The sequence below is a fragment of the Citrobacter sp. wls717 genome (assembly GCF_005280955.1).
In the GTDB taxonomy this organism is placed as follows: Bacteria; Pseudomonadota; Gammaproteobacteria; order Enterobacterales; family Enterobacteriaceae; genus Citrobacter; species Citrobacter werkmanii.
This window is the reverse complement of record NZ_SZWW01000016.1, coordinates 459,575-517,245: the sequence shown is the minus strand read 5'-3', so window position 1 is coordinate 517,245 and position 57,671 is coordinate 459,575. Positions and strand designations below refer to the sequence as shown.

At 51.9% G+C, this 57,671-nt stretch carries 46 protein-coding genes and 2 pseudogenes (2 of these 48 running past the window's edge); 24 read left to right on the top strand and 24 right to left on the bottom strand.

Annotated elements, in window-relative coordinates; all coding sequences use genetic code 11:
- The 3 genes in view from FDX09_RS12545 to FDX09_RS12535 are tightly spaced (at most 4 nt apart) and all read right to left on the bottom strand, a layout consistent with a single transcriptional unit that may run on beyond the window.
- Window positions 1-35, bottom strand: the 5' portion of a protein-coding gene (locus tag FDX09_RS12545) for a virulence factor SrfC family protein (RefSeq protein ID WP_137347303.1). The gene continues 2,125 nt to the left of window position 1, outside the view; only the first 35 of its 2,160 coding nucleotides appear in the window; the start codon lies at window positions 33-35; its stop codon lies off the left edge, out of view.
- A complete protein-coding gene (locus FDX09_RS12540) occupies window positions 32-3,013 on the bottom strand; it encodes a virulence factor SrfB (protein ID WP_137347302.1) in 2,982 nt (993 codons plus the stop codon). Before FDX09_RS12540 ends, FDX09_RS12545 begins: the two co-directional genes overlap by 4 nt.
- 4 nt (window positions 3,014-3,017) lie before the next feature.
- On the bottom strand, window positions 3,018-4,325 hold the full coding sequence (locus tag FDX09_RS12535) for an SrfA family protein (RefSeq protein WP_137347301.1): 1,308 nt from the start codon (window positions 4,323-4,325) through the stop codon (window positions 3,018-3,020).
- A gap of 282 nt (window positions 4,326-4,607) precedes the next feature.
- On the opposite strand from FDX09_RS12535, the gene FDX09_RS12530 reads away from it, so the two are divergent.
- Window positions 4,608-6,206, top strand: a complete 1,599-nt coding sequence (locus tag FDX09_RS12530; protein WP_137347300.1) for an ABC transporter substrate-binding protein — start codon at window positions 4,608-4,610, stop codon at window positions 6,204-6,206.
- Between the two features lie 17 nt (window positions 6,207-6,223).
- Window positions 6,224-6,457 carry a YdcY family protein gene (locus tag FDX09_RS12525; protein WP_038640708.1) on the top strand — a complete coding sequence of 78 codons (234 nt, stop codon included), beginning with the start codon at window positions 6,224-6,226 and terminating at the stop codon, window positions 6,455-6,457.
- A gap of 80 nt (window positions 6,458-6,537) precedes the next feature.
- On the opposite strand, the gene FDX09_RS12520 is transcribed toward FDX09_RS12525, so the two are convergent.
- On the bottom strand, window positions 6,538-6,987 hold the full coding sequence (locus tag FDX09_RS12520) for a DMT family transporter (protein WP_038640705.1): 450 nt from the start codon (window positions 6,985-6,987) through the stop codon (window positions 6,538-6,540).
- A complete protein-coding gene (gene mddA, locus FDX09_RS12515) occupies window positions 6,984-7,502 on the bottom strand; it encodes an L-methionine sulfoximine/L-methionine sulfone acetyltransferase (RefSeq protein ID WP_038640702.1) in 519 nt (172 codons plus the stop codon). The genes FDX09_RS12520 and mddA overlap by 4 nt, the downstream gene beginning before the upstream one ends.
- Before the next feature lie 37 nt (window positions 7,503-7,539).
- Between mddA and FDX09_RS12510 the strand changes: the two genes are divergently transcribed.
- Complete coding sequence (locus FDX09_RS12510) at window positions 7,540-8,115, top strand: XRE family transcriptional regulator (protein WP_137347299.1); 576 nt, start codon at window positions 7,540-7,542, stop codon at window positions 8,113-8,115.
- Between the two features lie 57 nt (window positions 8,116-8,172).
- A complete protein-coding gene (locus FDX09_RS12500) occupies window positions 8,173-9,210 on the top strand; it encodes an NADP-dependent oxidoreductase (RefSeq protein WP_110498038.1) in 1,038 nt (345 codons plus the stop codon).
- A 31-nt stretch (window positions 9,211-9,241) separates the two neighbouring features.
- Here the strand turns inward: FDX09_RS12500 and pqqU are convergent, their stop codons facing one another.
- Window positions 9,242-11,362, bottom strand: coding sequence for a TonB-dependent receptor PqqU (gene pqqU / locus FDX09_RS12495; RefSeq protein WP_137347298.1), 2,121 nt, complete (start codon window positions 11,360-11,362; stop codon window positions 9,242-9,244).
- A gap of 261 nt (window positions 11,363-11,623) precedes the next feature.
- On the opposite strand from pqqU, the gene FDX09_RS12490 reads away from it, so the two are divergent.
- Window positions 11,624-12,685, top strand: a complete 1,062-nt coding sequence (locus FDX09_RS12490) for a YncE family protein (RefSeq protein WP_038640696.1) — start codon at window positions 11,624-11,626, stop codon at window positions 12,683-12,685.
- 136 nt (window positions 12,686-12,821) lie between these two features.
- On the top strand, window positions 12,822-13,043 hold the full coding sequence (locus FDX09_RS12485; RefSeq protein ID WP_038640695.1) for a YgdI/YgdR family lipoprotein: 222 nt from the start codon (window positions 12,822-12,824) through the stop codon (window positions 13,041-13,043).
- A gap of 43 nt (window positions 13,044-13,086) precedes the next feature.
- On the opposite strand, the gene ansP is transcribed toward FDX09_RS12485, so the two are convergent.
- Window positions 13,087-14,529 carry an L-asparagine permease gene (gene ansP / locus FDX09_RS12480; RefSeq protein WP_038640693.1) on the bottom strand — a complete coding sequence of 481 codons (1,443 nt, stop codon included), beginning with the start codon at window positions 14,527-14,529 and terminating at the stop codon, window positions 13,087-13,089.
- A 281-nt stretch (window positions 14,530-14,810) separates the two neighbouring features.
- Window positions 14,811-16,352: a PAS domain-containing methyl-accepting chemotaxis protein gene (locus FDX09_RS12475; RefSeq protein WP_137347297.1), complete on the bottom strand. Its 1,542-nt coding sequence runs from the start codon at window positions 16,350-16,352 to the stop codon at window positions 14,811-14,813.
- A gap of 507 nt (window positions 16,353-16,859) precedes the next feature.
- Here FDX09_RS12475 and FDX09_RS12470 point away from each other — a divergent pair.
- The 9 genes and pseudogenes from FDX09_RS12470 (at window position 16,860) to FDX09_RS12425 (ending at window position 25,827) form a co-directional block, all read left to right on the top strand.
- Window positions 16,860-17,858: an MsnO8 family LLM class oxidoreductase gene (locus FDX09_RS12470; protein ID WP_137347296.1), complete on the top strand. Its 999-nt coding sequence runs from the start codon at window positions 16,860-16,862 to the stop codon at window positions 17,856-17,858.
- Window positions 17,858-18,979 (top strand): amidohydrolase, encoded by a 1,122-nt coding sequence (locus tag FDX09_RS12465; protein WP_137347295.1) that lies wholly within the window; start codon window positions 17,858-17,860, stop codon window positions 18,977-18,979. Before FDX09_RS12470 ends, FDX09_RS12465 begins: the two co-directional genes overlap by 1 nt.
- Before the next feature lie 25 nt (window positions 18,980-19,004).
- Window positions 19,005-21,263, top strand: a pseudogene (locus FDX09_RS23685) (NtaA/DmoA family FMN-dependent monooxygenase).
- A 10-nt stretch (window positions 21,264-21,273) separates the two neighbouring features.
- Window positions 21,274-21,783, top strand: coding sequence for a GNAT family N-acetyltransferase (locus tag FDX09_RS12450; protein WP_006684497.1), 510 nt, complete (start codon window positions 21,274-21,276; stop codon window positions 21,781-21,783).
- 9 nt (window positions 21,784-21,792) lie between these two features.
- Window positions 21,793-22,719 carry an amino acid ABC transporter permease gene (locus FDX09_RS12445; protein ID WP_137347294.1) on the top strand — a complete coding sequence of 309 codons (927 nt, stop codon included), beginning with the start codon at window positions 21,793-21,795 and terminating at the stop codon, window positions 22,717-22,719.
- Window positions 22,703-23,476 (top strand): amino acid ABC transporter ATP-binding protein, encoded by a 774-nt coding sequence (locus FDX09_RS12440; protein WP_137347293.1) that lies wholly within the window; start codon window positions 22,703-22,705, stop codon window positions 23,474-23,476. The genes FDX09_RS12445 and FDX09_RS12440 overlap by 17 nt, the downstream gene beginning before the upstream one ends.
- A 251-nt stretch (window positions 23,477-23,727) precedes the next feature.
- A complete protein-coding gene (locus FDX09_RS12435; protein ID WP_137347292.1) occupies window positions 23,728-24,249 on the top strand; it encodes a PAAR domain-containing protein in 522 nt (173 codons plus the stop codon).
- 2 nt (window positions 24,250-24,251) lie between these two features.
- Complete coding sequence (locus FDX09_RS12430; RefSeq protein ID WP_137347291.1) at window positions 24,252-25,430, top strand: hypothetical protein; 1,179 nt, start codon at window positions 24,252-24,254, stop codon at window positions 25,428-25,430.
- Window position 25,431: 1 nt separating this feature from the next.
- A complete protein-coding gene (locus FDX09_RS12425) occupies window positions 25,432-25,827 on the top strand; it encodes a hypothetical protein (RefSeq protein WP_249359999.1) in 396 nt (131 codons plus the stop codon).
- A 202-nt stretch (window positions 25,828-26,029) separates the two neighbouring features.
- Here the strand turns inward: FDX09_RS12425 and FDX09_RS12420 are convergent, their stop codons facing one another.
- Complete coding sequence (locus tag FDX09_RS12420; protein WP_069324919.1) at window positions 26,030-27,019, bottom strand: zinc-dependent alcohol dehydrogenase family protein; 990 nt, start codon at window positions 27,017-27,019, stop codon at window positions 26,030-26,032.
- Window positions 27,020-27,108: 89 nt separating this feature from the next.
- Complete coding sequence (locus FDX09_RS12415; RefSeq protein ID WP_069324918.1) at window positions 27,109-28,038, bottom strand: LysR family transcriptional regulator; 930 nt, start codon at window positions 28,036-28,038, stop codon at window positions 27,109-27,111.
- A 111-nt stretch (window positions 28,039-28,149) separates the two neighbouring features.
- Between FDX09_RS12415 and FDX09_RS12410 the strand changes: the two genes are divergently transcribed.
- Complete coding sequence (locus FDX09_RS12410) at window positions 28,150-28,767, top strand: glutathione S-transferase family protein (RefSeq protein WP_038640673.1); 618 nt, start codon at window positions 28,150-28,152, stop codon at window positions 28,765-28,767.
- Window positions 28,768-28,806: 39 nt separating this feature from the next.
- Window positions 28,807-29,034: a tautomerase PptA gene (gene pptA, locus FDX09_RS12405; protein WP_069324916.1), complete on the top strand. Its 228-nt coding sequence runs from the start codon at window positions 28,807-28,809 to the stop codon at window positions 29,032-29,034.
- Window positions 29,035-29,072: 38 nt separating this feature from the next.
- Here pptA and FDX09_RS12400 read toward each other — a convergent pair whose 3' ends face one another.
- Entirely contained in the window at window positions 29,073-31,049 is a 1,977-nt protein-coding gene (locus tag FDX09_RS12400) for an alkyl sulfatase dimerization domain-containing protein (RefSeq protein WP_137347290.1), read from the bottom strand.
- Between the two features lie 213 nt (window positions 31,050-31,262).
- The gene (locus FDX09_RS12395; RefSeq protein WP_137347289.1) at window positions 31,263-31,835 is read right to left on the bottom strand and encodes a flavin reductase family protein; all 573 of its coding nucleotides are present in this window, start codon (window positions 31,833-31,835) and stop codon (window positions 31,263-31,265) included.
- A gap of 157 nt (window positions 31,836-31,992) precedes the next feature.
- Between FDX09_RS12395 and nhoA the strand changes: the two genes are divergently transcribed.
- Window positions 31,993-32,838, top strand: a complete 846-nt coding sequence (gene nhoA / locus FDX09_RS12390; protein ID WP_038640665.1) for an N-hydroxyarylamine O-acetyltransferase — start codon at window positions 31,993-31,995, stop codon at window positions 32,836-32,838.
- 59 nt (window positions 32,839-32,897) lie between these two features.
- On the opposite strand, the gene FDX09_RS12385 is transcribed toward nhoA, so the two are convergent.
- The 7 genes from FDX09_RS12385 to FDX09_RS12355 form a co-directional block, all read right to left on the bottom strand.
- On the bottom strand, window positions 32,898-33,791 hold the full coding sequence (locus tag FDX09_RS12385) for a PhzF family isomerase (protein WP_137347288.1): 894 nt from the start codon (window positions 33,789-33,791) through the stop codon (window positions 32,898-32,900).
- Between the two features lie 97 nt (window positions 33,792-33,888).
- The gene (narI, locus tag FDX09_RS12380) at window positions 33,889-34,569 is read right to left on the bottom strand and encodes a respiratory nitrate reductase subunit gamma (protein ID WP_069324912.1); all 681 of its coding nucleotides are present in this window, start codon (window positions 34,567-34,569) and stop codon (window positions 33,889-33,891) included.
- Entirely contained in the window at window positions 34,566-35,261 is a 696-nt protein-coding gene (gene narW / locus FDX09_RS12375; RefSeq protein ID WP_137347287.1) for a nitrate reductase molybdenum cofactor assembly chaperone, read from the bottom strand. The genes narI and narW overlap by 4 nt, the downstream gene beginning before the upstream one ends.
- Window positions 35,261-36,805, bottom strand: coding sequence for a nitrate reductase subunit beta (gene narH / locus FDX09_RS12370; RefSeq protein WP_038640659.1), 1,545 nt, complete (start codon window positions 36,803-36,805; stop codon window positions 35,261-35,263). Before narH ends, narW begins: the two co-directional genes overlap by 1 nt.
- Window positions 36,802-40,542 carry a nitrate reductase subunit alpha gene (locus FDX09_RS12365; RefSeq protein WP_137347286.1) on the bottom strand — a complete coding sequence of 1,247 codons (3,741 nt, stop codon included), beginning with the start codon at window positions 40,540-40,542 and terminating at the stop codon, window positions 36,802-36,804. The genes narH and FDX09_RS12365 overlap by 4 nt, the downstream gene beginning before the upstream one ends.
- Window positions 40,543-40,628: 86 nt before the next feature.
- Window positions 40,629-42,014 (bottom strand): NarK family nitrate/nitrite MFS transporter, encoded by a 1,386-nt coding sequence (locus FDX09_RS12360; protein ID WP_087856598.1) that lies wholly within the window; start codon window positions 42,012-42,014, stop codon window positions 40,629-40,631.
- Between the two features lie 211 nt (window positions 42,015-42,225).
- Entirely contained in the window at window positions 42,226-42,804 is a 579-nt protein-coding gene (locus FDX09_RS12355; RefSeq protein ID WP_085048192.1) for a TetR family transcriptional regulator, read from the bottom strand.
- 117 nt (window positions 42,805-42,921) lie between these two features.
- Here FDX09_RS12355 and FDX09_RS12350 point away from each other — a divergent pair, with 117 nt between their 5' ends.
- Window positions 42,922-44,409 carry an MFS transporter gene (locus FDX09_RS12350; RefSeq protein WP_087856599.1) on the top strand — a complete coding sequence of 496 codons (1,488 nt, stop codon included), beginning with the start codon at window positions 42,922-42,924 and terminating at the stop codon, window positions 44,407-44,409.
- On the opposite strand, the gene FDX09_RS12345 is transcribed toward FDX09_RS12350, so the two are convergent.
- The 3 genes from FDX09_RS12345 to yddG all read right to left on the bottom strand — a co-directional run bounded on the left by FDX09_RS12345 (window position 44,410) and on the right by yddG (window position 47,354).
- Window positions 44,410-44,790: a GFA family protein gene (locus FDX09_RS12345; protein WP_087856632.1), complete on the bottom strand. Its 381-nt coding sequence runs from the start codon at window positions 44,788-44,790 to the stop codon at window positions 44,410-44,412. It lies immediately after the preceding gene.
- 143 nt (window positions 44,791-44,933) lie between these two features.
- On the bottom strand, window positions 44,934-46,013 hold the full coding sequence (ompD, locus tag FDX09_RS12340) for a porin OmpD (RefSeq protein WP_038640648.1): 1,080 nt from the start codon (window positions 46,011-46,013) through the stop codon (window positions 44,934-44,936).
- A gap of 459 nt (window positions 46,014-46,472) precedes the next feature.
- Window positions 46,473-47,354, bottom strand: coding sequence for an aromatic amino acid efflux DMT transporter YddG (yddG, locus tag FDX09_RS12335; RefSeq protein WP_085048194.1), 882 nt, complete (start codon window positions 47,352-47,354; stop codon window positions 46,473-46,475).
- A 286-nt stretch (window positions 47,355-47,640) separates the two neighbouring features.
- On the opposite strand from yddG, the gene fdnG reads away from it, so the two are divergent.
- The 4 genes and pseudogenes from fdnG to FDX09_RS12315 all read left to right on the top strand — a co-directional run.
- Entirely contained in the window at window positions 47,641-50,688 is a 3,048-nt protein-coding gene (gene fdnG, locus FDX09_RS12330) for a formate dehydrogenase-N subunit alpha (RefSeq protein WP_121529057.1), read from the top strand.
- A 12-nt stretch (window positions 50,689-50,700) separates the two neighbouring features.
- Window positions 50,701-51,585: a formate dehydrogenase N subunit beta gene (fdnH, locus tag FDX09_RS12325; protein ID WP_038640640.1), complete on the top strand. Its 885-nt coding sequence runs from the start codon at window positions 50,701-50,703 to the stop codon at window positions 51,583-51,585.
- On the top strand, window positions 51,578-52,234 hold the full coding sequence (gene fdnI, locus FDX09_RS12320; RefSeq protein WP_038640638.1) for a formate dehydrogenase-N subunit gamma: 657 nt from the start codon (window positions 51,578-51,580) through the stop codon (window positions 52,232-52,234). Before fdnH ends, fdnI begins: the two co-directional genes overlap by 8 nt.
- Before the next feature lie 129 nt (window positions 52,235-52,363).
- Window positions 52,364-52,964, top strand: a pseudogene (locus tag FDX09_RS12315) (inorganic diphosphatase); the annotation flags it as partial.
- An 81-nt stretch (window positions 52,965-53,045) separates the two neighbouring features.
- Here the strand turns inward: FDX09_RS12315 and FDX09_RS12310 are convergent.
- Window positions 53,046-54,761 (bottom strand): ABC-F family ATP-binding cassette domain-containing protein, encoded by a 1,716-nt coding sequence (locus tag FDX09_RS12310; RefSeq protein WP_137347285.1) that lies wholly within the window; start codon window positions 54,759-54,761, stop codon window positions 53,046-53,048.
- A gap of 418 nt (window positions 54,762-55,179) precedes the next feature.
- Between FDX09_RS12310 and FDX09_RS12305 the strand changes: the two genes are divergently transcribed.
- Window positions 55,180-56,082 (top strand): endonuclease/exonuclease/phosphatase family protein, encoded by a 903-nt coding sequence (locus tag FDX09_RS12305; protein ID WP_121529055.1) that lies wholly within the window; start codon window positions 55,180-55,182, stop codon window positions 56,080-56,082.
- A gap of 68 nt (window positions 56,083-56,150) precedes the next feature.
- Here FDX09_RS12305 and maeA read toward each other — a convergent pair whose 3' ends face one another.
- A protein-coding gene (maeA, locus tag FDX09_RS12300) for a malate dehydrogenase (protein WP_087856604.1) crosses the window boundary here: on the bottom strand, window positions 56,151-57,671 show its 3' portion. The gene runs 177 nt beyond the window's last position; only the last 1,521 of its 1,698 coding nucleotides appear in the window; the start codon falls outside the window, past its right edge — the gene reads right to left on this strand; it ends in the stop codon at window positions 56,151-56,153.

Sequence of the window (57,671 nt, the reverse complement as noted above, 5' to 3'; positions counted from 1 at the left end):
ATGACGGCCTGCGCGGTGTTTAACATCTTACTCATTTCAGGTACACGCTCCCGCTATCAATCCAGTAATGGCTACCGCTATGGCGACGATCCGCCAGGGTATTCAATTTTAACGTTAAGGCATTGGCGGCAACGGGGGTGCCATCCTGTAACCAGGCATCGCTGAGTACGAAGCATTCCGGGCCGCTCTCTTTGCTGCCGCCGCGTAACTGCAGCCGTACATTTAACACGCCATCTCCGGCGATACTTTTTGCCAGTTCGGCAGAATTTATGCTCAGCGTATACAGCGGCGTGGCAGGCCAGCGGCTGTTTGCCAATTGGCGGAAGCCTAACGTTACATTGCCGCGCAGCGGGAAGTGCAAACGGGTATCCAGCTTCGCGCCGGGTGTATCCAGATCGATATCGTGATACCAGATGTTCTCATCGCGTAGCGTGTTGACCGTATTATCCAGCACGCCAAGATAACGTACGGTCGAGTAAGCGCCGATATCGGCAGCTTTAAAATTGAAGCGCGGTAAACGCAGATCCAGCGCCAGGCTGCATAGCATTGCACCGACTGCTGCGGTGGATTTGGGGTTGCCAATCCGCCCTTGCTGACTGAACGGATACCACTCGTGCACCCGATAGTTATCCATCCAGATCATACGATTAACCGGAACGGGTTGAAGATGGCGGATCAACGCCTGTACGCCCGGTAAACAAGCGGGTCTGCCGGTCACTAATAAAATATCGCAACGATAATGTGAAATAGCCTCACAAACCGCGTGCAGCGGCGAGGTCAGGGTAAATTGCCCCGCCAGTAACGCTTCTTGTAACTGCCTGAACTGCACCTGTAACGGCACGCTCAAAACATCAAACGCTGGCGAACCAGACGGCAACGCATGATCGATAGCCTGTTGGATATAGTTCATCACGTTACGCGTGGGTTGCTGGCTGAGCAGCTCGCCAAAGGTGGCATGCAGTCCGGCTACCGGATCGTTAATATCGCTTTGTTCCCAGGCGGAGAGTACCGCATGACCGAGCGGCATAAAGAGTTGTAATGCCGTTTGCTGACGCAGGATCGCCTGAGTATCGATGCGCCCGGAATCGCCAAACAGCGTAGCCAGTAATGCGGCGGCGTCGGTCACGCCAGCCTGCTGCAAGCGGGTTTGCAGGGCAGGTAGTACGCAACGCTGAATCACGTCCAGCAGCATGTCATCGCCCGCAACCTTAAAGCCTTCGCGAAACAGCAAATGCGGGGTGATCTTGACGTTCGCGCCAACGCCGTCATCAAGCTGGTAATGGACGACGGCCATATCCGTGGTCCCACCGCCAATATCGATGGATGCCACGCGCAGTGCACGGCCTTTAATCTCACCAGGTTCCGGCAGACGGTCCGGACGGGCAAGGGCATTAAAAAACGATTCCGTGTGACCATCGTAGTGGGAAATCGCCTCGTTATACAGCCACACCAACTGACCGCAGCTGGCTTCATCCCACTCCATCTGGATCTCAGGGACGGGAACCACGCTCTTTTCCTGCTGCTTACGGGTGGTGAAGTCTTCATCCTGCGGGTGCCAGCCCATTGCTTTCCAGACCAGTGCAATGGCTTCAAACATACGCAGGCGGAAAATCTCGCGCTCCTGTTTTGGCATCGCTGAGGGTAGGGTCAGGATCAATGTGCGCAACTGGCGAGGAGAGGCCGGGAAACCAAGGCGCAAACGCGTCGCCACGCTGTTAATTTGACCCAGCGCCTGAGCCAGGATCTCACACAGCATATGCGTCATCAACGTGCTGCGGCTGTATTGCGGTGAGAACACCGGCAGACGGTCATCCTGCGGCAGGCTGAACAGCGGTTGTCCGTCATCATTCATGAGATTCATCAGCGGGAAGGCGGTAGCCAGCGGTTCGCGCTGGGTTTTGCCATTCATCTGGCTAAAGCGCCAGTCATGGAGCACCGGCGTTTCATCCCACAGATAACGGCGCGGGCTGGAGATCCCGCTGCTGCCTTCCGTACCCATACGTTGCATCGCCAGCTTTCGGGCTTCATCGCCCACGCGAACAATCGACGGCCAGATAAAGGCGTCATCACGACCGCTCTCAACGGAAAAGTGCTGTTTACCGAACCGCGCTTCGGAAAACTCCAGTCGGCTGGTGAATAGCGGATCGTTAAGAAACTGCGGCTCGCTTAATGACCGCACCTGTAATTCAGCGGTCTGGCGCAGTCCATCATTGGCATCGCCGTGATCCTCAATCAGGACGCCGCAGGTATGGGTATTACCAATGTCCAGGATCAGATCGACGGGAATCGCCGGTGTGCTGAGCGTATGTGTGACCAGCTTGACTTCAGGAATAGAAAGCTGTTCGCCTAACAGGGTTAACAAATTTAACCAGTGCGCCTGATATTCAAAATTACGCAGCGCCTGCTGGATCTCATGTTCTGAGCGATTCTCATGCTGCGTGACATGATGCATAAAGGATTCGCGCAGCCAGCCGTCAATCCAGGTCTGGTCGAGGAAATCGGCAATTTCGCTATCATGCCAGGCCAGTGCAAATCGCGTACCGTTAAGCAGGTCATTTTCGTTGGGGGTTAACGCTGCCGGGGCATTTTCAGTGAGCTGGCTGTCCAGCGCCAGGGTAACGCGGTGAGTGTTGCCCGCGCTGTCTGGTTGCGCCAGTTTTCGCACCTGTACACGCGCCCAGTTATCCGGGCCTTCAACAAACGTACGCGGCGGATTAAAGCGCAGGAACGGCAGCGGTAGCCAGATGCCGTCGAGCACGTCCAGAGAATAATGCAGCGTCTGGGTGCTTTCCGGCTTCACCACTTCGGGCTGACCGCCGGTGCTACCCGGCAAGGTATAGCGTCCCGTTGTCAGATCGAAGTCCAGCCGTAGCAGGGGACCGTTGGCCGTTTTGCGCACAAAGCGGCCATGATGCGCAGATTCCTGCGGCGTCAGGCCAAAATCCAGAAATTGCACACCGCTATTGGCAATGAGCGTCACGCTTTGTTTGTAGTCACACAGATTCACCAACATAAAATCAGGCACCTATCTTTTTGATCGTCAGAGGGATTTCCGCGTGATCGTCATATCGTGCGGTGCAGGTGGCGACGTCATTGGTTCCCGCTTTGCAGGTAATTTCAGGCATCGGATAACGTGATCCGTCCGTGCAACGGGCATTGCCGCGACTCTTAATCATTAATTCGCCAGTCTGATGCAAACCAGAGAAAATCTCGGCACGACAAACAATATTGTCGCCATGAACGACGCGTGCAGTGCCTTTATTCGTCTGGATCTGATAACGCAGCGACGGCGCTTTGCCGCTGACCGGATCTTTCACGTCGACCATGACGCGCCAGTTACCGTTGAGGAAACGCGTCGTTCCTGCCTTCATCTGGCTGGCATCCATGACCAGCGCATCTTTGGGAATAGCGGCAATCACTACCGGTCCTGCGTCAGGTTTCTCTTTTTTCGCTACCGGAATGACTTCAGCCCGATGCAAAGGTAGTGCGGAGTTCAGTTCCGGCAACGGCGTCATGTCTGCTTTAGCCACTGCAATGGGGGCAACTGAGGGGGTAGGGATAACGGCTTGTTGTTTCCATAACAACGGTCCGACAATGGCTGCGATAATTACGGCGGCAACGGGTAGACTCCACAGCGGCAGGCGACGTGCGGGCTTCACCTGTACCGGTGGCGGTGTGACTTCCGGTTCGTTGATCATGGCCAACGGTTGTGGTTCGGGTTCAACCGGTTTTGGCGGTTCAACGACCGACATCAGTAAAGGGGCATCGGCCTCAGTGAAGGTGATTTCAGGTGAAGTCTCTTCTTCCGGGTCAGGCTCTGTCACAGTGACAACCGGTGGTATATCGGCAAGGCGCAGGCAATCGAGCACATCGTCGCGGGGATTTTCATTCAGATTGACGAAGCCCCAGAACGTAATAACGGGTTTACCATCAACCAGAAACACGTGATTCTCGCCAGGAAACTGGATGGCTTTTTCGAGCAATGAACCAAACAGTTGGAGGGCGGTTTTCCCCGATTGCAGGCTTTTACGGCTCAGGGCCGCCGCATTTTCCAGCGTGCTCCCCAGATAGCGCAGCGCACGAAAACGAGCCTCTTCATCAGCGGCTTTCCACGCAACGACTTTTCCTTCAACCGGAGAATACCAGTCAACCCGATCGCCGTTGTCGTTAATTTGTGGGATCGCCAGACAATCCACCATCGCCTGCTGTTTACGCAAGCGAAGCGTTTCACGAATTTGCAGTGCTGAATCAAACACGGCCTGACCACCGCCACCTACGGCCTGATAGTCATCCAAATTGCCGCTGCGCAAGAGAGTTTTTGCCACGTTGTTACCCCTTAGACTTCTTCACACATCTACTTTACGGTTTATAAAAACGAGCAAACGACGGAAGAGAGGCAAAAAGGGGCGAATTTTCATGGCATAGAGTGCCGGGAAAAATCTTGACGTTTTGAAAAAGACTTAAGGGAAATTAATTCGCTTGTGGTGATGAATAATTCAGCGAAAACCACCGGATTAGAATAACCTGATAGTGATTTGTTATTGGTCAGTTTTTGTCAGCTATGCTCTGATATTCCGGTTAATAATAAAATAAGAAGGCTTATAACCATGATTGCAAGGAAAACGTTACTCGCGCTGGCGCTCAGCGCCGCCTTACCCTCAGGCGCTGCGTTCGCGGCCAGCACTGACACCATCATCTACTGCTCAGAAGCGTCGCCGGAGTCATTTAACCCGCAAATCGCCAGTTCCGGTCCGTCGTTTGTGGCAAGTTCACAGGTGCTCTACAACCGACTCATTAACTTTGATCCGGTAAAGAATACCCCAATACCGTCTTTGGCAACGGACTGGAAAATTTCTCCCGATGGGAAGACTTACACGTTTACCCTGCGTCAGGGGGTGAAATTCAACAGTAATAAATTCTTTAAACCCACCCGCGACTTCAACGCCGATGACGTGGTTTTCTCGGTATTACGCCAGAAAGATGCCGATCATCCGTACCACAAGGTTTCTCAGGGCAGCTACGAATACTTTAACGATGTCGGTCTGGATAAACTGATCAAAGAAGTGAAGAAGGTGGATGATTATCACGTTCAGTTTGTGCTGAATGAACCTAACGCCGCGTTTCTTGCCGACTGGGGGATGGATTTCGCTTCCATTCTTTCTGCGGAATATGCTGACGCGATGCTGAAAAAAGGCACCCCGGAAAACGTTGATAATTGGCCGATTGGCACCGGGCCATATGTGTTGCAGCAGTACAAACAGGATTCCCAAATCCGTTATCTGGCCAACCCGAACTACTGGGATGGCGCCGTCCCGACGAAGCACCTGATATTCTCGATCACTCCAAATGTACAGACCAGACTGGCAAAACTGCAAACTAACGAATGCCAGATTATCCCTGCGCCTGCGCCAATCCAGTTTGACGAGATCAACAAGAATAAAGATTTGACGCTGCATTCGGTTGAAGCGCTGAACGTCGGGTATCTGGCGTTTAATACCGAGAAAAAACCGTTTGATAACGTGCTGGTGCGTCAGGCGTTGAACTACGCGACCGATAAAAAAGCCATTATTAACGCCGTCTTTTTAGGTTCCGGTACGGTGGCAAAATCGCCGATTCCACCGAATATGATGGGGTTCAATAACGATCTAAAAGATTACGCTTACGACCCGCAAAAAGCGAAAGATCTGCTGAAACAGGCTGGGCTGGAAAACGGATTTGAAGCGACGCTGTGGTCAATGCCGGTTCAGCGTCCATACAACCCGAACTCCCGGCGTATTGCCGAGATGATCCAGAGCGATTGGGCAAAAGTCGGCGTAAAGGCAAAAATAGTGTCATACGAGTGGGGCGAATATCTCTCCGGAATGCGCAAAGGCGAGCATGACACCGCGCTGTTCGGCTGGATGTCAGACAACGGCGATCCGGATAATTTCGCGGATGTACTGTTGGGCTGCGACAGCATTAAAACCGGATCTAACGCCGCGCGTTGGTGCGATAAAGAGTATAATTCTCTGGTTCAAAAGGCGAAACTGGTGAGCAAACCTGAAGAACGCGCCGCGCTGTACCAGCAATCGCAAGAGATTTTCTACCAGCAGGCTCCGTGGATAGCCCTGGCAAATGGCAAAACGTTCTATGCTACGCGTAGCAACGTCAGCGGATACAGCGTCAGCCTGATGGGCAGTGATTTTTCAAAAGCAAAATTAAATTAATGAGTTAAGGAGAGGTTATGTCGCATCTGGATGAGGTCAGCGCACGTGTTGATGCCGCCATTGAAGAGAGCGTCATTACGCATATGAATGAATTGCTGATTGAACTCAGCGATGATGCCGCGCTGAGCCGGGAAGATCGCTACACCCAGCAACAGCGTTTGCGTACGGCTATCGCACATCATGGTCGTCAGCATAAAGAGGATATGGAAGCCCGTCGCGAACAGTTGACCAAAGGCGGCACAATCCTTTAATTCATTATTACTGTTATCCGGCCTGTATGTTCAGGCTGGATAAATTCCGTAGGTCTGATAAGCGAAGCGCCATCCGGCAGTTAAAATGAGCGCCTCGCGACCAACCAGGCCCCGACGACCAGCAGCACCGCGCCGCAAACAGGCCCCACCAGCGCACGGAGCGATACACCATGACTGCGCACAATATCCAGCACCAGTCCGCCAATTAACTGGCTGGCGACCAGTACCGCAATCGTGGTGGCAGCCCCCACATTTTGATAGCCGCTGATACTGGCAAAAACAAAAAAAGACCCCAGCAAACCGGGGATCAGCGTCCACCAGCGCACGCTGGAGACCAGTTCGCCAAACCCCGCGGCGCCTTGCTTAAACCACAGAATGCTGACAAACAGCACAATCCCAACCAGTGAGTTCAACAGCATGGCAATCAGGATCGTCGAGGAGGTCTGCGTGATACGCACCATTAAGGTGTTTTGCACCACCAGACCAATACCTGCGGCAATCAGAAAGGAGAGGGTCAGCGTCTGGTTCATCTGCCGGCATCCGGATCGCGACGATCGTCTAACTGCAGTTGCATAAAGGTCAGATCCAACCAGCGACCAAATTTGGTGCCAACCTGCGGCATTTGTGCCGTGATGTTAAATCCCAGCGTACTGTGCAGATGCAGCGACGCCTGATTCTGAGACTCAATCCCCGCCACCATTACATGTTTTCCGCACGTGCGCGCTTCTTCTATCAGTCGGCTGAGCAGCGCTCGTCCCAGGCCCTTGCCCTGATGCTCAGGATGGACATACACCGAATGCTCAACGGTATGACGAAATCCGTCAAAGTTACGCCAGTCGCCGAACGAAGCATATCCAGTGACTACGCCGTTTTCTTCACTTACCAGCACGGGATAGCCCATCAACTGGCGGGCTTCGAACCAGGCGATACGGTTTTCGGCATCGACCGTTTGATCGTTCCAGATAGCCGCCGTATGCAGTACCGCGTGGTTATAAATTTCAGCAATAGCGGCGCAGTCTGCTTTGCTGGCAAATCGAATTGACATGTTGAACCTCAGGGATTGTTCACTATAGTATTACAATATGAATACTATTGAAGACAGCATAAATCAACGGATCGGTGCAAGAATTCGCCTTGAACGAGAATCTCGCGGCTGGTCTCTGACGGAACTCGCCGAGCGTGCAGGCGTGTCGCGGGCAATGATCCATAAAATAGAGCGTGGTGAGAGTAGCCCCACGGCCACGCTGCTGGGCAGGCTCTCCGGGGCGTTTGGCATCAGCATGTCGATGCTGATTGCGCGAGCCGAAATGCAGGAGGGCAAGCTGCTGCGCCTCGCTGACCAGCCCGTCTGGCACGATCCGCAGAGCCACTATCTGCGACGCCATGTCTCACCGCGCAGCGATCTCCCCATCGACCTGGTACAAATCGAATTGCCCGCCGGAAGCGATATCCCAATGCCAGCATCCTCCTACGTGCAGGCCAGACAGCTTATCTGGCTACAGCTGGGGGAGTTAGTCTTTGTGGAAGGCGATGTGCGTCATGAAATGAAAGCGGGCGATTGTCTGGAACTGGGGCCGCCGAATGACTGTCGGTTTATCAATGAAACCACGCAAACCTGCGTTTATCTGGTTGTGCGATTAAACCATGTCGCGAGCTAAATGCTGGCGCAGGCTGCTACTATTGATGGATTCATGCCAAAAGCAGAGGAGCACATCATGGGTCAACAGACTAATCGTAACCGCCGTTGGGTACTGGCTTCCCGCCCACATGGCGCGCCAATCCCGGATAACTTCCGTCTTGAAGAAGATGAAGTCGCAACGCCGGGAGAAGGTCAGGTTTTGCTGCGCACCGTTTTCCTTTCTCTCGATCCTTACATGCGTGGGCGCATGAGCGATGAACCGTCTTACTCGCCTCCCGTTGAGATTGGCGGTGTGATGGTCGGCGGCACTGTGAGCCGCGTCGTGTCCTCCAACCATCCTGATTACCAGCCTGGCGAATGGGTGCTGAGCTACAGTGGCTGGCAGGACTATGACATTTCGGACGGCAACGGGCTGGTGAAGCTTGGCGATAATCCTGAACATCCCTCCTGGGCGCTGGGTGTTTTGGGGATGCCGGGATTTACCGCCTATATGGGCTTGCTGGACATTGGCCAGCCGAAATCAGGGGAAACGCTGGTTGTTGCTGCTGCAACTGGCCCGGTGGGCGCAACGGTTGGACAGATTGGTAAGCTCAAAGGGTGTCGGGTGATCGGTGTAGCGGGCGGGGCAGAGAAATGCCGGCATGCTACCGAAGTGCTGGGCTTTGATGTTTGTCTCGATCACCATGCGCACGATTTTGCACAACAACTGGCAAAAGCGTGTCCGCAGGGGATTGATATTTACTACGAGAACGTTGGCGGTAAGGTATTTGACGCTGTGCTGCCGTTACTCAATACCTCGGCGCGCATTCCGCTTTGCGGACTGGTCAGCGGTTATAATGCGACATCGCTTCCGACCGGCCCTGACCGATTACCGTTGCTGATGGCAACCTTACTGAAAAAGCGTATCCGGATGCAGGGTTTTATCATTGGTCAGGATTATGGTCACCGCATTCATGAGTTTCAGCGGGAGATGGGGCGCTGGATTAAAGAGGGTAAAATCCACTACCGTGAGCAGGTCACTGACGGTCTGGAGAATGCGCCGCAGACCTTTATCGGTTTGCTGACCGGTAAAAACTTCGGCAAGGTGGTTATTCGCGTAGCAGACGATGCGTAAAGAGTGCTGGCGGGAGCGATTCCCGCCAGTATCATTCAAAACGCCAGGCCAGATTAATACCCACGCCATAGTTTCGTCCTGGCGCCGGTTCGTAGTATCGGCCATTTGATTCATTCACAATCACCGAACCGACGTAGGTCTTATCAAACAGGTTATCCACCCGGCCAAACAGGTCGATCATAAGGTTGCTGTAATAAAATTTATAGCCGGTATTCAGGCCGACTACGCTATATGACGGGGCTTTCGCCGTATTTTCATCATTAGCCATAATGTCCCCCATATAACGCACATCTGCTCCCGCATACCAGCCTTCATCAGGCACGTAGCCCAGTGACGCGAATCCCATGTTTTGCGCTATGCCGGGCAGTCGGTTGCCGTTGCAGTTTTGATCGCCGCAGACATTGCTGCGATAGGTTGCATCCAGCCAGGTCCATGCCGCTTTTACGCGCCAGTTTGTGGCAAAGCGTTGGTCCCAGGATAGCTCGCCTCCCTGACGGCGGGTTTTCCCGGCATTTTTATAGGTCGTACGACCGCCATTGTTACTATCAACGACGATTTCGTCATCCGTGTTGGTCTGGAACAGGGCCGCGGTAAACAGCCCATCTCCGATGCGCGTTTTGCTGCCGATTTCAATGGTGTCATTTGTGGACGGCTGTAAACCAAAATTCATCCCGCTTTGGCCATCGGAACGGTAGGAGAGTTCGTTAATTGTCGGCGTTTCAAATCCTCTCCCCGCAGCCAGATAGACGTTCCAGGCGTCCGTCATCGCATATTTCAACGATCCGGCAGGGAGCCATTGGTGATAGCTGGCGTCCCCGCTGTCATCGCCGTTACCCGGCGTAATGTAGCGATCGTTGGAATCAAACCACACGGAACTGTAACGAACGCCAGCATCCAGCGAAAGCTTCTCCGTCAATTGCCACTGGGTTTGCAGATAGGGATCGAGGTTCCACATCAGGTTACGTTCATTGCGTCGCACGTCGCCTTTCTGACCATACTCAGGCACACCATTATCAAGCCGATAGTTGTTATAGCCTTTACGGTTTTCACTCATGTTTTCATAGTTTATGCCGGTGGTGAAGGTTACCGGGATCCCCAATTCGCCACGGTGAGTCCAACGGTTATCTATCCCCTGATAATGACGTTGCAGAGTGATAACGCCTCCGGCATGGGAGGGTCTTAACTGTGGGGCCATTGGGATCGACTGATACTGGGTGGTTTCGCGCTCCCCCGCATAGGTCATGATGCTGAGATCATCCTGCGCGCTAAGCTGGCGTTCATAGCGCAATCCCGCCTGGGTCTGCTTGATGGTTTTTCGCGTATTGAATTGCTCGGCGCGGGGCGATTGCTGCGGATTGGCATCCCACTCTGACTTCGTCAGGCCTCCGGGATCGTCGGCCTTAATATCCACGCTGTTGAAAATCAGCGTCAGTTTACTCGCGTCATCAATGCGTACGCCCAGTTTGGCATTAGCCAGATTTTTTTGCGCGCTGCTGTAATCGCGATACCCATGGGTAGTAAATCGGGTCGTTGAAACGGTGTAATCCACATCGCCTGGCTGAGTACCGTCGCCCAGCGCTCCGGTGGCCTTTAAACCGTAGCGCCAGGTGCCAAAACTACCGTAATAGCTGCTGGCTTCAATGGTGGACGGCTCACGCCCTGTTTCAGTACTGACATTAATCACACCGCCGGAAGCATTGCCATACAGCGCAGAGAAGGGACCCCGCAGGACTTCAATATTTTGTACGCTGCTGATATCGATATTGGATGTTTGGCCTTGCCCATCCGGCATGGTGGCTGGGATTCCGTCTACATACATACGAATGCCACGGATACCATACGTGGTGCGTGAACCAAAACCGCGAATCGACAACTGGAGGTCCTGCGCGTAGTTCTGCCGATTTTGCACCTGTAGTCCAGGGACGCTGGTCAGCGATTCGGACAGGTTAATGCGCGGTGTTGCCAGACGCATATCTTCACCGGCAACAACGCTGACGGCGGCAGGCGTATCCAGCTCTGAAACGGATTGTGGCGTCGCGCTAACGATCAGCGTTTGCTCGTTTATCTCACTGTCTGCCGCGGCAAAAGTCGAGAGGAAGACAGGCAGTAATGAAACAGGAAAGACGGTATAGCGGGCTGAAAAAATCGTCATGAATAAGGCCAGTTTAGGATGCTGACGCCGGAAAACGGACGGTAAGCATGTGAATTTTTTTATAAAAAAGATGAATTTTAGCGCTACTGAATTGCGGTAATTTTTCGGGCAATGAAAACGAGTGTAGTCAATATGTGAAGAAGTGCTCCACTTTGCGATGAATAATGATTACTATTCTCATTCTTAAAAAGGCAAAACCATGATTTTGCTCATTGAAGCTATGTGAAGCAGTAACAAACGAATTTATCAAAGGGAGTCGTCATGTCTTTACGTCATCTGTTTTCGCCGCGCCTGCGTGGTTCTTTACTGTTAGGTTCACTGCTCGTGGCATCATCTTTTACGACACAGGCTGCGGAAGAATTGCTGCGCAAAGCCGTGGGCAAAGGTGCCTATGAAATGGCGTACAGCCAGCAAGAGAACGCGCTGTGGCTGGCGACCTCACAGAGCCGCAAACTGGATACCGGGGGCGTGGTTTACCGTCTTGACCCAGTGACGCTCGAAGTGACTCAGGTTATCCATAACGATCTCAAACCGTTTGGCGCCACCATCAATAACACCACGCAAACGCTGTGGTTTGGTAATACGGTAAACAGCGCGGTGACGGCGATGGATGCCAAAACAGGCGCGGTGAAAGGGCGCCTGGTGCTGGATGCGCGTAAGCGTTCTGAAGATGTGCGCCCGCTGCAGCCGCGTGAGCTGGTCGCCGATGATGCGACCAACACGGTCTACATTAGCGGTATTGGTAAAGAGAGCGTAATTTGGGTCGTGGACGGTGAGACGATCAAACTTCAGGACACAATCCAAAATACTGGCAAAATGAGCACCGCTCTGGCTGTCGACAGCAAGGCTAAACGCCTGTACACCGCCAATGCGGACGGCGAATTTATCACTATCGATACCACCAATAACAAAATTCTCAGCCGTAAAAAGCTGTTGGATGATGGAAAAGAGCACTTCTTTATCAACCTAAGTCTGGACACGGCGGGTAACCGCGCATTTGTTACCGACTCTAAGGCTGCGGAAGTGCTGGTTATCGACACCCGCAACGGCAATGTACTGGCGAAAGTCGCCGCGCCGGAATCCTTGGCCGTGCTGTTCAACCCGGCGCGCAACGAGGCCTATGTGACCCATCGTCAGGCCGGTAAAGTAAGCGTGATCGACGCGAAAAGCTACAAAGTTGTCAAAACGTTCGAGACTCCAACATTCCCGAACAGCCTGGCGCTCTCCGCCGACGGTAAAACGCTGTACGTTAGCGTGAAACAGAAATCTACCCGCGAGCAGGAAGCTACTCAGCCGGACGATGTGATTCGTATTGCGCTGTAATTAACCGGAGGGGGAAACCCCTCCTGTCATTTCTCTAAATCTCACGATACGCCTCGTTACACCCCGCCAGTAGCCTGACTAACTTCAGGGACTTACACTACGCCCTCAACGGCTAACTGAATAACACGGGAATACCATGAAAAAGCCATTTATGTGTCTTTGTGCAGGCGTCATGCTGTTTACGCTGGCAGGTTGCACAACCAATTACGTTATGACGACCAAAAGCGGACAAACGATTACCACCCAGGGCAAGCCAAAGCTGGATAAAGACACGGGAATGACCAGCTATACCGATCAGGATGGGAATGCGCGGGAAATTAATAGCAACGATGTTGCGCAGCTCATTGAAGCAGACTAAAAAAAGAAGGCCTGAAGGGGTAAGCTATCAGGCCTTTTTATCCTTACGGCGCGGTGCGGTGGATTTCCGCTACGCGTTTACGCACGCCGAACCAGCCCGCAACCAGCAGGATGGCGATTAACGGTAATGATGCGATGGTATAAGTGCCGTTTGGATAATCAAACGCCATCAGCACCAGCACGCTCAGCAGGAACAGCAACGTGAGCCAGGAGGTAAATGGCGCACCCGGCAGTTTAAAACTGACGTCTGCGGTTTTACCTTCTTTAATCGCCCGGCGCAGACGCATCTGACAAACCATGATAAATCCCCACGACGCAATGATGCCCAGCGAGGCGAAATTAAGCACGATCTCAAACACCTGCGACGGCACCAGATAGTTCAGGAATACCCCTACGACATACACGACCAGTGTGGCGAGGATCCCGGCCCATGGCACCTGTTGGCGGCTCATTTTAGCCATGAATTTTGGCGCGGAACCGCCCATCGACATGGAACGTAAAATACGCCCGGTGCAGTACAGGCCGGAGTTCAGACTGGAAAGCGCCGCGGTGAGCACTACAATATTCATGATGCTGCCGATATATGGCACGCCAAGTTTGGAGAAGAAGGTGACAAACGGGCTTTGCCCCGCCTGGTAGGCGTTCCAGGGCAGAAGCAGAACCAGCAGGACCACCGAACCCACGTAAAACAGACCGATACGCCAGATAACGCTATTGATCGCTTTCGGCACCATCGTTTGCGGATCTTTGCACTCACCAGCGGCAGTGCCGACCAGTTCGATGGAGGCAAACGCGAAGACGACCCCCTGAACCAGTACCAGCGCTGGCAGCAGGCCATGCGGGAAAAATCCGCCGTTGTCGGTTATCAGGTGAAAACCCGTGGCGTTGCCATCCAGCGGTTTTCCGCTACCTAAGAAAACGGTACCCACAACCAGGAAAATCACAATCGCCAGCACTTTGACCAGCGCAAACCAAAACTCCATCTCTGCGAACCACTTCACGCCGATCATGTTCATGGTGCCGACAATGGCCAGCGCCCCGAGGGCGAACACCCACTGCGGCACGTCGCCAAATGCGCCCCAGTAATGCATATACAGCGCAACTGCGGTGATATCGACAATACCGGTCATCGCCCAGTTGATGAAATACATCCAGCCCGCCACATAGGCGGCTTTCTCACCTAAAAATTCGCGGGCGTAGGAGACAAAGCTACCGCTGGAAGGGCGGTGCAAAACCAGTTCGCCGAGCGCGCGAAGAATAAAGAACGAAAAAATACCGCACACCAGATAGACCAGCGCCAAAGCGGGGCCAGCCATCTGCAAACGTGCGCCTGCCCCTAAAAACAACCCGGTACCAATCGCGCCGCCAATGGCGATCATTTGTACCTGTCGATTGCCCATCGCCTTGTGATACCCCTCTTCGTGAGCATTCAACCAGCGTCGTTTCGCCGCATGTTGTTCCGCGGCTTGCGTGTTGTGTGTGTTCATTACGTTTCCTGTTGACCTGACTGATTTACAAAATCCTTTTTGCCGCACCTGCTGCGGCGAAAACAGCGTTACCCTTCATTGTGTTACGGGGGAAAACTGCCGGCCGAGCATCCTACATTCAATTGTTCACTTGCGCAAAGCCCCGATAACAAGAATTCAGCATTTTTGTGCAGCCGGAACTGGCGCGGTGTGGCCTCGATTCAGCCAATAAAAGAAAGGGGCGTTTTAACCAGGGAGAGGAGTGCGCTTATTAAGACATTCGCCCGATAAGCGCCGTAACGTTATGCTGATACGCCAAAGACCTGAACGGCCTGCTGTAAGCGTGATGATCGCTGGGTCAGATCGGCGGTAGCATCAGTAACACGTTCCACCATTTCGGCGTTATTGTGTGTCATGGCGCCCACGCGTGAAATTGAATCGTTAATCAGATCCAGCGCCTGGGTTTGCTCTCGCGTGGCCAAACTAATCTCTTTGATCATCATCGACATCTGCAGGACATCACCAATCATCCCGGTGAGATGCGTTTCCGTTCGCTCCACCATTTTGACGCCGCTGTTAACGTTGGCGACGTTCTTCTCGATCAACTGTTTGATCTCTTTTGCCGCCGACGCTGAGTGCTGCGCCAGATTGCGAACTTCTGCTGCGACAACGGCGAAGCCGCGCCCGGATTCTCCGGCTCGCGCGGCCTCAACCGCGGCATTGAGCGCTAGGATATTGGTCTGAAAGGCAATACTATCGATAACGCCAATGATGTCGACTATCTGTCCGTTATCACGCGAGATTGCCTGCATCATGGCAATGGTTTGTTTCATGATATCGCCGCCTGCTGCCGCGTTGGCGCTGGTTTTATCTGCCATGGTCATGGTCTGCGCCGCCGTTTCAGCGGTTTGCTGTACCGCACTGCCAATTTCTTCGATGGCGGCAGCCGTTTGTTGCAGGTCAGCGGAGGTTTCTTCTGAACGCTTGTGCAACGCAGTACCTTCTTTTGATACCCGCTGACTGATGGCGCGAATACCGGATATTTGCGTACTGACGTCATCGACCAGTGAATTCAGATTAAGCCCGGATTGATTAACCAGACGCATCAACATTCCTATTTCATCAACCCTGTTTAAATGACAGTTATCGGCTTTACGACCAGACACCACTTTCTTCATTTGCGTCAGTAGCGTATTAACTGGCTGACAAATTTGATACTTAAGGTAAATAGCCAGTGCCAGAAACAGCATCAACAGCCCACCCGCCTGAATAATAGAATTCACAGGGGATAAGATAAATAACAACGCCAGCAGGGCAGTTACCCCTAAACTATAATTAATGCGTTGGCTAATACTCAGCCATTTAAACATTGAAACCCATGCCATTATGCCGCGACGAATGATAATACCTTTAAACAGACGAAAGCCTTTAAGCTGCTGACTATTTATTTTTTGATATAAGTTTTCACTTTGGGTTATTTCATCGCGCGAAGGAACAGTGCGTACCGAGATGTAACCAGTGAGTTTTTCATTGTGCCAGACCGGCGTCACGTTGGCCCGCACCCAGTAATGATCGCCATTCTGCCGCCGGTTTTTCACCATTCCCGTCCAACTGTCCCCCTGCTGTAGCGTGTACCACATATCGGCGAAAGCGGCAGAGGGCATATCAGGGTGGCGAATAATATTATGCGGCTCGCCCATTAACTGGTGTTCGCTGAATCCGCTGGCGTCAATAAAAGCAGAGTTGGCGTAGGTAATATGACTTTCTTTATCTGTTGTCGAAAGCAGCGTCGCTTTATCGTTAAGTGCGTACTCAATTTGTGTAACAGGCATGTTACTTTTCATAGAGGCCCCAGGTGGTATGTATAAGCCATAAAAAATCCCCGCAATAAAGCCAAGGGATATTAAAAACTGTTTAAACCATTTTAATAAGAAACGCTGTATTCTCTACTAATCATGATTTCGGTGGAAGTAGTTATAATAAAAATCCCGACGTATAAAAGTTGTTAATTGTCATGAAAGTGAAACATCTAATACAAATATATAACGTGGCAAGCTATTTAATCTGACTTAATGTAAATCACGCTAAAAAAATCACCATAAAAAGCTCACTGGCAGAAAGGATAAAGAGGGTATTACTGTAGTAACAACACCCCTATTATATTTTGTAGGTAATACGTGCAGGCTGTTTTTGCGGCGTGTTTCGCCCGTGAGAGATAAGCCGAATCTTATCCCTGACAGCAACAGGGCTGGTTATCTACTTTTTTGCTGAGCAAATGTGAATTAAGTGTTTCATTATGGTTATTTGATAATTTAATAATAAAGACATGTTAACAAATATGGGCCTGTAACATGTCATATCGCCTGAGTATTCTGGATAAAAGCCCCGTTGGGGAAGGAGAAACTGCCGTGATGGCGCTTGCCCGGACCTTGCGTCTGGCGCAACTGGCAGAAGAGTGGGGATACCATCGTTTCTGGATCGCGGAACACCATAATACACCACAGCTGGCGAGCCCGTCGCCGGAGTTGGTGATCGCCTGGATCCTTGGGCAAACCCAGCGTATCCGCGTCGGTTCCGGCGGCGTGATGCTGCAGCATTACAGCCCGTACAAAGTGGCGGAAAACTTTAATCTTCTGGCATCGTTGGCCTCCGGACGTGTCGATCTTGGCGTCGGAAAAGCGCCTGGCGGCTTACCCCTGTCGACTCAGGCGTTACAGCTGGGACTTCATCAGGATGAAAAAGGCAGTTTTGCTGACCAGCTTTCTCAGCTTAACGGTTGGCTGGCGCTGAACGGCACGGAAAGCGGGGAAACGGTTTTCCCGACGCCAATCCCACCGCGACCGCCAGAAGGGTTTGTGCTGGGAGCCAGTGTACAAAGCGCTCAACTGGCAGCGCAATCCGACTGGAATTTCATCTTCGCGGCACACCTCAACGGTGACAGAGCGTTATTGCGTGACGTTTTGTCCTTCTGGCAGACCCACAGCACACGCCCGACGATAGTCGCCGTCCAGGTGATTGTGGCTGACAGTAACGACACCGCCGCGCAGCTTGCGGAAAACGTGCAGATCTGGGGCGTGGAACTCGAAAATGGGCAACGCGTCACGGTTGCCAGCGAAGAGCAAGCGCTGGCATTCGCTGCGCAGGCTGGCAGTCCACCCCGCAAAATCGCGCGTCGTGAACAGGCCTTGTTACACGGTACTGCCCACGACGTGTTGGCAAAACTGAATGCCCTGCATACGCAATTTGGCATTAATGAGTTCATTATCGACACGCCAGTGGCAGAGGGGCACGCGCGTCTGACGTCGCTACGGTTGTTGGCACAAGCCCATAACGCCGTGGAGGTGGTCTGATGACACTGGCGACAACGCTTATCAACTGGCGTCGTGAATTGCATCAACACCCGGAACTTTCCCTGCAGGAAGTGGCGACGACGGCGCGTATTCGCGACTGGTTGCGCAGTGCTGATGTCCAGATTCTGCCATTCAACCTGAAAACTGGTCTGGTCGCGGAAATTGGTCAGGGAGAAGAGATCATCGCCTTGCGGGCGGACATTGATGCCCTCCCGATAGAAGAAAGCGCCGATGTTCCATTTCGCTCACTCACGCCGGGGGTGATGCACGCCTGCGGGCACGATATTCACACCAGCGTCATGCTTGGCGCCGCGCTGCTGCTTAAGCAGCAGGAAGCAGACTTACCGGGGCGAGTACGTATTTTGTTTCAGCCCGCGGAAGAGAGTTTTGGCGGCGCCAAAACACTGATTCGCGCCGGTGCACTGCAAAACGTCGCGGCTATTTTTGGCATGCACAATGAACCGGGTTTGCCGGTAGGGGAGTTCGCCACGCGCGGCGGTGCATTCTATGCCAATGTTGATCGCTTTGTGTTACGTATCAATGGCAAAGGCGCACATGCGGCGCGTCCGCATGAAGGCAAAGACGCCATCCTGCTCGCCAGCCAACTGGTAACAGTTTTGCAAAGCGTTGCCAGTCGCGATGTTAACACCCTGGATTCAGTGGTGCTCAGCGTGACCCGTATTCAGGGAGGAAACACATGGAACGTACTGCCGGAGTCCGTAGAGCTGGAAGGGACGCTCAGAACGCATCGCATTGAGGTGCAGCAGCAGGTCAAAGCCCGGGTAAATGACATCGCCGCCGGATTTGCCCACGCTTTTGGCGCACAAATTGATGTTATCTGGCATGCGGGACCGACCGCGCTGGTGAACGATGATCGTTGGGCGGATATCGCCACCGCCGTGGCGAAACAATTAGGCTACGCCACCCACTATGCCGACCTGCATATGGGCGGGGAGGATTTTGCCGTCTACCTGCAAAATACGCCTGGAGCGTTCGTCAGTATTGGTAGCGCCAGCGAATACGGATTACATCATCCGGGATTTAATCCGGATGAACGCTTAATAGAACCCGCCGCGCACTACTTTGCTCATTTAGCAAAAACGGCATTCGCACACATTTAATTTTACCTGTTGGGTAGGGGTTATTATGGCTGAAAATCGGCAACTACGGCTCGGCACTATTCTGCATGGCGCATCGGGAAATATGTCTGCATGGCGTCATCCGGCGGCGCAGGCCGATGCCAGTATTAATTTTGACTTTGTTAAAGAAACAGCGCTTATTGCGGAAAAAGGGAAGTTGGATTTTATTTTTGTCGCCGATGGTCTGTATATTAATGAAAAATCAATTCCACATTTTTTAAATCGCTTTGAGCCGCTGACGGTATTATCTGCGTTGGCCAGCATCACCCGCAATCTGGGGCTGGTTGGCACTGTCTCCACGTCATACAGCGAGCCCTTTACCACCGCCCGGCAGTTTGCCAGCCTCGACCATCTCAGCCAGGGCCGTGCCGGATGGAACGTGGTGACGTCGCCTCTGGAAGGGTCGGCAAAAAACTATTCCCGCGCCCAGCATCCAGAGCATGCCCAACGTTATCGTATTGCCGATGAATATTTACAGGTAGTGAAAGGACTGTGGGATTCCTGGGAAGATGATGCTTTTACCCGTAACAAGGCAAGCGGAGAATTTTTTAATCCGCAAAAATTGCACACGCTTAACCATCATGGGGATTATTTTCAGGTTGCCGGGCCGTTAAATATCGGGCGAACACCACAAGGCCGTCCAATTATATTTCAGGCTGGGGCTTCATCCGATGGCAAGAAATTAGCAGCGCAGCATGCTGATGCCATTTTTACTCATCAGGAGTCGCTGGCGGAGGCTAAAGCGTTCTATCAGGATGTTAAAAGCCAATTAGCAACCACCGGGCGCGGTCCCGAACAACTGCATATATTCCAGGGCGTCAGCGTAATTGTTGGCGACAGTGCAGAGGACGTAGAGCAGCAGTATCAGACTACCGCTGCGCTGGTTTCCATTACTGACGCACTGAACTACCTTGGCCGCTACTTCGAACATCATGATTTTGCCCAATATCCGCTGGACGCACCGTTCCCGGATCTGGGTTCCCTCGGACAAAATAGCTTTCGCAGCACGACCGATGAGATCAAGCGTAATGCGCGCGAACGGGGGTTAACGCTACGTCAGGTTGCCCTGGAAGCCGCCAGCCCGCGTCCGCGTTTTAGCGGCACGCCGCAGCAGGTAGCCGACGGCCTTCAACAGTGGTTCGACGAGAAAGCGGCTGACGGTTTTATCATTCAGGGAGGAACGCCGGATACCTTCCCACGTTTTGTCGAACAGGTTATCCCCGTGCTTCAGGCTCGTGGCCTGTTCCGCCATGAATATCCCGGTACGACCCTGCGCGCAAGCCTGGGATTAGCGACACCTGCAAATCAATTCACACAATAAGAGAAAAACGCTATGCAGAAAAAATCAGTCTTCCTCGCGCTGTCGCTGGCCTTCAGCGCGACCGTCTGGGCAAATGACGTGACTATTAACGGCACGGGCGTAAGCCTGGAAGCCAATAAAACGCCGATTAATACGGCAAAAAATCCGCAGGCGATTGCGCAATTACCTGCGAACCTGCACCTGGCCGTACCGGGCAAATTCACCGTGGCGATTGCCGGGCTCAGTCAGCCGCCGCTGACCGTATTTGCCGATGACAATAAAACACTGATCGGCAGCGAGGCGGACATTGCCCGTCTGGTGGCAGACAGTCTGGGGCTGGAACTCAACGTTGTGCCCACATCATGGGAAGACTGGCCGCTGGGCGTCACCTCCGGCAAATACGATGCCGCGATCAGCAATATTACCGTCACAAAAGCGCGGAAAGAGAAATTCGATTTCGCGACCTATCGTAAGGACTCCCTGGGCTTTTATGTCAAAACCGGCAGCAAGCTGAAGAAAATCGAGCAGGCGGAAGATATCGCCGGTCTGCGCATTATCGTCGGTTCGGGGACGAACCAGGAAGCCATCCTGCTGGCCTGGAACGATGAAAACGTGAAGAAAGGGTTACAGCCGTTTACGCCAGTGTATACCAAAGACGATGCCGCCCAGACTCTGGCCCTGCAGTCAGGTCGCGCTGATGCCTACTTCGGTCCTAACGTTATTGGCGCGTGGAAAGCCGCGCTCAACGGTAAAACACAATTGGTGGGTAGCGTTGATGGCGGTTGGCCAAAAGCGGCACATATCGCCGTGACGCTGAAAAAGGACAGCGGTTTGGTTCTGCCTGTGCAAACCGCCCTCAACGGCGTGATTGGCAACGGCGACTACGACAAGGTACTGAACCGTTGGGGGGAAGGGGTGGAACGCATTCCGCAATCTGAGATCAACCCAGCCGGGTTAGGCGACTAAGGAGGTTATCGTGAGCGATCAATTTCGCGTGGTCTCACCTGAAGCCAGCGAGCTGCAACCCATTTTAAACGGTCTATTTGGTGAATATGCCGCCCGCTATGGCGATTATTTTTCTCGCGACGCAGAGGTGGAACTGACCGAATGGTATCTGGCGCCGCAGGGGCTGTTCGTAGTACTGGAACGTAACGGTGAGATCATCGCCACCGGGGCCTACAAACCTTACGACAAAGATACCGCCGAGATTAAGCGTATCTGGACGAAAAGTAGCCTGCGACAGCAGGGGCTGGCGGCGCGCGTAGTGCAGGAGCTGGAGCGTAGGGCGCTACTCGCGGGCTACAGCCGGATTTATCTGACCACCGGATTTCGCCAGCCGGAGGCCGTCCGGCTGTATTTAAGTCAGGGCTACGATCCGCAGTTTGATACGGCGCGCGATCCCGAAGAGTACAGCCAGCCGCCGTTTGATGGCCGACTGCGCTTTACCAAACTGTTAACCATCGCCGGTCAGGCCAGAATAGCCTGAGGAGATAAAATGAAAACGACTGATAGCATTAAAGTCGTACCGGCGCGCTATCCCATGCGTACCGTCGGAGCGGTCATTGCTTTGTTTGTTCTGGCGGTGATTATCCAGTCCGTGGCGTTTAACCCGCGCTGGGAATGGGCCGTGTTTGCCCGCTGGTTCTTCGATCCGGTTATCTTGTCCGGTCTCGGGCAAACATTGTTGCTGACGCTTATCGGTACGCTGTTGAGTATTCTCATCGGCGGTCTGCTGGCGCTGGCGCGACTTTCATCTTCCTGGCTGCTGAACGGTCTGGCATGGGGATACATCTGGCTGTTTCGCTCGTTACCGCTGATTGTAGTGCTAATCGTTCTGTACAACTTCTCCTATCTGTACGACACGTTGACGATTGGTATTCCGTTTACTCCCATTCAGTGGGGCAGTTTTGAGACCATCAATGTACTCGGCCAGTTTTCCACTGCGGTAGTCGGCCTGACGCTGGTGCAAAGCGCCTATACCGCTGAAATTATTCGTGGTGGATTTTTGGGGGTTGATCACGGTCAGTACGAGGCTGCTGCGGCGCTGGGCTTACCGGCATGGCGACGTACGCTGCGAATTATCCTGCCGCAGGCGCTGCGCACTATTTTGCCTGCCGGGTTCAATGAAATCATCAGTCTGGCGAAAGGGACGGCGATGGTATACGTGCTGGCCATGCCTGAGTTGTTCTACACCATCCAGATGATCTACAACCGCACGCAGGAGGTGATCCCGCTGCTGATGGTCGGCGCGGTGTGGTATCTGGTGATCACCAGCGTCCTGTCGTTAATTCAGCACCTGGTCGAACGCGCGCTGGCACGTAGCGAACGACGTTCAGCGATCAATACCGCCCGGGTGAGTCGTGCAGAAAAACGCAGTCGTCAACGTCCACAGCAGGAGACCGCCCATGTCCCACTCGCCTGAAGGCCATATTTCTATTACCGGCGTCAGCAAATACTTCGGCCGCCATAAAGCGCTGGATAACGTATCGCTGGAGATCCCGTCCGGTACGGTAACCGTTATTCTTGGCCCATCCGGCTCCGGGAAATCCACTCTGTTGCGGACTATCAACCATCTGGAGCGCGTCGATGAAGGGTTTATTCAAATTGATGGCGATTACATTGGCTATCGTCGGCAGGGAGACAAGCTGTATGAGCTGAAAGAGGCGGAAATTTTGCGCCAGCGCGTTAACGTCGGCTATGTGTTCCAGAACTTTAACCTGTTCCCGCACTTAACGGTGCTGGAGAATTTGATTGAAGCGCCCATTGCGCACGGTCTGGCAACACGTAAAGCCGCTACCGAGCGGGCATTAACCCTGCTTGATGCGGTAGGACTGCGTAATAAAGCCGATGCCTGGTCGCGTCACTTATCCGGCGGACAGCAACAACGTATCGCCATTGCCCGTGCACTGGCATTAAATCCGCGCGTCATGCTGTTTGATGAACCCACATCAGCGCTAGATCCCGAACTGGTGGGCGAAGTGCTGGATGTTATCAAAGCGCTGGCGCAGTCGGGAACCACGCTGGTTGTAGTAACGCACGAGATTGGCTTCGCCCGGGAAGTGGCGGATCAGGTGGTGTTTATGGTCGATGGCAAAATTGTCGAGCAGGGCAGCAGCGAGCAGGTGCTGAATCATCCACGCCACACGCGTACCCAGCAGTTTTTGTCGAAAGTGCTTTGAGTACTGCGTCCAAAGAGTGAAATTATCAAGAAAATATGAACGTCCGTTAATCCTAAATTAGTTTTCCTTTCGAGTAACAAACTTAGTGACTAATTATCAAAAAATCACTTTATCATCATGTGAATAATGACTTGGATCTGGAATATATCACCCTTAGTAAAGTTGTGAGCAAGCATAGTAAAACTTTGCTTAAATCATGTGTTATGTATCATGCCATTGAGTATTACCACTTTTTAACTAAGGAATTGAAAATGGTAAGAGCACTGGCCTGTCTCGGCGATAAAACAAGTTATGGAAAAATTATTACTGCTTCTGCATCCTGGTATGATGGTGATAGAGCTATTGCCCAAACCGGTGACAGGGCAATTTGTCGGAAATGCAATGGACATTTTCCAATTTTCGCTTCTGCAGTGGACAGGATGGAAAATGGTAAAGCATATGTAGCTACTGGCGACAGGGTGTTGTGTGGCTGCTCCAATCACTATGTTTTTGGTACAGCCACACAATATACCAGCAGTGGCGCGGGTACTTTAACCACCCGCGACACCAGTCAATTATCGATAATGATGCAGAACTCACAGGATGTCAGCAGCAGAAACTGTATTCGTTTTAAGTGTGCAGATGATAACGGCAGACTGATGGTGGATTGCCGGTATCTTCCCATACTCCCGGACGGCCATACAGAAACGGGGAATACAGATAGCCAAGGGATGACAGAGTGGCATTATGCTGAATCCGCTGAAAATATTAACCTGCACATATTAATGGATTAATTATGGCTGTTTATCCGCTCAGCACCCGTATTCGCTCTAATGTTCCTGCAAACTCTTTATTATATGATCTATCTATTTATCGTATGAATGCTGACAGAAATAAATATTATCTGATAGATGTGAGACAGCAGAAATTTAAGGATAACTACCAAACTCAGATACATATGTCTGAAGATATAAATGAGCCTCTATCAACTATCTACATTATGGAAATGACGCTTTATCGTAAGACGATGCTGCATACTCATAGTGTTACTCCAAAGCCTTTCACAAAGATGTATACGCTTGCAGAATTTAGTACAGGTAAAGCATGGTCTGAGGCTAAACGTGAAAATCTCTGTTATTTTGAATCGGCAGGTACACCTAAACCTGAAAGTCAGGGCGGTGAAACGAAAATAATTACCATAACCCGCGAGGAGAGACCATTTATAGCAAAAGAATATCCCATTGGTAATTCCAGGGATCCTTTTGATAAAAAATTAGTAGAACGTCAAATAGAAGAAAGATTTAACGGATTTGATTTCCCTAATCAAATAGCTGCAAGTGTATGTGGACCTGCAGCATTTTTTTACTGCCTGCAAAAGGATCGCCCTGATGTGTATGCGCAAGCTGCCCGTGAACTTTGGCGATACGGAAAAACTAAAATAGGTAATTTAATCATTTCGCCAGGTAAAGGCTGTCGGCATTCTACAGGTGCATTTTACTATGATGACGGCAGACCGAAGATAGCCGGTACAGACTGGATGACACTTGCTGGACTCAGAGATTCAGAGAATACAATGCTGAGCTTTGATGCTCTTGATTCTCCAGTTGCTGGTATCACCATTTGGCAAATTTTGGCAGAATGGTTTGAAAAAGTCGGCTATAAAATGGTTTTCAGTAATGTCGGTATTACTCAGGCGGGTGTTCAGGGAATCAGAGATTTAAATAAATATATTGAGCAAGATTATAAAGTCGTAACATTGATAAATGATGGACTTCTTGTAAATAGTACAAATAAAACAACATTACCTACACACTGGGTTGTTTGGAATGGTTCAGTCATGCAAGATCCTGATGGATATATTAGTTTAGAATTGTTTTCTTGGGGAAAGGAAAAAAACTGGATAAAACCAAACAAAGATTTGCAATTTTTTATCAACAGGTTTTTTGGAGGGATGGTTTTCAAATCATTGAAATAAAATGGGAAAAATTTTTTTGGTTCTGCCTTTATTTTTACTGTCTGCCTGTTCGTTGCAGGCAGAATTCACTCCAGAAGGGGAGGTGCTTAATGATGCAACTGTTGGCATTCCCTATTATAACCAAATAAATATATTTGGTGGAGTAGTTCTTTCTTATGATCTTTATGGTAAACAAGTCATTGCTGGAGATATTCATCCAGATAATTTAGGGCTTCACTTACAGTATTGTGATGATAATGAATTCAATAATTGTATCCAGATTAGAGGGACACCAACAAAAGCAGGCATAGCTAAAGTGCGAGTACATGGGGGCTTAGGTGGCGGAATGCTTTCAAAATCAGGAGAGTTCGATAAAACCTATACTATTACGGTCAAAGATTCAGAAGGAGCTTCTTAAGATCGTTTGAGAGGCGCTCTCAGCATAGCCCATCAAGATACGAGAACCCGCTCAGAGACAAGTTTTCTCATTTCTTGATGGTTAAAAACAGCATTAACGTACAATATTAGGTGCTGAATCATCCACGCCACACGCGTACCCAGCAGTTTTTGTCGAAAGTGCTTTGAGACACATTGCGGCACAAGGGTGTGCCGCACAGGGGTTATACAGTGACGACGATTTTGCCTACCTGACCGTTGGCTTCCATGTATTGATGTGCCTCGACGATATCATCAAAGGCGAAGGTTTTATCAATCAGCGGCTTGAGCTGCCCGGACTGTAATCCTTCAAAGATAAACCGTTTCGCTCGCGAAAGTTTTTCTGCGTCCGAGGTGATTTCAAAAATTTCATAACCACGGAAAGTCAAATGGCGACCGAGGATCTCAATGACCGGTATAGAAAGGTCTCGTGCATCAAGCGAGCCATATTGGAAAAAGATCCCACCGGCCGGCATCACCTGGGCAATTTTTGCCACTCCCGGGCCACCGACCGGATCGAAGACTACACGGGTTCCTTTGCCATCAGTAATGCGTGAGATCTCAGTGACAAGATCTTGCTCATGACTGGCGATAACATCTGCTGCCCCAAGCTGCAAAAGCTGGCTTCGCTTCTCGCTGGTTCGCGTCATCGCAATAGGCTTTGCGCCGAGCATATTAGCAATCTGAATTGCCGCCAGTCCGACGCTACTGGAAGCAGCATTGATCAGCACATTATCTCCAGGTTTAATATCCGCATATTCAACCAGCGCACCGAATGCGGTCACATACATCATCCAACTGGCGGCGGCTTCGGCAAAGCTAAGGTTTTGCGGATGTTTTACGACCGCGTGCGCCGGGGCATTAACGACTTCTCCATACATACCATATTGATGAAAGCTGAAAGCCGGAATGACGCTAACGTAATCCCCTGGTGCAAACTCACCTACGTTGTCTCCTACGGATTCAACGACTCCGGCAGCTTCATAACCCAACCGTGCCGGGAAATTAGGTTGGTAAATATACTGACCTGTGCGGTACATAATCTCCGCACGGTTGATACCAATTGCCCGTACGCGGATCTGAACCTCATTTGCATCAGGCGCGGGAACCTGCATGTCCTGAATCTTCAAGACGTCAGCGTCACCAATTTGATTAAAAACTACGACCTTAGACATAGCAGACCTCAGTAAATTGTTCTGTATTGGGTCCGCACAATTTAACGATTCAGATGAGAGTGAAAAACCGCAGTTGCGGAACTTCACTATTACTCATTTCGTAACAATCCCTGAAGCCGCGGTTTTTGTTGGCTAAAAAGTTCGCACAGCCAGTCAATGAATACCCGTACGCGAGGGGTGAGGTGACGCCTGTCGGGGTAAAGCACAGAAACCGGTTTTGATTCTCCGGCGTAATCGGCCAGCACCTCAACGAGCTGACCCGACTGGAGGTAGGGGGCCAGAACGGCATGAACACCACGTATGATGCCGAGTCCAGATAAACAGCCGGTCAGCAATATATCGGAGTTATCAACGCTTATCCGCCCGGTGGGCGTGAACGATAAAGTTTTACCTCCGCTAATGAAGGACCACTCCAGCGCTTCCCGGTGACGCTCGCTAAAAAAGTTAAGCGCCTGGTGTCGGGATAAATCCTCTGGCGTCTGCGGTACGCCATGTTGTTGCAAATAATCCGGTGACGCGCAGGTCACCATCTTTACTTCACCAAGTCGCCTGGATATTAGGGAAGAGTCTTGTAATTCGCCGATACGGATCATGCAGTCGATGCCTTCGGCAAGCATATCGATTTTACGGTCGGTGGAGGTGAGTACCATCTCGATGTCAGGATATCGCGACTGGAAATCTTTCAGCGCAGGAACTAACACGGAATGCGCCAGCGACAGAGGGGCATTAACCCTGAGTTTTCCGCGTGGCGGGCGGGTTGGCGAGAAAGAGGCCATGATGTCATCAACGTCGCCGAGCAGTATTTTTGTGCGTTGGTAAAAAGCGTCACCTTCATCGGTCAGCGTCACTTTACGGGTTGTGCGGTTAAGCAACTTTGCCCCCAGTTCGTCTTCAAGATGCTGGATGGCTTTGGTCACTGCGGGGCGATGCAGGTGTAATACGTCTGCAGCTCTGGCAAATCCACCTTGCTCAACAACCTGTATAAAAATGGTCATATATTCAAACATACTGGAACGCATCGCTTATTTCTCCCGATATCCGATCATTGTTATTATGAGAGTAATAATCATGCCTGCATAGGTTGTTGAATGCTGCTCTACACTTAGTGTTTTAGCGTTGAGGGTTACAGCATGATTAAGGTCTATGGGGTGCCGGGCTGGGGATCGGCCATCAGTGAAGTGATGCTCACACTGGCGGAGATCCCTTACAGTTTTATTAATGTCGACGGTTTTGACAGCGATGGTCCTTCGCGGGAGTTGCTTAAGACAATGAATCCGCTATGCCAGGTGCCCACACTGGTACTGGAAAATGGCGAAGTCATGACGGAAACTGCGGCGATCGCCCTGATGATCCTCGATCGTTGTCCCGAGCTGTCGCCCTCCGTTGGGCGCAGCGAGCGTCAGCAGTTCCAGCGTCTGTTGATATGGCTGGTAGCAAATGTCTATCCCACATTTACCTATGCCGATTATCCTGAACGCTGGGTGCCGGATGCTCCGACGCAGTTGAAAAAAAATTGTATTGAGTACCGAAAATCTCTCTATATGTGGTTGAATGACCAGCTAAGCGCCGAGCCGTACGCTTTCGGAGAGCAGCTAACCTTGCTGGACGTCTATATTTGTGTGATGCGTAGCTGGGGGCCGGGACATGACTGGTTCCAGGACAACACGCCGAATATTAGCGCTATCGCTGATGCGGTTTGCCAGCACCCACGGCTACGTTCCGTGCTGAAAAACAATAAGATTATTTGAGAAAACACACTTTCTGACCAAAACAATAAGGAACCTGCTATGCCGCACGTTGATATTAAATGTTTTCCCCGCGATCTGAGCGACGAGCAAAAATCCGCGCTGGCGGCGGATATTACCGACGTCATTATTCGTCATTTGCAAAGCAAAGACAGCTCGGTAAGCGTGGCGCTGAATCAAGTTGAGCCAGAGGCGTGGCAGGGCGTGTGGGATGCGGAGATTAAGCCGCAGATGGCAACGTTAATTAAAAAACCTGGCTACAGCATGTGAGATAAAACGGGCGAATTTTCCGCCCGTTTTCAACAGGTTTACGGTGTAACGATGTTAAACCAGAATTCGAACTTATCCATATAGCCGAGCATAGCGTCAAGTTTAGCGCCGTCGCCGGTTATCTTCACATCGCCGCTGTCTTGCGCCTGTTTCAGCGTCACTTCCTTGAGGATGATTTTATTGAGCGTGTCGCGATTCAATGTGATCGTGGCGTCAGCCTCTTTTGCTTCGGCATTGGCGGTATGGTTTAGTACGCCATTTTCCAGTTCAAGATTATATTTACCACCGTCGCTGCCAAGGTCGATGTTAAACACCGATTTGGCATCACCCGCTTTCTGCCCGTTAATATGTACCGCCAGATAGTCGAAGAACATTTCCGGCGTCATGGCGCGTACGGTATCCGGGCTGGCAGTGTTCGGGGTTGGGCCTTTAACCACACCATTACGCAGCTCTTGCGCGCCGGTCAGGTAGAAGTTGCGCCACGGGCCGGATTCAGCCTGGTATCCTAGCTGTTCCAGCGCATCAGCTTCCAGGTTGCGCGCGGCCTGGTTATTGGGATCGGCAAACACCACTTTGCTCACCACCTGGGCCACCCAGCGATAGTTACCCTGGTCATAGTCGGCTTTCGCTTTCTGCAGAATGGCGTCCGCTCCGCCCATATAGTCGACGAATTTCTTCGCCGCTTCTTCCGGCGGCAGTTCATCCAGCGTTGCCGGGTTGCCATCAAACCAGCCGAGATAGAGCACATAGGTCGCTTTCACATCATGACTGACGGAACCATAGTAACCGCGATTAGCCCAGGTATGCGCCAGTGAGTCCGGCAGTTTAAAGTTCGCGGCGATTTCATCGCGGGTCAGACCTTCGTTAGCCATACGAAGCGTCTGGTCGTTGATGTAACGATACAGATCTCGCTGGCTTTTCAGCAGGTTCACGACTTTGTCATTACCCCAGGTTGGCCAGTGGTGCTGCGCCATCAGGATTTCTGCTTTATCTCCCCAGCGTACAATCGCTTCGTTAATGTATTTGGACCATGGCAACGGCTCACGAATTTTGGCCCCGCGCAGGGAGTAGGTGTTGTGCAGGGTGTGGGTGACGTCTTCAGCAGACTCAATCAGTTTCTTCTCTTCGATATACCACAACATTTCTGACGGCGCTTCGGAGCCTGGGGCCAACATGAAGTCATAGGTCAGGCCATCAATGACCTCTTTTTGCCCATCTTTTTCAATTATATTGGTTGGCGCAATCAGGGTGACGGTTCCCGCGGAGGTCGTGGTTCCCAGTCCGGCACCAACCTGACCTTTGGCATCAGGTTTTAGTAGATTGCCGTACATATAGCTCGCGCGACGGCTCATGACGTTACCGGCCATGATATTCTCAGCCACCGCCGCTTCCATAAAGCCGGCAGGTGCATAAATCTTCACTTTGCCCGCTTTAACGTCTGCTTCATCAACAACGCCGCGTACGCCGCCGTAATGGTCAACGTGGCTGTGCGTATAAATCACCGCGACTACGGGTTTTTGACCGCGGTTTTTAAAGTAAAGATCCATCCCGACTTTGGCCGTTTCTGCTGATACCAGCGGGTCAACAACGGTGACGCCTTCTTTACCTTCAATGATCGTCATGTTGGACAGATCGAGGTTACGGATCTGGTAAACGCCTTCCGTCACTTCAAACAGTCCGCTGATGTTGATCAACTGGGACTGACGCCACAGGCTCGGATTTACCGTATCCGGGGCTTTATCGCCTTCTTTAATGAACGCATATTGTTGCGGATTCCAGATGACATTTCCTTGCTCACCTTTGATCACATCCTGAGGAATTGGGGCGATGAAGCCTTTATGAGCATCGGTAAAGTCGGTGTTATCGGAGAAGGGCAGTTGATTGAAAAGCGCATTGTTCGCTTGTTGCGTGGAAGCGGTTGCGTCCTTTGGCGCTTCAGCGGCAATCAGGGGAGCAGAGGCAGAGGTGAGTAACCCGGCAAGGATAAAACTTTGTGCGATTCTATTTAGTTGCATCGTAAAACCTCTCTGACACTTTATAAGTACAGTTGGGGGATGCTGCTTTGACTGATTGGATTTGGAATAGATATTTGAGTTAGAGCAAGTTTAACTATAATTCACGCAAATGATTCAGCAAGGAAGGACAGCGATTCATCCGACTGGTTTTTCAGAAGTTTTAAGAAGACGGTGAGGGATGAAAAGCATGAGCCGCCATTCGTTAGCAGACAATTATTCACCTGCGGTAATGCGTCTCCCAATGGAGACAAACGTTCCGGCCCCAAGGTGATGCAGGGTAGTGAGCTTGTCATCATCAAACTGCCATCGTCCTTCCACGAAGGCTCTCTCATCAGCGGCCGCCGAGACCACTTCCCCAAACAGGGTGTCATACTTTTCCTGCGCCGCCGTTGCAGGCAGTAGACGGCATTCCATCCAGGCCAGGCATTTTGCTTCTATCAGCGGTAAACCCAACACCGGTCCTTGCACCACAGGAATGCCGTAGCAGTTGAATTTATCTTCCACGCGACCGGAAACGCTGCCAACGGCCCAGGTCCAGTTGGCGGCAGCACCCCCCGGAATAACGATGCCAAACATGCCGCTGCGTTCAATCAGTTCCCTCGACCAGGCGGTTTTATCAACCACAATTGCGATACGCGGTGGTTCAAACTCAACGGGCATTGACCACGCAGCAGCCATCACATTCCGCCGCTCTGTATGATCGTCCCGACTGGTGATTAAAATGGTAGGGCCGTGATTTAGCAGTCGACTGGCATGTTTTAGTTCGAGAGGACGAAAATGGCTCATGGATGCTCCTTGGCTGAGAGATAACACACCACAATTAACTTAGATATTAACGGTATTAGCGATTTTGTCGCCTCGTGAGGAAGAACAACGCACAAAATCGACGGCGTAAAATTAAAAATGCGTTATAAGTACAACATTACACAAACAGGAAGCTGTTATGACGCCTTTTTTAAACGCTTATTTTGCCCGTATTGGCTGGTCAGGTTCGGCCAACGTCAACATTGAAACCCTGCGAGCGCTGCATTTACTGCACAACAGCGCCATTCCTTTTGAAAATCTCGATGTGCTGCTGCCACGCGAAATGCAACTCGACGACGCATCGCTGGAAGAGAAACTGGTGACGGCGCGTCGCGGCGGTTATTGTTTTGAGCAAAATGGGTTATTTGAGCGGGCGCTCCGCGAAATCGGTTTTACCGTTCGCAGTTTACTTGGACGTGTGGTACTGGCGAATCCGTCAAGCCTACCGCCACGCACGCATCGTCTGCTGCTGGTTGAGCTGCAGGGAGAGCAGTGGATCGCTGACGTCGGATTCGGTGGGCAAACGCTGACAGCGCCGATTCGTCTGCAGGCAGATGTTGCACAGCACACACCACACGGAGAGTATCGTCTGATTCAGGAAGGTGAAGACTGGATTTTGCAGTTCCTTCATCACGAACACTGGCAATCAATGTACCGTTTTGACCTGGTTATGCAGCATCAGAGCGATTATCTGATGGGCAACTTCTGGTCGGCGCATTGGCCGCAGTCGCATTTTCGTCACCATCTGCTGATGTGCCGTCATCTGCCAGACGGCGGTAAATTTACGTTAACCAATTTTCATTTTACCCATTATCAGGATGGCCATGCGGTAGAGCAGATTAATCTGCCTGACGTCGCCAGCCTGTACGCCTTATTGCAGGCACGGTTTGGATTGGGCGTGGATGATGTGAAGCATGGATTTACTGAAGAAGAATTGGCGACGGTAATGGCGGCGTTTGATACGCACCCGGAAGCGGGGAAATAACACCATCGGGAATAGTGCCGGATGCGGCGTAATCGCCATATCCGGCCCATAGAAATAGATTAAAAATCTATCGCCCATTCGGCATGAAACAGGATCACCGCCGAACCGGTAATGGTGACTTTTTCCGGCTGGTTATCACGAATAGCGACCGTCACATCAACTATACCGTCACGACCCAGCGCACGGCCCTGATGCCCCTGAACACGTAACGTTTTGCCATCATGCGCCATCAGTCGGTGGTGAACCAGCCACGCGCCCATCGGCCCGTTGGCATTGCCGGTGACTGGATCTTCCACAATACCAATTGCGGGTGAAAACATGCGTCCATCGGTGGCGTTTTCGCCCTTACGGATTTGAAAAGGGAAGAAACCGTTACAGCCAATTTGTTGGCTGATGGTCGCCAGAGCCTGCAAATCTGGGGCAAGGGCGTCCAGATCTACCTCAGGCTTTAGCGGAATCATCACTTTCGAATGGCCGGTGGTGGCAACCTGGATCGGCAGCCCTGGCAGCATATCGTCTTCGCTCAGATGCAGGGCGTGGATAATTGCAGCGCGAACCGCGCCTTGCAGCGGAGGTTCAAATCCAGGTGTTCCTTGCTCAAGGCTAATGCGATAGTCATTCCCTACAGTTTCAACATCCACCCGATGGCGCCCGGCCAGCGAGGTTTGCCAGACGGTCGTGTTGCTCAGACCCAGTACCTTGGCCCGCACGTAGTGCGCGGCGACGGTAGCATGTCCACAGATGGGAACTTCGACCGTCGGCGTGAAATAGCGGATGTGTACATCGCTGTCGTTGCTGGTCAGCAGGAATGCAGTTTCCGAATGACGCAGCTCGCGGGCAATGAGCTGCATCTGCTCTTCGCTCAGTCCGTCAGCATGCAGCACCACGCCCGCTGAATTGCCGCGAAAGGGGACCGAGGTAAAGGCATCGACGTGGTAAACCTGTGGTTTCATTAGCGTTCTCCCTGGAATGGAGAAGCATCATAGCGTACAAAAAGCGGGATAGCGATGCAGACCTGGTGGCGCTTAGGCCACCAGGCATCAGAGTCAATTAGCGGCGCGAGCGCACAATTTGATAGCGGCGGGTGAAGTACTCAAACGGCGCACTCCACACGTGTACAAGACGTGTGAATGGAAACAGTAGGAATATCGTCATGCCTAACACCAGATGGGCACGGAATATCGGCGCCACGCCATCCAGATGCGCAGATGCGCCCCCCTGGAAAGTCACCACCGACTGCGCCCAACCGACCAGTTTCAGCATTTCACTACCGTCAGGGTGTTGTGCGGAGAACGGAATAGTGGTTAAGCCGAGAATGCATTGAACCAGCAGAATGCACAGGATCAGAATATCAGCGGTGGATGATGTTGCGCGAATGCGTGGATTAGTCAGGCGCCGCACCAGCAACCCCGCGCCCCCAATCAGCGTTAACACGCCGCAGACACCGCCAAGAATCATAGCCATTTGCTGTTTCACCGCAATCGGCAGGAACCAGGCATACATCCAGTGCGGGGTCAGCATGCCAAACAGGTGACCGAAAAAAATCCCCAGAATGCCGATATGGAACAAGTTTGACCATAACACCATACCGCGTTTGTCCAGCATTTGACTGGAAGAGGCGCGCCAGGTGTATTGCCCGTAGTCGTAACGCAACCAACTGCCGAGGATAAACACCGTGCCGCACAAATACGGGTAGATATCGTAAAAGAAGACGTTCAGATACTGTATCATTTCGGACCTCCCGCGCTGACGTCGACATACTGCGGCGCCACGTCCTGGCTAAAGCGTCGTTGATAGTTTTGTAACGGTGAACTGTCACAAGCGGTGGCGTTATCTTCGATAAACTTCACCTGTTCCTCTTCCCAGACCGCATCCAGGGCCTGACGGGTATCGTCACGTGTTTCTGCGCCAACCTGTCTGGTGACACTGTCACTTGAAAGGGAACTTCCTGCAAGTAGCAGCAGGGCGTCAAACAACTGATACCATGGCGTATCGCGCTGTTTTAAGCGACCGCCAAGCAGTGCCAGAATGGGGGCGACATTCTGTAAACCTTCTTTGGCCTGGGCCTCCGGCAGCACGCTTAAATACTCCAGATACAACGGTAGATGATCCGGCAGTTCGCGGCAGTTAAGCTGGAGCCCGACCTTTTCGTACTGCGCCAGCAGATCAACCATCGCCTGGCCGCGATCACGCGACTCGGCATGGACATGTTCGAACAACAGCAGTGAGGTGGCGCGCCCCCGATCAAACACCTCGCACCATTCGGCTTGCTTATCCAGTAATGGCGCATTGAGCAGTGCCTGGCTAAATTCGATAAGCATTGGGGCATCGCTGGACACGAGCGCCAGCGCGTCGTCTTTACACTCCCACAGCAGTTCGTCCGGATATTCCATCAGCAGTCCGATAACCTTGAGGATTTGCATTATTCACCCTCCGCTTTATCGCGCACTTCGGTAATGTCGATGGCATCAATACGGCTGCTGTTAAACAGGTTGAACTTGGTATCCGAACCGTGACAGCCGTCGCCAAAGGTGAAACCACAACCGTTTTTCTCCGGGAAAGCGTCGCGCGCCATTTCACGGTGGCTGGTCGGGATCACGAAGCGGTCTTCATAGTTGGCGATAGCCAGATAACGATACATCTCCTCCACCTGCTCAACGGTCAGACCGACTTCCTCAATGGCGCGGGTATCCGTCACGCCTTCGACGGTTTGTGAGCGCATATAGTGGCGCATAGCCATCATGCGTTTGAGCGCGCGTAGTACCGGGGCGGTATCGCCAGCGCTTAGCATATTGGCAAGGTACTGTACCGGGATACGCAGTGATTCCACCGCCGGTAAAATATTGCCATTGTGCGGCAGGCCACCGGCATCAGCGACCGACTGAATCGGTGACAACGGCGGCACATACCAGACCATCGGCAGGGTGCGATACTCAGGATGTAACGGCAGCGCCAGCTTCCAGTCCATTGCCATTTTGTAGACCGGCGAACGTTGGGCTGCGTCGATAACATTCTGTGGAATGCCTTGTTTTAACGCCTCTTCGATGACCGCCGGATCGTGCGGATTGAGGAACACATCGCACTGACGCTCATACAGGTCGGTCTCATGCTCGGTACTGGCCGCTTCCTCGATGCGGTCGGCGTCGTACAGCAATACACCGAGATAACGGATACGCCCAACGCAGGTTTCCGAACATACCGTCGGCTGGCCGGACTCAATACGCGGGTAACAGAAAATGCACTTCTCTGACTTACCGCTCTTCCAGTTAAAATAGATTTTCTTGTATGGACAACCGCTGATACACAAACGCCAACCGCGGCATTTGTCCTGGTCGATCAGCACAATGCCGTCTTCCTCACGCTTATAGATGGCACCACTCGGGCAGGTGGCGACACAGCTTGGGTTCAGACAGTGTTCACAGAGTCGCGGTAAATACATCATGAAGGTGTTTTCGAACTGACCGTACATCTCCTTCTGCATTTTCTCGAAGTTTCGGTCACGGGCGCGTTTTGAGAACTCGCCGCCGAGCAGCTCTTCCCAGTTGGGGCCCCAGATAATCTTGTCCATCCGTTTACCGTCGATCAAAGAACGTGGACGCGCAGTGGGCTGGTTTTTGCCTTCCGGTGCGCTATGCAGATGCTGATAATCGTAGGTAAACGGTTCATAGTAATCATCGATTTGCGGGATCACCGGGTTGGCGAATATTTTGGTAATCACCCCCATCTTGCCGCCCAGACGCGGTCTTATCTTGCCGTTGACATCGCGAACCCAGCCGCCTTGCCACTCTTCCTGATCTTCCCAGTTTTTCGGATAACCAATGCCTGGTTTGGTCTCGACGTTGTTAAACCATGCATATTCCATCCCTTCGCGCCCGGTCCAGACGTTTTTACAGGTGACGGAGCAGGTGTGGCAGCCGATACACTTGTCAAGATTAAGAACCATGCCTACCTGTGAGCGTATTTTCATTTTTTCGCCTCCTGTACCTGATCGCGACCTTCATCATCCAGCCAGTTAATATTTTTCATTTTTCTAATCATGATGAACTCATCGCGGTTAGAGCCGACCGTACCGTAATAGTTAAAGCTGTACGCCAACTGCGCATAGCCACCGATCATATGCGTCGGTTTCGGGCAGACGCGGGTGACCGAGTTATGGATCCCGCCACGCATCCCGGTGACTTCTGAGCCGGGAATGTTCATGATTCGTTCCTGAGCGTGATACATCATGGTCATTCCCGGTGGCACGCGCTGACTCACTACCGCACGGGCGGTAAGCGCGCCATTGGCGTTAAAGGCTTCGATCCAGTCGTTATCTTCAATACCCAACTCTTTGGCATCGGTCTCGCTGATCCAGACGATGGGGCCGCCGCGCGACAGCGTCAGCATCAGCAGGTTTTCGCTGTAGGTGGAGTGGATCCCCCATTTCTGATGCGGCGTCAGGAAATTGAGCGCTTTTTCCGGGAAACCGTTAGGCGGAACGTCGCGCATTTCGCTAACGCTGCGGGTGTCGATAGGCGGACGGTAGGCCACCAGGCTTTCACCAAATGCACGCATCCACGCGTGATCCTGATACAACTGCTGGCGACCGGACAGGGTGCGCCATGGGATCAGCTCGTGGACGTTGGTATAGCCTGCGTTATAGGAGACATGTTCGCTTTCAAGACCGGACCAGGTCGGGCTGGAGATAATTTTGCGCGGCTGCGCCTGAATATCGCGAAAACGGATCTTCTCATCTTCTTTGTTCAACGCCAGATGCGTATGGTCGCGTCCGGTCATGGCGCCCAGCGCTTCCCAGGCTTTGACCGCCACCTGACCGTTGGTTTCCGGCGCCAGGGCGAGGATCACCTCCGACGCATCCAGTGCGGTGTCGATCAGCGGGCGACCTTTCGCCGGACCTTCGCGTTTGGTGTAGTTCAGCTGGCCGAGGAAATCGACCTCGGTCTGGGTATTCCAGGAGATACCTTTGCCACCGTTTCCAAGTTTGTCCATTAGCGGGCCGAGCGAGGTAAAACGTTCGTAGGTGGCAGGGTAGTCACGCTCCACGACGGCGATATTAGGCGCAGTTTTTCCTGGAACAAGATCGCATTCGCCTTTACGCCAGTCGAGGATGTCAAACGGCTGCGCCAGTTCTGCTGGTGAGTCGTGTTGCAGTGGTTGCAGGACGACATCGGTTTCTTGCCCAAGGTGCCCGACACAGACTTCCGAGAACACTTTGGCGATGCCTTTATAGATTTCCCAGTCGCTCTTCGATTCCCACGCCGGATCGACCGCCGCCGACAGCGGGTGAATAAACGGATGCATATCCGAGGTGTTCATATCATCTTTTTCGTACCAGGTGGCGGTCGGCAGAACGATATCGGAGAACAGACAGGTACTGGACATACGGAAATCGAGCGTGACCAGCAGATCAAGCTTGCCTTCAATCGCCGCAGCCTGCCATTCCACCTCTTCAGGTTTAATGCCCTCGCTTGAACCGAGCGCTTCTCCCTGGATCCCGCTTTCGGTACCCAGCAAATATTTGAGCATGTATTCATGCCCTTTACCGGAGGAGCCGAGCAGGTTAGAGCGCCAGACAAAGAGGTTGCGCGGATGGTTGTGGCCGCTGTCCGGCTGCTCGCAGGCAAAACGGATATCACCCGATTTCAGCGCTTGTGCGGTGTATTCCACAGGAGACAAGCCAGCCTGTTCAGCCTTCGCTTTCACGGTCAATGGGTTGAGGTTAAGCTGCGGGGCGGACGGCAGCCAGCCCATTCTTTCGGCGCGTACGTTAAAGTCGATTAAATGCCCGCTAAATTTCGACGCGTCGGCCAGCGGAGAGAGGAGCTCCTGCGCGGTAAGTTTTTCATAACGCCACTGGCTGGAGTGGTTGTAGAAAAACGAAGTGCTGTTCATCTGACGCGGCGGGCGGTTCCAGTCCAGCGCAAACGCCAGCGGTAACCAGCCGGTTTGCGGACGCAGTTTCTCCTGACCCACATAGTGCGCCCAGCCACCGCCGCTTTGCCCCACGCAGCCACAGAACACCAGCATGTTAATCATGCCACGGTAGTTCATGTCCATGTGATACCAGTGATTAACGCCAGCCCCGAGGATGATCATCGACCGGCCATGAGTTTTGTGTGCCGTATCGGCAAACTCCCTGGCGATTTGTTCGATATGACGGCGTGGCACACCGGTAATTTGCTCGCCCCAGGCCGGGGTGTAGGCTTTCACTTCGCTGTAATCTTGCGCGCTATGAACGTCATCCAGACCACGATCGAGACCGTAATTCGCCAGTACCAGATCATAAACGCTCACTACCGGACAACTGCGGCCATCGGCGAGGCTGAGGCGTTTTACCGGAAGTTGCCGTACCAGCACAGGTTCTTGTTTGACGCTGCGAAAATGCGGGTTTTCGTTGCCGCCAAAGTAGGGGAATGCTACCCCAGCCACGTCATCATGCTGACCCAGCAACGAGAGGGAAAGTTCTGTTTCTGCCCCTGCGGCCAACGACTCGAGGTTCCATTTTCCCGTCTCACCCCAGCGAAAGCCGATGGAGCCGTTCGGCACGACCAGCTCACCGTCGCTGTTAAAGGCCACGGTTTTCCACTCCGGATTGTTGCTTTCGCCCAGACCGTCAACAAGGTCTGAAGCGCGCATCATACGTCCAGGCACGTAGCTGCCGTCTTCGCGTGCCTCCAGCAGAACCAGCATTGGCATATCGGTATAGCGGCGGCAGTAATTGAGGAAGTAGTCGCTGGGCCTGTCGAGGTGGAACTCTTTCAGGATGACGTGGCCCATGGCCATCGCCAGCGCGCTGTCGGTGCCTTGTTTTGGTGCCAGCCACTGGTCGCACAGTTTGGCGACTTCCGAGTAGTCTGGCGTAATGGCAATGGTTTTAGTGCCTTTGTAGCGCACTTCGGTAAAAAAGTGCGCGTCAGGCGTACGGGTCTGTGGGACGTTAGAACCCCAGGCAATAATATAACTGGAGTTATACCAGTCGGCGGATTCAGGAACGTCGGTCTGTTCGCCCCAGGTCATTGGCGACGCAGGCGGTAAGTCGCAATACCAGTCATAAAAGCTCAGGCAGGTGCCGCCAAGAAGGGAAAGATAACGCGTGCCTGCGGCATAGGAGACCATCGACATTGCCGGAATAGGTGAAAATCCGGCCACGCGATCCGGGCCGTAGGTCTTTACCGTCCAGACGTTGGCGGCGGCAATCAACTGATTAAGTTCTTTCCAGCTAGAACGGATAAAACCACCGCGACCGCGTACCTGCTTGTAGCTCTGGCATTTTTGCGGGTCGTTCATAATCGATTCCCAGGCCAGCACCGGGTCGGACTGGCGGGTCAGGGCGTCGCGCCACAGTTCGATCAAACGTTTACGCACTAACGGATATTTCAGGCGGTTGGCGCTGTAAAGATACCAGGAGTAGCTGGCGCCGCGCGGACAGCCGCGGGGTTCATGATTTGGCAGGTCAGGGCGGGTGCGCGGGTAGTCAGTTTGCTGCGTTTCCCAGGTCACCAGTCCGTTTTTGACGTAGATTTTCCAGCTACATGAGCCGGTACAGTTCACGCCGTGGGTAGAGCGCACAATTTTATCGAACTGCCAGCGCTGACGATAACTGTCTTCCCAGTCCCGATTGGTGTGCATCACTTGCCCATGCCCCTCGGCAAACGTATCGCCCTTTTGTTTAAAGTAGCGAAAGCGATCTAACAGTTTACTCATGACATAACTCCTGCTTCGATAATATTGCCGACGATGAATCGCACACCAGGCCTGCCTGAATGTCCGATCCAGCGGTATCCATTTCGTTATTTTTTTTGTGATTTACGGCCATAGACCAGCCAGGTCACCAGCACACAGACGATGTAAAACACCAAAAATATTTTCATAGCCCCCACCGGAGAGCCGGTTAGCGCCAGGGATGAACCAAACGCTTTGGGGATGAAGAAGCCGCCCACAGCGCCAATGGCTGAGATGAATCCAAGCGCGGCGGCGGTGTCGGTTACCGCTTCACGCTGGGCCTGTTCCTCTGTACCACCGCGCAGTTTCACCCGGTAAATCGTGATTTTGCGAAAGATCACCGCAATCATCTGGAAGGTCGACCCGCTTCCCAGACCCGCGGTCAGGAACAGCCCCATAAACACCAGATAGAAGGCGACAAAGTTTCCTTCGCCGGACCCCGGCAGAGTAAGAAACAGCAGGGCGCTGAACAGTGCCATAAAGATGAAGTTAATTAACGTGACGCGTACACCGCCGAACTTGTCAGAGATGACGCCGCCAGCCGATCGCGCCAGCGCGCCGATGAAGGGGCCGAAGAACGCCAGTTGCAGAATATCCACGTCAGGAAATTGCGTTTTCGCCAGCATGGCAAAGCCCGCCGAAAAGCCGATAAATGACCCGAAAGTTGCAAGATACAGCAGGCTTAACAGCCACAAGTGAAAACGCTTGAGGACCGGTAACTGGGAAGCAATAGAAGCCTTCGAACTGGCAATATCATTCATTCCCATACCTGCCGCCAGGGTGGCTATTAGCAGAAGTGGAACCCAAATCCATGCGGCATTGGCCAGCGACAATAACGAGCCATCTGCTTGCGGTACGCCCTGGACGCCCAAAAAGGTAAATATGGGCAGAAAAATCACCAGCGGCGCGATCAACTGCATCACGCTGACGCCGAGGTTGCCAAGACCGCCGTTAACGCCCAGCGCGCTGCCTTGCTTTGCTTTGGGGAAGAAAAAACTAATATTGCCCATGCTGGAGGCAAAGTTAGCGCCAGCAAAACCGCACATCAGCGCAATAATAATAAATACTCCAAACGGAGTAGCGGTATTTTGCACGGCAAATCCCAGCCAGACGCAGGGAATAACCAGAATAATCGTGCTAAAAATGGTCCAACGGCGACCGCCAAATATAGGTACCATAAAGGAGTAGGGAACGCGCAATATTGCACCAGAAAGGGAGGGTAATGCCGTTAATAAAAACAGTTGATCGGTGGTGAAATTAAAACCAATTTTATTCAGATTGACGGCTACGGCGCTAAACAGCATCCAGACGCAGAAGGCAAGCAAAAGGCAACTTACTGATATCAAAAGATTTCTACGGGCAATGTGCTTGCCTTTGTTTTCCCAAAAGGCAGGGTTTTCTGGTTTCCAGTCAGTCAAAAGATAACGATTATTTTTCTCATTTGATGATGACATATTATTCTCCATGCACATGCCGTTCATGAAAAAGAAATAAAAGCATACAGGCCGCGCGGCTTCTTTTTAGAAACTATTGAAAGGTTTTGGGAATATTGACTGAAAGAATAGATAAAAAAGCGCAATAACGCGGGATAAGAGGAGAATTACAGGTTGGTTAAGTGTTACTAATTGTAAACTTAAATGATGTATTGTTTGTTCATCTATAACATCAACTAAATAACTCAAGCGTAATCATACGATCCAGGTGGTGCTCGAAAGCGGGATCGGCCATTTCCTCTATGCCCAACACATACATACCATCCAGGCCGCAGACCACTGCGATTAAACGCCATGCGACATCGGCGGCATCTGGGGTGGATAAAAACTCACCGGCTTTCTGTCCCTGAGTGATGATGTTAGCCGTTTCCTCATGCCACATCCGCATGGTCAGCAGATAGGCGCTTTTGATCTCAGGATCTTTATCTGCCAGCACCTGTGCTTCACGCCACAGCCTGATATGGGGTTCGAACCCGCCATCTTCGCTGCCCAGCATGGCATGCAGCCGTTCCCGAAAACTGGCGTTTTCGCTGACCAGTTCAGCATCAAGCAGGGTACGGATCAGGCGCACAAAAGCCTGTGACTTGAGTTCACCGGCAGAGGAAAAGTGATGATGCACCTGACCCGTCGCCACATGGGCTTCCGCCGCTATACGTCGTACGGTCATGGCAGTAAACCCTTCTTCCAGTGCAACGCGCATCGCCGCTTGCAGAATCACTTCCCGACGTTCATCCCGGTTCAGATAGCTCATCATTCCTCCTGTATCTCAATAGCACGCAGTCTAACAAAAAGTTGGACATACGTTCAATTTTCCGTAGGATCGCTAAAGCTGGACATGTGTCCAGTTTCGGTTTCGTTAGGGAGTTTTATGTTTCGTCAGTGGTTAACGTTAGTCATTATTGTACTGGTCTACATCCCTGTTGCGATTGATGCAACGGTGCTGCACGTTGCCGCGCCCACGCTGAGTATGACGCTGGGTGCCAGTGGTAACGAGCTGCTGTGGATTATTGATATTTATTCGCTGGTCATGGCTGGCATGGTGTTGCCAATGGGGGCATTGGGCGATCGCATCGGTTTTAAACGTCTGCTGCTGTTGGGCGGGGGGTTATTTGGCCTGGCATCGCTGGCCGCTGCGTTTGCCCACAGCGCCAGTTGGCTGATTGCCACGCGGGCGGTATTAGCGATCGGGGCGGCGATGATTGTTCCGGCTACGCTCGCGGGTATTCGCGCCACCTTTGCCGAACAGCGTCATCGCAATATGGCGCTCGGCGTCTGGGCCGCTGTCGGTTCTGGCGGCGCGGCGTTTGGGCCATTAGTAGGCGGCATACTGCTGGAGCACTTCTATTGGGGATCCGTGTTCTTAATCAATGTGCCTATTGTTGTGGTGGTAATGGCATTGACGGCTCGTTTCGTGCCGCGCCAGGCTGGACGTCGCGATCAATCGTTAAATTTTGGTCATGCGATAATGCTGATTGTCGCTATTCTGCTGCTGGTCTATAGCGCCAAAACCGCCCTGAAAGGTCATATGGCGACCACTGCCATCGTGCTGACATTGTTAACCGGAGCATTGCTGTTGGGGCAGTTTGTCCGTATCCAGCTTGCAGCTTCGCGGCCAATGATTGATATGCGGCTGTTTACGCATCGCATTATCTTAAGCGGCGTAGTAATGGCGATGACCGCGATGATTACGCTGGTTGGTTTCGAACTGCTGATGGCTCAGGAGCTCCAGTTTGTGCACGGTTTGACGCCGTATCAGGCCGGTCTGTTTATGCTGCCGGTGATGCTGGCAAGTGGTTTCAGCGGCCCCATTGCCGGCATGTTGGTGTCACGTCTGGGATTACGTTGTGTGGCAACGGCGGGCATGGCGCTCAGCGCCGTCAGTTTTTACGGTCTGGCGATGACGGATTTCAGTACGCAGCAAATACAAGCGTGGATATTGATGGCCTTGCTCGGATTCAGCGCGGCAAGTGCGCTTTTGGCCTCAACTGCGGCAATCATGGCAGCAGCCCCGGCAGAAAAAGCGGCAGCGGCTGGCGCCATTGAGACGATGGCTTATGAACTTGGCGCCGGGCTTGGCATCGCTATCTTTGGCTTACTGTTGAGCCGTAGCTTTTCTGCCTCGATTCTGCCACCTGCCGGACTTAATCCGCAGGAGATAGAGCGCGCCTCATCATCAATGGGCGAAGCGGTGCAACTTGCGCATTCGCTCCCGTCGTCGCTGAGTGAGGCATTGCTGGCGGCTGCCAGAGAAGCCTTTACCTGGTCACATAGCGTGGCCTTAAGCAGCGCTGGCAGTATGCTTATCGTATTAGCGATAGGGATGTGGTTCAGTCTGGCAAAGCTACAGCGTCAATAACTAGTGGGCTAAATGACAGGGGTAATCCATCTCTTCGACTTCTTTTCCACTCAAGCGAGCGTATTGCCCCGTCAGTCTCCAGAATGCAGGTTGAGTTTCCGTATAGATCTCTGCTGCTAACACCAGGCGGCGGCGATCTACCTCGTTAAGTTCCAGTAGCGTCCACGGCACAAAATAGCGTTCGCTACCCGTCAGGGTAAACCACAGCGGGCACCCACAGCCGGAACAGAAGAAACGTTCACCACGATTTGAAGAAGGAAAGTGTGAGGGTTGGGCTGAATCCGGCGACATCTGCGGATGAGCGCTGGCCTCCAGATACATAGCGATGCCACCCGACCATTTCTGACACAACGTACAGTGGCAGGCATAGACATCCAGCATTTCGACGTCAACGGTAAAATGACTCTGTCCGCAAAGACAACGACCAGTGAACGTCTGCACGGCATACTCCTTATGACCGAGACTACATCAAGAGAAAAAGCCAGCCCCGAAAGGACTGGCTTTGTATTCAGACTACAACAAAATTAGAACTGGTAGTTCAGACCAACAGCCACGATGTTGTCAGTGCTTACACCTGCATAGCGGGTGAAGTTGTTGTCATCCAGCAGGTTGATTTTGTAATCAACGAAGGTAGACATGTTTTTGTTGAAGTAGTAGGTAGCACCCAGGTCTACGTATTCAACCAGATCCTGGTCGCCGAAATAACCCAGATCTTTACCTTTGGATTTCAGGTAAGCAACGGACGGACGCAGGCCGAAGTCGAACTGGTACTGAGCAACAGCTTCAAAGTTCTGAGCTTTGTTAGCAATACCGTCGATTTTACCGAACGTAGTCATGTTGCGGGTTTCGGAGTAGGTGGTCGCCAGGTAGATGTTATTCGCATCATATTTCAGACCAGCAGCCCATACTTCCGCATTCTGACCGGATGCGTACAGACCGTTGTTACCGTTACGAACCTGACGGTCGGTACGGTCAGATTTCGCGTAGGTCGCACCAACGCCAAAACCTTCGTACTCATAAGTAGTAGACAGACCGAAACCGTCGCCGTTTGCTTCTACTTCATTGTTACGATCGTTTTTGCCCTGATACTGAGCAGCAAAGTTCAGACCTTCAACCAGACCGAAGAAATCGGTGTTACGGTAGGTTGCAACGCCGGTAGCACGCTGAGTCATGAATACGTCAGTCTGGGTCCAGGTATCGCCACCGAACTCTGGCAGAACGTCGGTCCATGCGCCGATGTCGTAAGCTACGCCGTAGTTACGACCGTAGTCGAAAGAACCGTATTCAGCGAATTTCAGGCCAGCAAATGCCAGACGGGTTTTGTCTGCTTCGGAACCCTGATCTTCAGAACGGTTGCCTTTGAATTCATATTCCCACTGACCAAAACCAACCAGTTGGTCATTGATCTGAGTTTCGCCTTTGAAGCCCAGACGTGCGTAGGTTTTGTCGCCATCGCTGCTGGTGTCATCAGAGAAATAATGCTGAGCGTGAACTTTACCGTAGATATCCAGTTTGTTTGCGTCTTTGTTATATACCTCAGCCGCGTTTACTGCACCTGCCGCCAACAGGCTAGTCACTGCCACTGCAACTAATTTAAGTTTCATTCTAAATAATCCTTATAATTTTTTCTTGGTGTGTTTCCTAAACCATTGCTAAACGAAGGGGTTCGTCAATGGCAAACCATTTTTAAATGACGCAGTGGTATAAGTTCAATAATAAGTTTCATAATATTGCGAAATATTTGAAGTTGTGTGATCCAGATCTACATAATACAGCTGATTGTATTAATCTTAATATGTGACAAATCTGATGAGATATATTTACGCAGGGGACTATTATGGCAGCTATGGTTTAAATGGCGTTAGTTTCGCTTGTATAATATATACATGCGGAGGGTTATAGATAAACATGAAATACTTTCACGCGTTAACTAATAATCATACATTTAACATTTAATTAAACAAATATAAACAAAAAACACAAGTGCAATGCGCAATAATTATCCATCAGCCTGGCTAAAGTATAGCCGGATTTTATTTATTTGTGATAAAACCCGTTTTTTTTCAGGCGCGGCGCGTTGCCAACCAGCAAAGTAGCGAGCCAGCGCAAACCATCAGCGCGCCTTGCCAGAAAGAAAGTGATAGCGGGGCGCTGAGTAGCACGGCGGCAAGCGCGGAGGACAGTACGGGGGTAAAATAAGAACCCACCGCCATAATGGTGACATTACCGTGCAAAATACCAATATTCCACGCAGCATAGGCAAATCCTAACGTTAATGCTGCAGTGAACATTTTAATCGTCACCGGAGTGCTGAAAACCATTTCCGGCTGAGGGGTGACAAAATAGTAAACCCACAGACTTGCGGCTGTCAGTAAGACGAACACCGTGATGCCGTTAAAGCCTTTTGCAAATTTATTGGTCACTGTGCAATATGTGGCCCAGATAAAAGCCCCCAGAAAGGCGAGAAAATAACTGAGCGGACTACTGGCAACATTGCTGATAATTTCGCCAGGATTGAGGCCATTTTCACCACCTAATACCCAACAAACACCGGTCAATGCGATAATTAATCCAGGAATGACCAGCCAGGTTGATTTTTGACCATTAAATAATATGGCGAACAATATCGTCAGGCTTGGCCAGAGATAATTTACCATCCCGACTTCAATAGCCTGATGACGGGTAGCGGCATAACCAAGGGCCAGTGCTAAACAAATTTCATAGCTAACAAAAAGCACGCTACCGGCGATTAAATAGCGAACAGGAATTTTTCTGATATTTGGAAATCCGACAGTAAATATGAGCAACAGGCCGCTTAATGAAAAAATCATCGCTGCGCCGCCAGCAGGTCCCAGTCCCTCACTCACTCCCCGAATAAGCCCAACCATCGTGCTCCAGAGTACGATGGCAATCAGACCAATTAACGTTGCTTTTTGTTTTGTCATTCTGTTTCTCTGTCCATACCACTGGCAAAAAATAAGCTGAAATTTATAGCACTTTTACACCGTAGCACGCTAATTAATTACCTTTTGCATACCTCCTTATGGGTACAAGGGTTAAACAAAGTGCACTATTTAGTAGCGGAACCGTTTCGTTTTTGATTTGACGCAAAAAAAATATGGATATAGCTGATAGTTTCGTCGCGAAGTTGTACATGTCATCTTTCAGGCTGCCTCGATTACGCACTTTGAGAGATTTCTTGTACGAATCCCTGCAAAAAAGAGGAAAGCAATGGACGTCAGCCGCAGACAATTTTTTAAAATCTGCGCGGGCGGTATGGCGGGAACAACAGTAGCCGCTCTGGGTTTTGCACCCAAAATGGCACTGGCTCAGGCGCGAAACTATAAGTTATTACGCGCCAAAGAGATCCGAAACACCTGCACATACTGTTCCGTAGGTTGCGGGCTATTAATGTATAGCCTGGGTGATGGAGCAAAAAACGCCAAAGAGTCGATTTACCATATTGAAGGGGATCCGGATCATCCGGTGAGCCGGGGGGCATTATGTCCTAAGGGCGCAGGATTACTGGATTACGTACACAGTGAAAACCGTCTGCGTTACCCGGAATATCGCGCTCCTGGTTCCGACAAATGGCAGCGTATCAGCTGGGATGAAGCTTTCTCCCGCATCGCGAAGCTGATGAAAACTGACCGTGACGCCAACTTTATTGAGAAAAATGAGCAGGGCGTAACGGTTAACCGCTGGCTTTCAACCGGGATGCTGTGCGCATCTGCAGCAAGTAATGAAACCGGCATGCTGACGCAAAAATTTGTGCGCTCACTCGGCATGCTGGCAGTAGACAACCAGGCGCGCGTCTGACACGGACCAACGGTAGCAAGTCTTGCTCCAACATTTGGTCGCGGTGCGATGACCAACCACTGGGTTGATATTAAAAATGCTAACGTCGTGATGGTGATGGGCGGTAACGCCGCTGAAGCACATCCGGTGGGATTCCGCTGGGCGATGGAAGCTAAAAACAACAATGACGCCACGCTGATTGTTGTTGACCCACGTTTTACACGTACAGCCTCGGTGGCGGATATTTACGCACCGATTCGTTCCGGCACGGACATTACGTTCCTGTCCGGCGTTTTGCTGTACCTGATTGAAAATAACAAAATCAACGCTGAATACGTTAAGCATTACACCAACGCCAGCCTGCTGGTGCGGGATGATTTTGCTTTCGAAGAGGGTCTGTTCAGCGGATATGACGCGAAAAAACGTCAGTATGATAAATCGTCCTGGAACTATCAGTTCGATGAAAACGGCTACGCCAAACGCGATGAAACATTAAGTCATCCGCGCTGCGTGTGGAACCTGCTGAAACAGCATGTATCCCGTTACACGCCAGATGTGGTGGAAAATATCTGTGGTACGCCGAAAGAAGACTTCCTGAAAGTCTGCGAAGTGCTGGCCTCCACCAGCGCGGCCGATCGTACCACCACCTTCCTGTATGCGCTGGGCTGGACGCAGCATACCGTCGGGGCGCAAAACATCCGCACCATGGCGATGATCCAGTTGCTGCTCGGCAATATGGGGATGGCCGGTGGTGGTGTCAACGCCTTGCGCGGTCACTCCAACATTCAGGGGTTAACCGACTTAGGTCTGCTCTCTACCAGTCTGCCGGGCTACCTGACGCTACCGTCAGAAAAACAGACAGATCTGCAAACCTATCTGGCCGCGAACACGCCAAAAGCGACGTTGGCCGATCAGGTTAACTACTGGGGCAACTATCCGAAGTTTTTCGTTAGCCTGATGAAATCTTTCTACGGCAATGCGGCGCAGAAAGAGAATGACTGGGGCTTTGAGTGGCTGCCGAAGTGGGATCAGTCCTACGACGTGATCAAATACTTCAATATGATGGATAGCGGAAAAGTCACCGGCTACATCTGTCAGGGCTTTAACCCGGTTGCGTCCTTCCCGGACAAAAACAAAGTGGTGCAGTCCCTGAGCAAACTGAAGTATCTGGTCGTTATCGATCCGCTGGTGACAGAAACTTCAACGTTCTGGCAAAACCACGGCGAATCAAACGACGTTGATCCGGCATCTATCCAGACCGAAGTCTTCCGTTTGCCGTCAACCTGCTTTGCGGAAGAGGACGGTTCAATTGCCAACTCCGGTCGCTGGTTGCAGTGGCACTGGAAAGGTCAGGACGCGCCGGGCGAAGCCCGTAACGATGGCGAAATTCTGGCCGGCATTTACCACCGTCTGCGCGACATGTACCGCACTGAAGGCGGTAAAGCAGTTGAACCCGTGCTGAAAATGAGCTGGAACTATAAGCAGCCGGACGAACCGCATTCAGAGGAAGTGGCGAAAGAGAACAACGGCTATGCGCTGGAAGATCTCTATGATGCCAACGGTGTGCTGATTGCGAAGAAAGGCCAGTTGCTCAATAGCTTTGCGCTGCTGCGTGATGATGGCACTACCTCATCTTCCTGCTGGATTTATACCGGTAGCTGGACCGAGCAGGGCAACCAGATGGCCAACCGCGATAACGCCGACCCGTCAGGGCTGGGTAATACGCTGGGTTGGGCATGGGCATGGCCACTGAACCGTCGCGTTCTGTATAACCGCGCGTCGGCGGATCCGCAGGGTAAACCGTGGGATCCAAAACGCATGCTGATCCAGTGGAACGGTACGAAGTGGACGGGGAACGACATCCCGGACTTCAACACCGCGGCGCCTGGCAGCGGCACCAATCCGTTTATCATGCAGCCGGAAGGTCTGGGTCGTCTGTTCGCCATTGATAAGATGGCGGAAGGGCCGTTCCCGGAACACTACGAGCCAATGGAAACGCCGCTGGGTACCAACCCGCTGCACCCGAACGTAATCTCCAACCCGGCAGCCCGTCTGTACGAGGCGGATAAGCTACGCATGGGAACCAAACAGGACTTCCCGTACGTTGGGACGACTTATCGTCTGACCGAACACTTCCATACCTGGACCAAGCACGCATTGCTGAATGCAATTGCTCAACCAGAACAGTTTGTGGAAATCAGCGAAACGCTGGCGGCAGCGAAAGGTATCAATAACGGCGATCGCGTGAAAGTCAGCAGCAAGCGTGGATTTATTCGCGCAGTTGCGGTGGTTACGCGTCGTCTGCGTACCCTGAACGTCAATGGTCAGCAGGTCGAAACGGTTGGGATCCCGATCCACTGGGGCTTTGAAGGAGTCGCGCGTAAAGGCTATATCGCCAACACCCTGACGCCGAATGTCGGTGATGCAAACTCGCAAACGCCGGAATACAAAGCGTTTTTAGTAAACATCGAGAAGGCGTAAGGGGGCGAATATATGTCTATGGAAACGCAGGACATCATCAAACGGTCCGCAACAAACTCCATCACGCCGCCGCCTCAGGCCCGTGATTACAAAGCAGAGGTCGCGAAACTGATCGATGTGTCCACCTGTATAGGCTGTAAGGCCTGCCAGGTGGCGTGTTCAGAGTGGAACGATATCCGCGATGAAGTCGGTCATTGCGTCGGGGTGTATGACAACCCCGCCGATCTCAGCGCCAAATCCTGGACGGTGATGCGATTTAGCGAAACCGAACAGAACGGCAAGCTTGAGTGGCTAATTCGTAAAGACGGCTGTATGCACTGTGAAGATCCGGGCTGCCTGAAGGCGTGCCCGTCTGCCGGGGCGATTATTCAGTACGCCAACGGGATTGTCGATTTCCAGTCAGAGCACTGCATTGGCTGCGGCTACTGTATTGCCGGGTGTCCATTTAATATTCCGCGCCTCAATAAAGAGGATAACCGCGTGTATAAATGTACGCTGTGTGTGGACCGCGTCAGCGTCGGGCAGGAGCCTGCCTGCGTCAAGACCTGTCCAACAGGGGCAATACATTTCGGCACCAAGCAGGAAATGCTGGAAATGGGCGAACAGCGGGTGGCCAAACTGAAAGCTCGCGGTTTCGAACACGCCGGACTCTACAACCCGGAAGGTGTGGGGGGGACGCATGTGATGTACGTTCTGCATCATGCCAACCAGCCGGAGCTGTACCACGGCCTGCCGAAAGATCCGCAGATTGATACCTCTATCAATCTGTGGAAAGGGGCGCTGAAACCGCTGGCCGCAGCCGGATTTATCGCCACCTTCGCCGGACTTATTTACCACTACGTTGGTATTGGTCCGAATAAGGAAGTGGACGACGACGAGGAGGATCATCATGAGTAAGTCGAAAATGATTGTGCGCACGAAGTTTATCGACCGCGCCTGTCACTGGACGGTGGTGATCTGCTTCTTCCTGGTGGCGCTGTCGGGGATTTCATTTTTCTTCCCGACTCTGCAATGGCTGACGCAGACTTTCGGTACGCCGCAGATGGGGCGTATTTTGCACCCGTTCTTCGGGCTGCTGATCTTCGTGGCGTTAATGTTCATGTTTGTACGCTTTGTTCACCACAACATCCCGGATAAAAAAGATATTCCGTGGCTGAAAAACATTGTGGAAGTGCTGAAAGGCAATGAACATAAAGTGGCGGATGTGGGCAAGTACAACGCCGGACAGAAAATGATGTTCTGGTCGATCATGAGCATGATTTTCGTGCTGCTGATTACCGGCATTATTATCTGGCGTCCGTACTTTGCACAGTTCTTCCCGATGCAGGTCGTGCGTTATAGCCTGCTGATCCATGCGGCGGCAGGCATTATCCTGATGCACGCCATCCTCATCCATATGTATATGGCATTCTGGGTGAAAGGCTCTATTAAAGGCATGATCGAAGGGAAAGTGAGCCGTCGCTGGGCGAAGAAACATCACCCGCGCTGGTATCGCGAAGTCGAAAGACAAGAAGCGAAAAAAGAGAGCGAGGAAGGGGTTAACTAATCCCTGACGTTACCTCCACGTAATGGCGCTACATCAGTAGCGCCATTTTTTTGCCAAAAAAACGTCATGTTTCTGTCATCTGCTCAACGTAAGGTGTTGTCTTTTCAATAATAGAAGAGTTAAAAGACAATGCATCTGGTAAAAAAATTACTCGCAGTCAGCGTGTTTCTTTGTGCGTCCGCTCAGGCGCAGAACATCCTCGAATTTCCTCAGCCGGAAAATAACCCGGAAGAGTTTTATGCCGTAACTGAAATCCCGGCAGGTGGAATGATTAAATATGAAACCGACGCCAAAACCGGTTTTATCGTTGCCGATCGCTTCCAGTCAATGCCGGTTGCCTATCCCGCCAACTACGGCTCGTTGACTCAATCTTTAGCCGGTGACGGCGACCCGCTGGACGTCATTTTTTATACCCGTGCGCCACTGGCCCCAGGAACATTGATTAAGCTGCGCGCGATTGGCGTGCTGAAGATGATCGACGGCGGAGAAAAGGACGACAAAATTGTCGCCGTTCCGGCCAGTAAAATTGACCCGACTTATGATGACATCAAAGAGTTGAGCGATCTGCCCAAGATTGAAGTGCAACGCCTGGAATCTTTCTTCCGCGTGTACAAAGATCTGCCGGAAGGGCGCAAAAAAGTAGAATTAAACGGTTTCAACGACGCCGCTACGGCAAAGCAAGAGATCAAACAGGCCTGGGATGCCTGGAAAGAGAAAAAACCGCAGTAATACATGGCATGCCGGATGACGGGCCTACAGGCGCATTTTGCTGATGTAGGCCAGATAAGCTTGCGCCATCCGGCAATGCGGTTTACTCCAGTATTGAGTTCAGACGCGCAATCTCCTGACGCCATTGCGCTTGTAACAGCGGTTTTTGATGTTTCGGCTTACGAGCGAGATCGTCGGCCAGCCGCTGCTCCAGTTCGAGAAGTTGTTCCAGTAACGCATCACTGTCGCGGCTTATTTCATTTCTCGCTTCAACCACCGTTTTCGGGACGGGTATCTCAGCAGATGTTTCCCGAATTCGCGCGTTGATCGCGTCCAGATCGTGCCATTCGCTGAGTTCGCCGTTATCAATAAACCAGAACCGGTTACAGCTTTTGCTGATAAGTTGGCGATCGTGACTGACCAGCAGCACGCCGCCGTGATAGCTTTGCAGCGTTTCTGCCAGCGCCTCTTTGCCTTCCATATCCAGATGGTTGGTCGGTTCATCAAGCATCAGCAGGCTATAACGCGCAAGCGTCAGTCCCACAAACAATAACCGGGAACGCTCGCCACCGCTTAATGTACTGACCCGCTGTGCGTGACGAACCCATGGAAAGCCCGCGCTAATCAAGGCCATTTTGCGAATATCAGGCTGAGGAGCAAACGCTTCCAGCGCGTCAAACAGCGAGTCGTCATCAGCGAGTTGGTGCAGCGTCTGATCGTAATACCCCAGCGTAACGCGCGGATGTAACACCAATGAAGGCGATGCCAGCTGCGAGTGAAACTGTTGCCAGATAAGCCTTAACAGCGATGATTTCCCACAACCATTGCGCCCGACAATCGCCACGCGATCGCCGCTTTTTACGCGGATACCGGCTATCGAAAACAGCGAATCTGCGCCAGGAGCAGGGGCCACGGACAGATGAGTCATCTCCAGCAAACGATCCGCACGCAGGGCATCACCCTGCAATGTTAGTGTCCACTGACTTCCCGAGGTTACTTCGGTCTGTACCTCTTTCAGGCGCAGCACCTGTTTTTCCATCTGCTTGGCTTTACGGGAAAGGTCTTCGTTGTCGTAGACCCGCCCCCAGGTCGCCAGCCGTTTGGCGCTGGCGGTGACACGGTCGATCTCCTTTTGTTCAGCCTTATGGCGCAAAGCATCGCTGGCGTCTCTGTCTACCAGAGCCTGACGCGCCGCGCTACAGGGCAGATCGAAGGCATGCAGGGTGCGATCGCGCAGGATCCAGGTCCCGTGAGTCACGGCATCCAGCAACTGCGGATCGTGGGAAACCACCACAAAACTACCAGACCAGTTCTGTAAGAACTGTTCCAGCCACAGTAATGTAGGCAAATCCAGGTGGTTACCCGGTTCATCCAGCAGTAGCAGGTCAGGATTTCGCATCAGCGCCCGCGCTAATAACAGACGCGTGTGTTGTCCGCCGCTCAGCGTTTGTGCTGTCAGAGATAAATTCTCCGGCGTGAAACCCATTTCGGCCAGCAACGCTTCAACTCGCCATTGCTGGCTCGCGCGTTCATGCTCGGGAAGTTGAGCAAGCACCGCCTCTTGCAACGTAAGCGGCAGTATATCGTCAGGTAAATGTTGCTCCACACGTGCGAGATGACAGTGATTCGCCTGCGCGATAGACCCGCTGGTGGGTGAAATCGTGCCATCAAGCAGTTTTAACAGCGTACTTTTGCCGCAGCCGTTGTAACCGATAAGCCCGATGCGGTCACCTTTTTTCAGGGTGAAGGAAAGATCGTCGAATAGCGTGCCAAATGCCGTATCAACGTGTAAAGATTGTGCGGTTAGTAATGTGCTCATTGTTGCTTACTCAAGAGTTACAGGCGTAAAAACGCCTCGTCAAACATCGCTGACGATAACCCGGTAAGCCCGAGAGAAGGGGATTGAGAAGTTAGCTTCGCTCAAGCAGAAGTTATCGCAGCACGATACCGATAACGCTTGAGCACTGGCGATCGCCAAAAGCATGTGAAACGATAAAACGTTCACAGTACAGCATAAGTATCCTCCTTTTGTTTTTCAGAATGTTAATCGGTGATGAAAGTGTAATCGCAACATACGCGGTAGCGCAAGCTTTGAACGCCCAGCAGATCACAAGACAAATAAATCAGGCAAAAGTTAATTTTCGTCGCGTCGAAAGCATGAGTTAAGGATCACAATAACGATCGCTGTTCTCCGGTACGCTGTCGCTCACTATTTTATTATTTGGAGAATAGATGACATGAAAAAAACAATGACATTGACGATGATTGCGCTGGGATGTTTATTTGCAAATGCACAAGCAAGCGAAAAACTCGCTGGTAATGAGATACTTAAAGTGCAAAAGGGTGGTGTTCCTGACAAAATTTACACGCAGAATAACCCGCATTTAAAGATTGCCACCTATAACATTGGTAAAAATGAAGCATCTGCTGATGTGGCGGATTTTACGGCACTTAATTCAGCTATTAAAAGAATAGATGCAGATATTATAGCAGTGCCAGAGGTTGATAATAAAACAGGGCGCAGTCAAAAGATCGATCAACTCAAAAAAATCGCTGATGCCAATAAACTGTATTACGCCTTTGGTAAAGCACTCGATTTTGATGGCGGTGAGTACGGGTTAGGACTGCTTTCCAAATATAAAATATTGCACACGCAGGTGGTAAAATTACCGTCGGGTAATGCTGAACAACGCGTGGCGTTACTGGCGCAGGTTGACGTGCCTGGGTTTGATTCTGCCCCCATCATTATGGTGACCCATCTCGACTGGCAAAAAGATCCTACCATGCGTACGGAACAAGCCCGCTATCTTTTAGATATCAGCATTGGCGACGCGACATCAGATTTCCCGGATATCGCCTCCTCAATTAAAATCCTTGCAGGGGACTTTAATTCGACCCGGGACGAGCAGCCGCTGAAAGAAATACGTTACTTTTTCAACGAAGTGACGAAAGAAGGGGTTGATACCCGCAGTTGGCCAGCCGTTAACCCTGCGATCGATATAGACCATATTTTCACGTTTAAAGGGCAGAAGTGGAACGTCAAAAATCTGGAAATTCCACATAACTCACCCGAATTTACGTGGTCTACGGCGAGCGATCACCTGCCGGTTATCGCTGAGCTGGAACTTTCAGAACAGTAATCTACATACTGTATTTCGTTCATCGAACGCTTAAAATTGCCCGGCAGACTCTGCTGCCGGGCAAACCGTCAAATAGAAGTTCGACGGTAGTCGCGATATTCTGCCTGCCAGAAATTATCGTCAATCGCCTGTTGCAGCGCTTCGGCGGACGTTTTCACAGCTACGCCTTGCTGCTGGGCCATTTTACCCACGGCAAAAGCAATCGCACGGGAAACTGTCTGAATGTCTTTCAGTTCAGGTAACACCAGTCCTTCGCCGTTCAGCACCAGCGGTGAATACTGCGCCAGTGTTTCACTGGCCGACATCAGCATTTCATCGGTAATGCGCGATGCGCCGGAAGCAATAACACCCAGCCCGATACCCGGGAAAATATAGGCGTTGTTACACTGGGCAATCGGGAAGACTTTTTCCTTCCACACTACCGGCGCGAACGGACTACCGGTCGCAACCAGCGCGTTACCTTCGGTCCAGGCGATAATATCCTGTGGCGTAGCTTCCACGCGTGAAGTCGGGTTAGACAGCGGCATGACGATGGGGCGCGGACAATGCTTGTGCATTTCGCGGATGATCTCTTCGGTAAACAGGCCGGTCTGTCCGGAAACACCAATCAGGATATCCGGCTTAACGTTACGCACCACGTCGAGTAACGACAGCACATCCTCTTGCGTATCCCAGTGCTGCAGATTTTCGCGTTTTTGCACCAGCTTGGTCTGGAAGGAGAGCAGGTTCGGCATTTTGTCGGTTAACAGGCCGAAGCGATCGACCATAAACACGCGCTGACGCGCCGCTTCCTCGCTTAAACCTTCACGCTGGATTTGCGCGATGATCTGCTCGGCAATCCCGCAACCGGCTGAGCCCGCTCCAAGGAACACGATATTCTGTTCACTTAATTGGCTACCCGCCGCGCGGCTGGCGGCAATGAGCGTACCAACGGTAACGGCTGCGGTGCCCTGAATATCGTCGTTAAACGAGCAAATTTCATCGCGATAGCGGTTCAGCAACGGCATCGCATTTTTCTGCGCGAAGTCTTCGAATTGCAGCAGCACGTCCGGCCAACGATGCTTCACAGCCTGGATGAATTCATCGACAAATTCGTAGTATTCATCATCAGTGATACGCGGATTACGCCAGCCCATATACAGCGGATCGTTCAGCAGTTGCTGATTGTTAGTACCGACGTCCAGGACGACCGGCAGGGTGTAGGCCGGACTAATTCCGCCACACGCGGTATACAGCGACAGCTTACCGATCGGAATACCCATCCCGCCGATCCCCTGGTCGCCAAGGCCCAGAATACGTTCACCGTCGGTGACGACGATGACTTTGATATTGTGGTTAGGTACGTTCTGCAGGATATCGTCCATATTGTGGCGGTTCTGATAAGAGATAAACACACCGCGCGCGCGACGGTAGATCTCAGAGAAACGCTCACAGGCAGCACCTACCGTTGGGGTATAGATAACCGGCATCATCTCATCAAGGTGATTATGCACCAGTCGGTAAAACAGGGTTTCGTTGGTGTCCTGAATGTTACGCAGGTAAATATGCTTGTCGATTTCGGTTTTGAATCCCTGATATTGGATCCAGGC

Coding starts and splice junctions, on each gene's coding strand:
- FDX09_RS12540 (WP_137347302.1), bottom strand. CDS start 3,013: ATGTTGGTGAATCTGTGTGACTACAAACAAAGCGTGACGCTCATTGCC.
- FDX09_RS12530 (WP_137347300.1), top strand. CDS start 4,608: ATGATTGCAAGGAAAACGTTACTCGCGCTGGCGCTCAGCGCCGCCTTA.
- FDX09_RS12525 (WP_038640708.1), top strand. CDS start 6,224: ATGTCGCATCTGGATGAGGTCAGCGCACGTGTTGATGCCGCCATTGAA.
- FDX09_RS12520 (WP_038640705.1), bottom strand. CDS start 6,987: ATGAACCAGACGCTGACCCTCTCCTTTCTGATTGCCGCAGGTATTGGT.
- mddA (WP_038640702.1), bottom strand. CDS start 7,502: ATGTCAATTCGATTTGCCAGCAAAGCAGACTGCGCCGCTATTGCTGAA.
- FDX09_RS12510 (WP_137347299.1), top strand. CDS start 7,540: ATGAATACTATTGAAGACAGCATAAATCAACGGATCGGTGCAAGAATT.
- FDX09_RS12500 (WP_110498038.1), top strand. CDS start 8,173: ATGGGTCAACAGACTAATCGTAACCGCCGTTGGGTACTGGCTTCCCGC.
- pqqU (WP_137347298.1), bottom strand. CDS start 11,362: ATGACGATTTTTTCAGCCCGCTATACCGTCTTTCCTGTTTCATTACTG.
- FDX09_RS12490 (WP_038640696.1), top strand. CDS start 11,624: ATGTCTTTACGTCATCTGTTTTCGCCGCGCCTGCGTGGTTCTTTACTG.
- FDX09_RS12485 (WP_038640695.1), top strand. CDS start 12,822: ATGAAAAAGCCATTTATGTGTCTTTGTGCAGGCGTCATGCTGTTTACG.
- ansP (WP_038640693.1), bottom strand. CDS start 14,529: ATGAACACACACAACACGCAAGCCGCGGAACAACATGCGGCGAAACGA.
- FDX09_RS12475 (WP_137347297.1), bottom strand. CDS start 16,352: ATGAAAAGTAACATGCCTGTTACACAAATTGAGTACGCACTTAACGAT.
- FDX09_RS12470 (WP_137347296.1), top strand. CDS start 16,860: ATGTCATATCGCCTGAGTATTCTGGATAAAAGCCCCGTTGGGGAAGGA.
- FDX09_RS12465 (WP_137347295.1), top strand. CDS start 17,858: ATGACACTGGCGACAACGCTTATCAACTGGCGTCGTGAATTGCATCAA.
- FDX09_RS12445 (WP_137347294.1), top strand. CDS start 21,793: ATGAAAACGACTGATAGCATTAAAGTCGTACCGGCGCGCTATCCCATG.
- FDX09_RS12440 (WP_137347293.1), top strand. CDS start 22,703: ATGTCCCACTCGCCTGAAGGCCATATTTCTATTACCGGCGTCAGCAAA.
- FDX09_RS12435 (WP_137347292.1), top strand. CDS start 23,728: ATGGTAAGAGCACTGGCCTGTCTCGGCGATAAAACAAGTTATGGAAAA.
- FDX09_RS12430 (WP_137347291.1), top strand. CDS start 24,252: ATGGCTGTTTATCCGCTCAGCACCCGTATTCGCTCTAATGTTCCTGCA.
- FDX09_RS12425 (WP_249359999.1), top strand. CDS start 25,432: ATGGGAAAAATTTTTTTGGTTCTGCCTTTATTTTTACTGTCTGCCTGT.
- FDX09_RS12420 (WP_069324919.1), bottom strand. CDS start 27,019: ATGTCTAAGGTCGTAGTTTTTAATCAAATTGGTGACGCTGACGTCTTG.
- FDX09_RS12415 (WP_069324918.1), bottom strand. CDS start 28,038: ATGCGTTCCAGTATGTTTGAATATATGACCATTTTTATACAGGTTGTT.
- FDX09_RS12410 (WP_038640673.1), top strand. CDS start 28,150: ATGATTAAGGTCTATGGGGTGCCGGGCTGGGGATCGGCCATCAGTGAA.
- pptA (WP_069324916.1), top strand. CDS start 28,807: ATGCCGCACGTTGATATTAAATGTTTTCCCCGCGATCTGAGCGACGAG.
- FDX09_RS12400 (WP_137347290.1), bottom strand. CDS start 31,049: ATGCAACTAAATAGAATCGCACAAAGTTTTATCCTTGCCGGGTTACTC.
- FDX09_RS12395 (WP_137347289.1), bottom strand. CDS start 31,835: ATGAGCCATTTTCGTCCTCTCGAACTAAAACATGCCAGTCGACTGCTA.
- nhoA (WP_038640665.1), top strand. CDS start 31,993: ATGACGCCTTTTTTAAACGCTTATTTTGCCCGTATTGGCTGGTCAGGT.
- FDX09_RS12385 (WP_137347288.1), bottom strand. CDS start 33,791: ATGAAACCACAGGTTTACCACGTCGATGCCTTTACCTCGGTCCCCTTT.
- narI (WP_069324912.1), bottom strand. CDS start 34,569: ATGATACAGTATCTGAACGTCTTCTTTTACGATATCTACCCGTATTTG.
- narW (WP_137347287.1), bottom strand. CDS start 35,261: ATGCAAATCCTCAAGGTTATCGGACTGCTGATGGAATATCCGGACGAA.
- narH (WP_038640659.1), bottom strand. CDS start 36,805: ATGAAAATACGCTCACAGGTAGGCATGGTTCTTAATCTTGACAAGTGT.
- FDX09_RS12365 (WP_137347286.1), bottom strand. CDS start 40,542: ATGAGTAAACTGTTAGATCGCTTTCGCTACTTTAAACAAAAGGGCGAT.
- FDX09_RS12360 (WP_087856598.1), bottom strand. CDS start 42,014: ATGTCATCATCAAATGAGAAAAATAATCGTTATCTTTTGACTGACTGG.
- FDX09_RS12355 (WP_085048192.1), bottom strand. CDS start 42,804: ATGAGCTATCTGAACCGGGATGAACGTCGGGAAGTGATTCTGCAAGCG.
- FDX09_RS12350 (WP_087856599.1), top strand. CDS start 42,922: ATGTTTCGTCAGTGGTTAACGTTAGTCATTATTGTACTGGTCTACATC.
- FDX09_RS12345 (WP_087856632.1), bottom strand. CDS start 44,790: ATGCTGGATGTCTATGCCTGCCACTGTACGTTGTGTCAGAAATGGTCG.
- ompD (WP_038640648.1), bottom strand. CDS start 46,013: ATGAAACTTAAATTAGTTGCAGTGGCAGTGACTAGCCTGTTGGCGGCA.
- yddG (WP_085048194.1), bottom strand. CDS start 47,354: ATGACAAAACAAAAAGCAACGTTAATTGGTCTGATTGCCATCGTACTC.
- fdnH (WP_038640640.1), top strand. CDS start 50,701: ATGTCTATGGAAACGCAGGACATCATCAAACGGTCCGCAACAAACTCC.
- fdnI (WP_038640638.1), top strand. CDS start 51,578: ATGAGTAAGTCGAAAATGATTGTGCGCACGAAGTTTATCGACCGCGCC.
- FDX09_RS12310 (WP_137347285.1), bottom strand. CDS start 54,761: ATGAGCACATTACTAACCGCACAATCTTTACACGTTGATACGGCATTT.
- FDX09_RS12305 (WP_121529055.1), top strand. CDS start 55,180: ATGAAAAAAACAATGACATTGACGATGATTGCGCTGGGATGTTTATTT.